Source organism: Pandoraea iniqua (assembly GCF_902459685.1).
Classification (GTDB): Bacteria; Pseudomonadota; Gammaproteobacteria; order Burkholderiales; family Burkholderiaceae; genus Pandoraea; species Pandoraea iniqua.
In genome coordinates, this window is sequence record NZ_CABPSF010000003.1 from 461,374 (window position 1) to 517,626 (window position 56,253).

Sequence of the window (56,253 nt, forward strand, 5' to 3'; positions counted from 1 at the left end):
TCAAAGGCAAGAAGGTGGCCTACTGGCCCGGCGCATGGAGCCAGCAACTGACGCTGCGCGCGCTTGAGAAAGCGGGCCTGCCGACGGACTACGTGCAGTTCGTCAAACTGATGCCGGTGGACGCGGCCGTGGCGTTGCCGAACGGCGCCATCGACGCCTTCCCGGTCTGGGAGCCGTACATCTCGCAGCAAGTGGTGCATAACGGCGCACGCGCCGTGATCACCGCGCGCAATCTGATGCCGGGTCTGAGCAGCGTGGCCGCCTATGCACCGTCAGTGACCGAGAAACGCGCGGCCATCGCCGACTTTCTCGTGCGTCTGCAAAAGGCCCGTGCTTGGGTCGAGACACACAAGGAGGCTTACGCCGATCAGTGGGCGAAGAAAGCCGGGCTGGATCGCGATGTCGCCCGTCACTGGATCGGACAAGCGGGCATGACCGTCGAAGCGATCGACAAACAGGCCGTCGCCGACTATCAGGGCACCAGCGACTTCCTGACGCAAACCGGCGCGCTGCCTAACCGCTTCGATGTGAGCAAGGTGGTCGATACGTCGTTCACGCAGGTATTGCAAGCGCAAGGACAAGCCTCGCGTCAGACGGCTGCGCGCTGAAGCGCACGCGCATGCCGTTCAACGGCAACCGAGATCTTTGAGATAGGCGCAGAACATGCGCGATACCCCGCCGGCGTAGACGTCGATCTCCGCCGGCGTTCTCGGGGTCTCGGAAAATTTTTTACCCACGGCGGACAACGTGTCGCCGATCAAATCTCCCGCCAACGCCCGCGTCTCCTCCGACGCTTTCGGCAGCACTTCCGCCATGAATTTGCGGATCAGACTATCGCCCGACGCACGGGCCGCATGCGCTTCCGGCGCATCGCGATAGAGCGGCGCGGCGTCGTTGAGCGCAACACGGGCCTGCGCCTCGTCGCACTCGGAGCGAATGAATGCATGCACCATCACGTGCAGACGCTCCAACGGCGGCACCGCCCGGTCTTCGAGAATGCGACGCAGCATGTCGCTCGTCTGCTCCCACTCGTCGCTTTGCAGGCGGAACAGAATCGCCGCCTTGTTCGGGAAGTACTGATACAGCGACCCCACGCTGACCCCTGCTTTCTCGGCAACCCGCGCGGTCGTGAACCGCTGCGCGCCCTCCTTCGCCAAAACCTGAATCGCCGCCTCGAGAATTGCTGAAACCAGCTGCGACGAGCGCGCCTGTTTTGGCTGTTTTCGCGAGGAAATACGGGCGTTTCGGGGTTCGGTCATGAGCGGACTCGCAATGCGAATAGGAAATGTGACGAATTCGTCGCATTATAGACGCACTGTCTCTCACACGAAGGTTTTGCCATGACGACACTGACTGAATCCCCGCTCGCGCCTTTGCTGGAGCGGCTTTTTACGGAAGCCGATGCTACGGCGCGCGCGATTGACTGGGACGCCCTCGATGGCCCCGACGGCAGCATCTCCCGCTTGATGAGCAGCCGCACCGAGTATCTCGAGCTTTACTCGCGCATGAAGGACTTCCCGCTGCCGGTGTCGCGCGAGACCGGCCGCATGCTCTACATGCTTGCACGCAGTTGCCGTGCCACGTCGATCGTGGAGTTCGGCACATCGTTCGGCATCTCGACGCTGCATCTGGCTGCGGCGCTGCGCGACAACGGCGGCGGTCTGCTCATTACCAGCGAGTTCGAGCCCTCGAAAATTGCGCGTGCGCAGGCCAATCTCGTGGCGGGTGGTCTCGACGATCTGGTGGAAATTCGCGCGGGCGATGCGCTGCAAACGCTGGGTACTGACCTGCCCGGCAAGATCGATCTGGTGCTGCTGGACGGCGCCAAACCGCTCTACCCCGACATTCTTCGACTACTTGAGCCGCGACTGCGCCCCGGCGCATTGATCGTGGCGGATAACGCCGATTCGAGCCCCGAGTATTTGGCCCGCGTCCGCTCGCCGGAGCATGGCTATCTCTCCGTGCCGTTCGGTGGCGACGTGGAGTTATCACAGCGCCTCGGCGCATAAGGGTCATCAAATGAACGTATTCGTCACAGGCGCCACGGGTTGGGTCGGCGCGACGGTTGTGCAGGAATTGCTCGCTGCGGGTCATCATGTGACCGGTCTGGCGCGCTCGGACGACAAGGCCGCCGCGCTGGTGGTAACCGGCGCACACGTGGTGCGCGCGTCGCTGGACGATCTGGATGTGTTGCGCGCCGCAGCCGGTGCCGCCGATGCCGTCATCCACACGGCGTTCAATCACGACTTCTCGAAATTTGCGGAGAACGCCGCGCAAGACCAGCGCGCCATCGAAGCCATGGGTGAAGCATTGCTCGGTTCGGCACGCCCGCTTGTCGTCACCTCCGGGCTCGCACGTCTCGCGCCCGGACGACTCGCCAACGAGGCAGACGTCCCAAGCGCGGACTTCGTGCGCAAGTCGGAAACGACAGCGAGGTCGTTGGCCGAGCGCGGTGTGCGCGCCGTCACCGTGCGTCTTGCGCCCACGGTGCACGGCATCGGCGATCACGGATTCATTCCGATACTGATTCGGTTGGCACGTGAGACGGGCGTGGCTGCCTATCCCGGCGACGGCAGCAACCGTTGGGCGGCAGTGCATCGCCTCGATGCCGCGAAGGTGTTCCGGCTGGCGATTGAACAAACTGCGCCGGCATCGGTGTATCACGCCGTCGCGGAGGAAGGCGTGACGATGCGCACCATTGCCGAAGCCATCGGACGCGGCCTCGGTTTGCCCGTCGCCTCGCGTGGGCGGGAACACTTCGGCTGGTTCGCGGACTTCGCCAGTGCGGATATGGCGGCATCCAGCGACGTCACCCGCGCCGCACTCGGGTGGCAACCGGCAGCCCCCGGCCTGCTGGATGATCTGGCGCAACCGGAGTACTACCGCGCGTAACGGAACGGGTGCGGGCTCACGCGCTCGCCTCCGATAGAAAGGCGCGAGGCATGCCGCACCTACTTCATGCCGCATGCCCCGCGCCACCCACGACTACCGTTTCCGTTTTACCGGCTGGCCTTCGGCACGACGTTCAGCGCGGAACCCGCCTTGAACCACTGAAGCTGCACGTCGCTGTAGCTGTGCTTCAACTGCACGGTTTCCTGAGTGCCGTCGCTGTGATGCAGCACGCACTCGACGTTTCGACCGGGCGCAAGGTCGGCCAGACCCAGCAAATCGACCCGGTCGTCGGCACGCACGCGCTCATAGTCGTCCGGGTCGGCAAAGGTCAGCGCCAGCAGCCCCTGCTTCTTCAGGTTCGTCTCGTGAATCCGCGCGAAACTGCGTGCGATGACGGCCATGCCGCCCAGCAATCGCGGCGAGAGCGCTGCATGCTCGCGGCTGCTGCCTTCGCCGTAATTGAAGTCGCCCACGATGACCCACGGCACGCCGGCTGCCCGATATGCGCGCGCCGCTTCTGCGGGTGTGACGTCCTGCGCGCCGCTCAGCAGGTCGATCGTGCGCCCGGTCGCGCCGGTGAACGCGTTCGTCCCGCCGTTCAGCAAGTTGTCGCTGAAGCGTTCAAGGTGACCGCGCAGCTTCAACCACGGACCGGCCGGCGAAATATGGTCCGTGGTGGTCTTGCCCCGCGTCTTGATCAAGATAGGCATGCCCTTCGGGTCGCGGCCATTCCACGCCGGCCACGGCTTGAGCACCTGAATGCGCTCGCTCTTCGGATCGACGCTGACTTCGACCTTCGTGCCATCGTCGGGCGGCGCAATGTAATGCGTCGCGCCGCGGGTGAAACCTTGCGACGGCACTTCGGGGGCGACCGCCGGCGGCGTCAGACGGAATGGCTTGCCGTCGGCACCGGTCAGCGTGTCGTGTTGCGGGTCGAAAGAAATACGGCCTGCCAGTGCCCATGCAGTGACGATTTCCGGGCTGGCGATCAGGTTCACCGTATTGGGTGAGCCGTCGTTGCGACGCGGGAAATTGCGGTTGTAAGACGTCACGATGGTGTTCGGTGCTGCCACGGCTGCCGACTCGCGCCGCCACTGGCCGATGCACGGGCCGCAAGCGTTCGCAAGCACTGTTCCGCCCATCGCGGCGAGTGTGTCGAGTTGACCGTCGCGCGCAATTGTCGCTCGGACTTGTTCCGATCCCGGCGTGACCATGAACGGCACGGCAGCCTTCACGCCATGTGCATGCGCCTGCTTCGCCACATCGGCGGCACGGCTCATGTCTTCATACGACGAGTTCGTGCAGCTGCCGATGAGCGCCGCCGACAGGGCGTCGGCTTCGACATCATGCGCGGCCAGTCCGTCACCCGGCTTCGCCTGCTTCATTTGCGCCGCGAGTTGCGACACCGTGCGCGCGCGATCCGGCGAATGCGGACCGACGACGTGCGGTTCCAGCGTCGACAGATCGATGCGCACGACGCGGTCGTAGAAACGCTCCGGATCGGCTTCGACCGCAGCATCCGGGGCCAGCAACGACAGATTCGCCTCGATCACCGGCACCAGATGGGCGCGGCCGCTCGCACGCAGATACGTCAGCATGCGTTCGTCCGCCGGGAACATCGATGTCGTCGCCCCCAGTTCAGCGCCCATGTTGGTGATGGTCGCCTTGCCGGTCGCGCTGATCGTGCGGGCACCCGGGCCGATGTATTCCACGATGGCGTTTGTGCCGCCCGAGACGGTCAGTTCGCCGGCGACACGCAAAATCACATCCTTCGGTGCGGTCCAGCCACTCAACTCGCCCGTGAGATACACCGCAATACGCTTGGGATTGAGCACTTCCCACGGCAGGCCAGCCAGCGCCTCGACGGCGTCCGCGCCGCCAACACCGACCGCGCATGCGCCGAGGCCACCGGCATTGGGTGTGTGTGAATCGGTGCCGATGATGAGTGCGCCGGGAAACGCGTAGTTCTCCAGCACCACCTGATGGATGATGCCGGCGCCCGGTTCCCAGAAGCCCAGCCCGTAACGAGCGGCAGCGCTGCGCAGAAACGCATAGACCTCGCGGTTCTCATCGACCGACGCCCGCAGATCGGCACGGCCTTCGACCCGCGCCTGAATCAAGTGGTCGCAATGAATGCTGGCAGGTACGGCGACACGGTCTCGCCCCGTCTGCATGAACTGGAGCATGCCGGTCTGCCCGAGCACGTCCTGAAACACGACGCGGTCGACCATCAGCGCGAGGTAGCTCTTGCCCGGCACGAGCGGCTGATTGTCAGGGTCGGCCAGATGGCTGAACAGCACCTTCTCTGCCAGCGTGAGCGGATGGCCAAGCCGTTGACGGACGATAGCAAGCTTGTCGTCCATGGCCGCATAGAGACGCGTGAGCGTCTCCGCAGAAATGAATTGAGACATCGATCACTCCTTTTCTAAGCTTTTCTAACTGCATTTGTGGGGTGGGTGGGTGCGATCGCAGGACGGATTCTGAAACGCTCAGCAATTCCCGTAAAATGAATTTATCTTTCCGATTACTCAATTTTTCTTATGAAAATCGACATCCTCGGCGTGCAGGCCTTTGTCGCGATTGCCGATCGCGGTGGCTTTCAGAGCGCAGCCGATGTGCTCTCGGTAACGCAGACCGCCATCACGCAGCGGTTGCGCAAGCTGGAGGACTATCTGGGCGTCATGCTCTTCGAGCGCACCACGCGATCGGTGTCGCTTACGCAGATCGGGCGGGATTTTCTGCCGCAGGCGCGGCGCCTGCTCGATGAGCTTTCCGATGCGCTCACCGAAATCAAAGAGAGCGGCCAAGCCGCTCGTGGCGATGTGGCGATCGCGTGTGTGCCGACGGCGGGTGTGCAGTTTCTGCCGAGCATTTTGCAAACCTATGCGCAGCGATTTCCGCATAACCGCGTGCGCGTGCTCGATCACTCGTCAGTGGCAGTGACTGACGCCATCCTGCGGCGAGAGGTCGAATTCGGCATTCATATCGCGGGACCGGGGCACAGCGATCTGGTAGGTCTGCCGGTAGCAGAAGATCAATTCGTACTGATCTGCCACGAAAAGCACCCGCTCGCCCGCCGCCGTCGCGTGCCTTGGCGCAGTCTCTCGCCATACCCGTTGATCTTTGCCGGACAAGTGAGCGCCAATCGTTCGCTGCTCGATGGCGCGTTGACCGACGTGAATCTGCAACCGCACTTCGAAGTGCAGCGCAGTTCGACGGCCGTGGGGATGGTGGCAGAAGGTGTGGCTGCGGCAGTGGTGCCGCGACTGGCGATCCAGAAAGGCGCGTATCCACACATACGCGTCGTCGATCTGGTCGAGCCGGTGATTGCGCGTACGCTCGTGCTCGTCACGCGACGAGGAGCGCAGCTATCGCCTGCGGCGCAGGCGCTTTACGATTTGATCGTCGCGAGCACCGCGCCGCATTAGATGCGGAAGAAGCGTGAATGAAGCGTGAATGAAGCGTCCCCAAGCGTTGCGCCCGGGGACGTTTTGAAAAACTTCAGCGCGCCGGCACGATACCGTGCTGCGCCATCAACGTCAGATTGCCGCCCATGCGTGGGTCTTTGAACGGCGCGAACGCGTGCATGGCGTCGTAGCGCTCAGGGTGCGGCGAACGAAGACGGTAAAACTCCACCCATCCGCTCGATCCGCGCGGTTGCGCGGTCTCCTGCACCGCCCCCGACTGTGCGTTGAACCACGCCGGATCGCGATAGCCATCGGCCACACGGGCAGCCAGCAACTCGATCGCGCCTTGCCGATACGCATACCAGTCGTCGCCGTGTAGCCGGGCCATTTCTGCCATCAACACCAACGGCGCCGTGGCGTAGTCGTGATAGTGAAGTGCACGACGCTTGCGGGCCATTTCCATTGGCAGGCTGCCATCTGGCTGAATGGCGTCGATACCGGTGCGGTAAATGCCTTGCGCCGTCGCCAGCAACGCGTCGTCGCGCGTGGCGAGCGCCGTCGCCATGATGCCCACACCCGTCCAGTAGTAGTGATTGTTGCGCTTGTGTTTCGGGTCGTTCCAATAAGCGAGATTCGCGCTCGACAACTGACGCAACCACGACTCGATCACCTCCCGCTGCTGCGGCGTGGCCAATGCCTGCGTGCGCAGATACGCGATGGCGGCAGCACCATGCGTCCATTGGCGCATGTAATCGGACTGGTCGTTATTCACATGAATCATCTGGCCCAGCATCGCGCCGCTGTTGGCCCACGCTTCCAGCCATGAAAGCGTGCAACGCCCGTCAGCCTCATTGCCCTTACCTGCCGAGTTGGCATAAGCGTCGGTCATCTTGGCGATTTGTGCCGTGAAGTCGTTCAGTGGCTTCACGGCCGCTTCGTTCTGCGCCTGAAGCTGTGGGTCGATTTGCGAACTGGCCTTGTCGGTGTAGTAGCCCAGCGCCCGGATGTCGGGGTTGCCCGGCGGCGGCGCAGGGCACTCGTGCGGCGCGGCGAAAGCGCTGAGGTGAACTGTCATGGTGAATGCGCCTGCGATGACCGCCGTGAGCAGGCGTCGTTGACTGATGCGTTGATGTTTCATGCGTCCCTTTACCGTTGACTCTGCCCTGCCTGCGCGAGCATCCACTCGCGAAAGTGCTGCAAGGCCGTGCGTTGCTGCAACCGCTCTCGCGGGTAACACAGGTAGTGGCCGTGATGCGGCACGTCGACCCCGGCATCGACCGGCTCGACCAGACGCCCCGCCGTCAGCGCCTCGCGTGCGAGAAACGCGGGCACCATGCCCACGCCCATTCCCGCCTCGGCCGCCTGAAGCAGTACCGAGTACTGCTCGAAGCGCGGCCCGGTGCGCTGCGCCTGCTCGCCTACGTCATGACAACGCGCCCACGTTCCCCAGACATCTTCGGCCTGACTGTGCACCAGACGCGGCGCACGCGCGACGTCGGCCACGTCCGTCAACGGGTAACGCTCGAGAAACGACGGCGCACAGACCGGCACGAAGCTACGCCCGTCTAGATAGTCGCTCACCACCCCTTCCCACGTGCCGTCGCCGTAACGAATGGCAGCGTCCAGCGAGAACGGAAACGCGTCGCCATGCGACAAATGACGGCTGAAGCTCAGCGTCACACCCGGCGTTTTCTCCAGAAAGTCGGGGAGTCGCGGAATCAGCCACTTCGTCGTAAACGTCGGCACGCTCGCAATGGTCAGCAGGTCGCTTTCCCCGCGAGAGGTCATCAGTTCCAGCGATGCATTACCGATCTCGCGCAAGGGCTCGGCCACGCGCTCATGATAGCGGCGCCCGGCATCGGTCAGTGTCAGATTTCTGCCCTCCCGAACGAACAGCGGCGTGGCCACCAAGGCCTCCAACGCCGCGATCTGGCGGCTTACGGCGCTGGGTGTCAGACCCAGCTCACGGGCAGCACGAGAAAAATTCAAGTGTCGCGCAGCACTCGCGAACGCGAGCAATTCAGCGACGTTGGGATAGCAATGACGTAGCGCAGGCATAGGGCTGGCAAGGGTTTCGAGGAAATGGCAGCGTCGGGCGCAACGCCGTCGACTGTTCCGTTTTCGCACAGAACGATGCCCGATTTGTGTGTTTTCTTCATGACGATGACACGTCCCGCCGCGACACTGGCGCCCAATGCAAAACCTGTCGCCCGCCCTTTTGGTAAGGGAAATAAAGGCTTCAGCGTCGCCGCAACCCTTTTGTCATGACCTGCCGACCAAGTTCACCCGATGTCCGACGTCCACATTGAGCGCCTCGCCCGATCTGTGCCATCCCGGCACAGCCCCGCCCCTGCCGACGCAGGTCAGGCGGGACGCGCGCCGCAGCGCTCACGCACCAGCGTATTGCTGTGGATCGTGCGGGCCGTTGCCGCCCTGTTTCTCATCTACCTGTGCCTGCCGGTACTTCTGCTGCTCGTAGGCGCGTTTGGTCAGGCGTGGACCAATACCGTGCTGCCGACGGGCTTCACGCTGCATTGGTTTGCCGAACTGGCTGGTGACCCGTCGTTCCGGCGTGCGTTCTCCACGAGCCTCATCGTCGCCCTGAGTTGTTGCGTGATGACGGCATTGGTCGGTCTGCCGCTCGCGTATGCGTTACATCACCGTTCGCGTACCGGCCGGGGCGCGATTGCGCGCCTCGTGACACTGCTGCCGGTGGCCGTGCCGGCGCTGACGCTCGGCTTCGGTTACATCGCGGTGTTCAGCGGCGACACGCTGCCGTGGCTCGGTTCGCTCTGGCTGCTCGTGTTGGCGCATACCGTGCTGACGCTGCCGTATCTCACGCAAACGCTGCTTGCCGACCTGCGCCATCTCGACATCGCGCGTCTCGAAGACTGCGCAGCGACGCTCGGCGCCTCGCCGCTCAAACAGTTTCTGACCGTCGCTGTGCCGAACCTGACACATAGCCTCGTCGCCGGGCTGGTGATGGTTGCGGCGCTGTCGATCGGCGAATTCCAGATTTCCAATCTCATCGCGGGTTTCCGCTACCGCAATTACCCGGTGGTGCTGCTTCAGGCGTTCTACGGTGCCACCGGTTTTGCCTGCGCCGCGACCGTCGTGCTGCTCGTGCTCGCGTTGATCGCGACCGGTGCGTCGATCGTTGCGGCATCCCGCCAGAAGGTCAGTTCATGAGTCTTACTCTCGAAAACGTCAGTTTCCGCTACGCGGGTGCACCGCAAGGGCTCGACGACGTCAGCCTGCAAGTGCGTCAGGGCGAATTGCTGGCCGTCATGGGCCGAAGCGGCTCGGGCAAGTCGACGGTGCTTCGGCTCGTCGCAGGGCTGCTCGACGGCTATCGCGGCCGCATCGCCATCGGCGGTGAAGACGTTGCGGGCGTGCCGGTCTGGAAACGTCAGGTCGGCATGGTGTTTCAGCAATACGCGCTGTTCCCGCACCTCACCGTGCTCGATAACGTGGCGTATGGCCTGCGCATGCGCGGCATCATTGCCGCCGAGCGCCAACGCATCGCGCTGGAAATGCTCAACCGCGTAGGACTGGCGGATTGTGCGTTGCGCCGTCCCGCGTCGTTATCGGGCGGACAGCAACAACGAGTTGCGCTGGCGCGCGCGCTGGCAGTGTCACCCCGTGTTTTGCTGCTCGACGAACCGCTTGCCGCGCTCGACGCCGGCATTCGCCAGCAGTTGCGCGATGAGATTCGCGCGTTGCAACAGGCAAGCGGCGCCACCACGCTGATCGTGACGCACGACCGCGACGAAGCGCTGAGCCTCGCCGACCGCGTGGCCGTGATCGATGGCGGACGCCTGTTGCAGATCGATACGCCGCAACGCCTCTACGATGCCCCCGCCTGCGCCACGGTCGCCAGTTTCACCGGTCTGTCGACCGTATTGCCTGCGCGTGTGGTACGCCCAGGCGCCGTCGATGTCGGCTTCGCAGAATTGCTGGCCGATACCGGTGCATGGCGCACCGGCGACGCCGTCAACTTGCTGGTTCGTCCGGAGCATGTCGACGCCGATCCGCCGCTGCATGCGATCAATCGACTGGCCGGCCGTGCAGGCGCAGTGCGCTTCTTCGGCGCGACCTGCCGCTACGACTTTCTGCCGAATGGTGCCACCACGCCGCTATTGGGCGAGCATCGCCGGCCCGCCACACACGCCGTGGCGCTCGACCCGGCGCAGCTTCGGGTGTTGCCCCCGGCGTCGAAATGACTTCCCCGATTTCCTTACCCCATGCCCCCGATGGAGCAATGTCGATGATTCGCCTCACCCCTTCGCCGCGCCTACTGTCTCGTGCCGTCCTGCCGGCCCTCTCCACGCTGGCCGTCTCGTTCGCCCTGCTCGCAGGCACGACCGCTGCCGTGCACGCACAAACGCCAAGCAACGCGCCGCTGTACCCCGGTGAAACGGAGTTGTACGCCAAGGCCGCCGACGAAGGTCTCGTCGTGTCGTTCGACACGGGCCCCGAGTGGGCCAACTGGAAGGCGCTGTTCGCCGAATTCCGCAAGCGTTATCCGAAGGTGGAGATCACTTACAACGATATCGGTTCGGCCGCGACGGTGGTCTCGCTCGACAAGGCACGCCGCCGTCCGCAGGCCGATACGGCCTACTATTTCGCCGGTTCCGCACTCGATGCCGTGCAGAAAGACGTAGTGGCCCCGTTCAAGCCGATCAACTTCGACACGTTGCCCAAAGTGTTTCGCGACAACGACGGCCGCTGGTTCACGATTCACTCGCTCAACATCGCGTTTCTCGTGAACACGAAGCTGGTGAAGCACGTGCCGCAGTCGTGGGCCGACCTGCTCAAGCCGGAATACAAGAACGCGGTGGTCTATCTCGACCCGCGCTCGACGGGTCAGGGACAGGTCGCGGTATTTGCTGCGGCGTATGCGTTCGGTGGCAACGTGGACAACCCGAAGCCGGGTGCCGAGTTCTTCGGCAAGCTGCGTGAGGCCGGCAATGTGATGCGTGTGGAAGGCACCACGCCTTACGCCAAGTTCGTGAAGGGCGAGATCCCGATTTTGATCGGTTACGAGAACGACGGCCTGAAGGCGAAGTACACCGACGGCATGGGCGACGCGGCGCAAGTCGTGATTCCGAAGGAAGCCAGTGTGTCGGCCCCGTACGCCATCAGTCTGGTGAAGAACGGCCCGAATCCGGACGCCGCCAAGCTGTGGCTGAACCTGATCATGAGCCCGGTCGGTCAGGCGTTGTTCGCACAGGGCTATGTGCGCCCGGCCGTGCCCGGCGTGCCGCTCTCGCCGGAAATGCGCGCGCGCATGCCGGACGCGCCGCAAGTGCATCCGCTCGACGTCGTGCGTGCTGCTGCCCAAAAGGCGGAAGTCGATCGCCTGTGGGCGGCGGCGGCACTCGCCAAGTGAGAGCGCACGAAATGACTTCCGCCCGCGCCAATCCGGTCCCGGCTAACGAGACCGCCGCCGAAGGCCCTCGTGGGGTGCTCGCCCCGCGTGGCTGGGTGCGTCGCTTCGGCGGACTGCCTGCGGCCGTGTTGCTTGCCCTCGGTTTCGGACTGCCGCTCGGCGCGCTTGTGGTGGCCGCGTTCGAGGGGCATGGCGAAGCGTTCCTCGCCATCGCTATCGATCCGCTGGTGCGCGACGCGCTGGTGAACTCGCTGGCGTTGGCGGTGGGCGCGGGCACCGTGTCGTTGGTGGTCGGTGCGCTGCTCGCCGTCACGCTCGCCCGTCAGACGCCGCGTCGTCGCCGTTTCTGGCTCGCAGCGATGGGTGTTCCGCTCGCATTCTCGGGTTTGGTGATCGCGTACGGTTTCATTCTGGCGTTCGGCCGTGCGGGGTTCGTTACGCTCGGGCTGGCATCGCTCGGCGCTGACCCTGCGCGTGTCGGGGCGCTGATCTACACGGCACCGGGGCTCATCGCGGCTTACGCGTACTACCTGATCCCGCGCGTGGCGTTGATGGTCTACCCGGCGATTGCCAATCTGGACCGCCGGCCGCTCGAAGCTGCGCTCACGCTTGGCGCTCACCCGCTGCGGGCCATCGTCGACGTGGCGTTGCGCGAACTGTGGCCGACGCTGGCCGCGGCGTGGTGTCTCGTCAGCGCCATCGCGATGGGCACATACGGCACGGCGCTCGCGCTGGCCGGCACCCAGATCAATATTCTGCCGTTGCTCATGTTCCTGAAGATGTCGGACGGGCAAACGGATTTCCCACAAGCCGCCGCGCTGTCGCTCGTATTGATGGCGGTATGCAGCGGTGTGCTCGCTCTCGGAGAGTGTCTTGTACGGCGTCATCCTCAATGAGTGGTCGGCTGCGGCCCGCCACGCCCTCGATCGTCTGGCGGCCCGTCAGGAAAGCACGCACCGGCACGTGACGCCGGTCGGGCTGATTGGTCCGCGCGAAGCCACGGCGGCGCAGCTCGAAGCCGCGCACTGTGTCGGCGAAGCGCTGGCCGCGGCCGGTATCGCGCTCGTGTGCGGCGGTAAGGGCGGTGTGATGGAAGCGGCATCTGCGGGTGCGGCATCGGCCGGTGGCATCGTGATCGGTCTGTTGCCGGAAGACCACGCGAACGACGCCAATCCGCATCTGAGCGTTGCGTTGCCCACGGGGTTGGGCATCACGCGCAACGCGTTGATCGCGCGTGCCTCGGTGTGTCTGGTCGCCATTGGCGGCGGACTGGGCACGCTCTCGGAAATCGCGCTTGGCCTGCAATGGCGCAAGCCGGTATTCACGGTACTCGACGCACCGGCTGTGCCGGGTGCCGAGAACTTCGACGATATCGACGCGCTGGTCGTGGCTGTTGCGACCTGGCTCAGCGTCACCGGACTTCCCGGAGGTGACGCCCCCCGGTAAGCCACGCCAGCGGTACCTCCCCCCCGCCCCATATCGGGAAAAGGATCGGGAAAAACACGGTTCAACGGGGTATCGACGGCGCGTTCTCGTGACGTTCCTGTCACATATATTTAGGATTACTAATATTATGAAGCGTATTCTTCTCGCGGCGCTTGGGCTCGGCGGCTTCGCCATCGCGGCACAAGCACAAAGCAACGTGACTCTGTACGGCATCGTCGACGCCGGCGTGGGTTACACCAGCGGTCAGCGCACCGCCACCACGAAGGGTGGCGTAGGCACCCCCATCGTCTACTCCAACGCCTCGAACTGGGGTTTTGCCAGCGGCACCTGGTCGGGCGACCGTTGGGGCCTGAAAGGCACTGAGGATCTGGGCGGCGGCAATGCGGCCATCTTCCAGCTCGAGAACGGCTTCAACATCGGTACCGGTCAGTCGGGCCAAGGCAGCCGCCAGTTCGGCCGTCAGTCGTGGATGGGTCTGCAAAGCGCCACGCTGGGCAAGATTACGTTTGGCCGTCAGTACGATCCGATCGTGGACTACGTGGGCGCGATCAGCGCGGGCACGTTCGTCACCGGCATGGGCGCGCACCCGGGCGATATCGACAACATTGATAATCAAGCCCGCGTGAACAACTCGGTGAAGTGGGCCAGCCCGGTGTACGGCGGCTTCCAGTTCGGCGCGATCTATGGCTTCGGCGGCCAGCCGGGCAGCGTGAAGAACCAGAACGCATGGGGTCTTGGCGGTCAGTACGCCAGCGGCCCGCTCGCCCTTGGCGTGGCTTACCTGCAAGCGACCAATGCTTACGGCAACACGGGCGGCACGTGGAGCGGCGCGTACGACGGCACGTTTGCGTCGTCGATCAACGAAGGCTTCGCTTCGGCCGCCAGCCAGCGCATTCTCGCCGCCGCCGGTACGTACACGTTCGGCAACACGCAGGTGGGTCTGTCGTACGGCAACGTGCACTACACGCCGGGTTCGTTCTCGACGTTCGCCAGCGCGATGACGTTCAACTCGATCGGGGCCACGGTGGCGTATCAATGGTCGCCGGCGATTCGACTGGCCGCCGCTTACAACTACACGCAAGGCAGCGACGTGAAGGGTGCCGGCGGTCCGAAGTATCAGCAGGTCAACCTCGCCACGTATTACGCGTTCTCGAAGCGCACGTCGCTGTACGCGCTCGTGGGCTATCAGAAGGCATCGGGTAACACGCTCGACACCTTCGGCAATGTGGTGTCGGCAACGGCATCGGTCGGCGACGTGGGCAACGGCATCTCGTCAGCCACCTCGACGCAGACGCTGGTGCGCATGGGCATTCGTCAGACGTTCTGATTTTGGTGTTGTCCCCCTCGCTCGCCGAGGGGGTGCTTGAGTTTCATCGGTCTCATCTCGGAGACTTCGCGAGAACCGGTACTTTGCGCTCGGCCTTCGACATGGCGTGGCACTGCGTAATGGCCCGGCTCACCCTTGGCACACCCTCGCACAACGTTGTTTCGTGCGGTGGTGTGTTTTTTTTCGCCCATCAACTCTCGGGGTCGTCCCCGAACTCGCGGAGTTCCTGCGAGCAGCGGCAAGCTTGGGCGATCTTCGCAGCCCACACGATCGCGGCTTCGCGCGACGGGAGTTGCAGCACACAGAAGCCGCCGTCGAACTCCCTCGTCTGGGGATACGTCTCGTTTGTGGTCCTGCCGTCTGCCGCAACCATGAGGGGGGCGACACCCCCGTTGATTCCACCACCGAACACGTACACGCCGGCAGCCTTCGCCTCACGTATCACCTGGTGCGCCGCCTCGCCCACGGCGGCAAAGTCCTCGGCGGGGACGACCATCGCCCGCGCGGGAAACGAGATAAGGTATTTCGTCATCGCTTTGTCCTTCGGTGAAGTCGGCGCTTTCATCGGCCGCACTCGCATACTCCCGCCAACCTCCCCACCCCACCGTTCGTACAAACCCTAATACATACTTACCTGTATATACAATACTGTACCGGTCATTACTTGGTCTGAACGAAAGGAATGCTGTGAGCCAACCTACCCGATACCGCGATGTGACGATCCGCGCGCCGCGCGGCACGCAACTCAATGCCCGTAGCTGGCTGACTGAAGCGCCGCTGCGCATGCTCATGAACAATCTCGACCCGGACGTGGCCGAGAACCCGAATGCTCTCGTCGTCTACGGCGGCATCGGGCGTGCCGCCCGCAACTGGGAATGCTTCGACAGCATCGTCGCCACCCTCAAAACGCTCGGCGACGACGAAACGCTGCTGGTCCAGTCGGGCAAGCCGGTCGGCGTCTTCAAGACGCACGCCGACGCACCGCGCGTGCTCATCGCCAACTCCAACCTCGTGCCGCACTGGGCCACGTGGGAACACTTCAACGAACTCGACGCCAAAGGTCTCGCCATGTACGGCCAGATGACCGCCGGCTCGTGGATCTACATCGGTAGTCAAGGCATCGTACAAGGCACCTACGAAACGTTCGTGGAAGCCGGCCGCCAACACTACGGCGGCAAATTGGCCGGGCGCTGGGTACTCACCGCCGGCCTCGGTGGCATGGGCGGTGCACAACCGCTCGCCGCCACCCTCGCCGGTGCCTGCTCGCTGAACATCGAATGCCAGCAAACCAGCATCGACTTCCGCCTGCGCACACGCTACGTGGATGAACAGGCCACCGATCTCGACGACGCACTGGCCCGTATCGCCAAGTACACGGCAGCAGGCAAGGCCGTGTCCATCGCGCTGTGCGGCAACGCGGCCGAGATTCTGCCGGAGCTGGTGCGTCGCGGCGTACGCCCCGACATGGTCACCGACCAGACCAGCGCGCACGATCCGCTCAACGGCTATCTGCCCATCGGCTGGACCTGGGACGAATACCGCGAACGCGCCCGCAGCAAGCCCGCCGAAGTCGTGAAGGCCGCCAAGCAATCGATGGCCGTCCACGTCAAAGCAATGCTCGCGTTCAAGGCGATGGGCGTGCCGACGTTCGACTACGGCAACAACATCCGTCAGATGGCACTGGAAGAAGGCGTGGAGAAGGCGTTCGACTTCCCCGGTTTCGTGCCGGCGTACATTCGCCCGCTGTTCTGCCGTGGCGTCGGCCCGTTCCGTTGGGTCGCCCTGTCCGGTGACCCGGAAGATATCTACAAGACCGACGCGAAGGTCAAGGAACTGATTCCGGACGACGCGCACCTGCACCGCTGGCTCGATATGGCCCGCGAACGCATCAGCTTCCAAGGGCTGCCCGCCCGTATCTGCTGGGTCGGCCTCGGCCTGCGCGCCAAGCTCGGTCTGGCGTTCAACGAAATGGTGCGCTCGGGCGAGCTCTCCGCACCCATCGTGATCGGCCGCGACCATCTGGATTCCGGCTCGGTCGCCAGCCCCAACCGCGAGACGGAAGCGATGCGCGACGGCTCCGACGCCGTGTCGGACTGGCCGCTGCTCAACGCCCTGCTCAACACCGCCAGCGGCGCGACGTGGGTGTCGCTGCACCACGGCGGCGGGGTCGGCATGGGCTTCTCGCAACACTCGGGCGTGGTGATCGTTTGCGACGGCACGGACGCCGCCGCCGCACGCATCGCCCGCGTACTGAACAACGATCCGGCGACGGGCGTCATGCGCCACGCCGACGCCGGCTACGACATCGCTATCAACTGCGCCCGCGAAAACGGCCTGAACCTGCCGATGCTGAATACCTCGAAGTGAACCTCACCATGTCGAATCAAAACAACGCCTCCCTGAATTCCCTGTTCATCACGCCCGGCACGCTCACGCTCGCACAACTGCGCGCGGTCTTCGAGCAGCCGACTAAAGTCACGCTCGACGAGAAGGCCTACGCGGCCATCGATAAGAGCGTCGCCTGTGTAGAAGGCATCGTCGCCGAAGGCCGCACGGCCTACGGCATCAACACCGGCTTCGGGCTGCTGGCGCAAACGCGCATCGCCCACGAAGATCTGGAAAACCTGCAACGCTCGCTCGTGCTCTCGCACGCCGCCGGTGTGGGCGCCCCGATCGACGACGCGCTGGTGCGCCTGATCATGGTGCTCAAGATCAACAGTCTGGCCCGTGGCCTGTCCGGTATCCGCCGCAAGGTGATCGACGCGCTGGTCACGCTGGTCAACGCGGAGGTCTATCCGCGCATTCCGCTGAAAGGCTCGGTGGGGGCATCGGGCGATCTGGCACCGCTCGCGCATATGTCGCTGCTGTTGCTGGGCGAAGGTCATGCGCGCTATCGCGGTCAATGGCTCGACGCCCGCGAAGCACTGGCCGTCGCCGGGCTCGAACCGCTGACGCTGGCCGCCAAGGAAGGGCTGGCGCTGCTCAACGGCACGCAGGTCTCCACGGCTTATGCCCTGCGCGGTCTGTTCGAAGCGGAAGACATGTACGCCGCCGCCAGCGTGTGCGGTGCCCTGACGGTCGAAGCCATGCTCGGCTCGCGCGCCCCGTTCGACCCGCGTATTCACGCGGCACGTGGCCAGCGCGGCCAGATCGATGCGGCAGCGACGTATCGCCATCTGCTGGGCGAAACCAGCGAAATCGGCCAGTCGCACGCCAACTGCGAGAAGGTGCAAGACCCCTACTCGCTGCGCTGCCAGCCCCAAGTCATGGGCGCCTGCCTGACGCAGATTCGCCAAGCCGCCGACGTGCTGGGCGTGGAAGCCAACGCGGTGTCGGATAATCCGCTGGTGTTCTGGGAACAGGGCGATGTCATCTCCGGCGGCAACTTCCACGCCGAACCGGTGGCCATGGCCGCCGACAATCTGGCGTTGGCACTGGCTGAGATTGGTGCCTTGAGCGAACGGCGCATTTCGCTGATGATGGACCAACATATGTCCCAGTTGCCGGCTTTTCTGGTCGCCAACGGCGGAGTCAACTCGGGTTTCATGATCGCGCAGGTCACCGCCGCCGCACTCGCATCGGAAAACAAGGCCTTGGCACATCCGGCCAGCGTTGATAGTCTCCCGACCTCGGCAAATCAGGAAGATCACGTTTCGATGGCCCCCAACGCCGGTAAGCGGCTTTGGGAGATGGCCGATAACGTCAAGGGCATCATCGCGATCGAATGGCTCAGCGCCTGTCAGGGTCTGGACTTCCGCGAAGGGGTGAAGACGACACCGGTGCTCGAACGTGCCCGCGCCCTGTTGCGCAGCGCCGTCCCGTTCTACGATAAGGACCGCTATTTCGCACCGGACATCGAAGGGGCAAGCGAGCTGATCGCGCAGCGCCACCTCACAGCCCTCGTGCCTTCCGGCACCCTGCCGAGCGCTTGATTCGCGTTTGATTCGCGCCCTGCCGGTGCGAAACGAACAGCGATTCGCGCACCGGCAACCCGCCTGATCGCGGGCTAATCGTTATGCCGCCTGCCCCTTGGGCGGGCCGGTTCATTGCGCAAATTACGCATATTCAGGAGACAGCTTGAAAAACCTGCAACGCAATCTGAGCGCGCGGCACATCCGCTTTCTGGCGCTCGGGTCGGCCATCGGCACCGGCCTGTTCTACGGCTCGGCCTCCGCCATTCAACTGGCCGGTCCGGCCGTCATCCTCGCCTACATCATCGGTGGCGCCGCCGTCTATATGGTCATGCGCGCACTCGGCGAAATGGTCGTGCGCCAACCGGTATCCGGCTCGTTCGGCCGCTATGCCCGCGACAACCTCGGCCCCCTCGCCGGCTTTCTCACCGGATGGACCTACATCCTCGAGATGGTCATCGTGTGCCTGGCCGACGTGACGGCGTTCGGCATCTACATGGGCTTCTGGTTTCCCGACGTGCCGCAATGGATCTGGGTGCTTGGCATCGTGATGGTCATCTGCGGCCTGAACCTGTGCAACGTGAAGGTGTACGGCGAAATGGAATTCTGGCTGGCGTTGGTGAAGATTCTCGCCATCGTGGCCATGATCATCGGCGGTGCCGTGATCCTGTTCACCGGCGTGCATATCCACAGCGAACATGCCCCGGCAGTGAGCAACCTCTGGTCGCATGGCGGCTTCCTGCCGAACGGCTGGGGTGGCCTGATGGCGTCGCTGGCGGTTGTGATGTTTGCTTATGGCGGCATTGAAATCATCGGCATCACCGGCGGCGAAGCGAAGAACCCCGAAAAGGTGATTCCGCGTGCCATCAACGCCGTGCCGCTGCGCATTCTGCTGTTCTACGTGCTGACGATGTGCGTGCTGATGGCCATCTTCCCGTGGACCGGCATCGGCAATCAGGGCAGCCCGTTCGTGCAGATCTTCTCGGGTCTCGGCATCAAGTCGGCCGCAGCGATCCTCAACGTGATCGTGATTTCCGCAGCGATCTCGGCCATCAACAGCAATATCTTCGGCGCGGGCCGCATGATGTTCGGCATGGCGGAGCACGGTCAGGCGCCGGCGGCATTCAGCGCAACGTCGCGCCACGGCGTGCCTTGGGTGACGGTGCTGGTGATGACCGGTGCGTTGCTTGGCGGTGTGGTGCTGAACTACCTGATTCCGGAAGGCGTGTTCCTGATCATCGCGTCGATCGCCACGTTCGCGACGGTGTGGGTCTGGCTGATGATTCTGCTCTCGCAGGTCGCCATGCGCCGTCGCCTGTCGGCTGACGAAGTCGCAGCGCTCAAGTTCAAGGTGCCCCTGTGGCCGGTCGGCCCGGCGCTCGCCATCGCGTTCATGCTGTTTGTGATCGGCGTGCTGGGCTATATGGAAGACACGCGGGTGGCGTTGTATGTCGGCGCAGGTTGGATCGCGCTGATGTCGGCGGCCTACTGCTTCGGCGTCAAACCCAAGGCGTCGCGTGAAGCCCGCGACGACACCAGCCAAACGAGCCTCTCATGAAACGTATCCACTGGAAGCACTGCCATGTCGCCACGATGCGCGACGGCCGCTACCACGCGATCGAAGATGCCGTGATCGTCACGCATGGCAAGCAAATCGAATGGGTCGGCCCGCGCAGCGAGCGCTCCGCCACCGCAGCTGACGAATGCGTCGATCTGCAAGGCGCGTGGGTCACGCCGGGGTTGATCGACTGCCATACGCATCTGGTATTCGGCGGCAACCGCAGTCTCGAGTTCGAACAACGCCTGCAAGGCGTGAGCTACGCCGAAATCTCGGCGGCGGGCGGCGGCATCAAGTACACCGTGCGGCACACACGTGACGCCACCGAGGATGCGCTGTTCGAGTCGGCGCGCAAGCGGCTTCTCACGCTGATGCGCGACGGCGTAACGACGGTCGAGATCAAATCCGGCTACGGACTCGATCTGAACAGCGAGCGCAAGATGCTGCGCGTGGCGAGACGCCTTGGCGAAGCGCTGCCGGTCACCGTCAAGACGACGTGTCTGGCCGCGCACGCTGTGCCGTCGGAGTTTGCCGGTAAGGCGGACGAGTATGTGAACTACGTCTGCGCCGAGATTCTGCCGACGCTCGCCGAAGAGCGGCTGGTCGATGCGGTCGATGCGTTCTGCGAGACGATTGCCTTCTCGCCTGCACAGGTCATGCGCGTGCTGCTGCGTGCGCAGAAGTTAAAGCTGCCCGTGAAGCTGCACGCGGAGCAACTCTCGCCCTTGGGCGGCGCCAGCCTTGCGGCGGAGCTGGGCGCGTTGTCGGCCGATCATCTGGAATACATGACCCCGGAAGATGCGGCGGCGATGGGCCGGGCCGGCACGGTGGCCGTGCTGCTGCCGGGCGCGTTCCATATGCTTCAGGAATCGCGCCGTCCGCCGGTGCATCTGCTGCGCCAGCACGGCGTCGATATCGCCGTGGCCTCGGACCTGAATCCGGGCACGTCACCTGCCCTGTCGCTGCGCCTGATGATGAATATGGCCTGCACGTTGTTCGGCCTGACGCCTGAAGAGGCGCTGGCAGGCGTGACGCGCAACGCCGCCAAGGCGCTCGGGATGCTCGATACCCACGGCACGATCGAAGCGGGCAAAACCGCCGACTTCGTTGCATGGGAGATTGAGCGGCCCGCCGAACTGGCCTACTGGCTCGGCGGCGAACTGCCCTGCCGGACGGTCCGCCAAGGCCAATGGCGCGACTTGCCGTCGGCGTGACATCCCCAAAACATCGACAAGACATCCGCATCAGCACTTTCCATCCTTCGCCCATGCCGACTTCAACTTCGAAAATACCGGCGCAAACGGCCGCGCCCAACGTCTGGCAAGGCCGTAGCGACGCCAACGAGCGCGGTGACACGAGGCGGCTCTTCAACGTCGTGCAAGTGATCGACGGCCCGGCGCAAGCCGCGATCTCCGGCGCGCCCGTGCTGCTCGGCTTCGCTTGCGATGCCGGTGTCAAACGCAATCAAGGGCGAGTGGGTGCCGTGGATGGCCCGCAGGCCATCCGCCGTGCGCTCGCCAACCTGCCTGCCCATGAGATCGAACGGTTCTACGACGCGGGCGACGTGAGTTGCGAAGGCGATGCTCTCGAAGCCGCCCAACAAGCCCTCGCCGCCGCTGTTCGTCAGCAACTCGACGCTGCCGCGCATCCGGTGGTGCTCGGCGGCGGTCATGAGATCGCATGGGCCACGTGGCAAGGGTTGCGCGCACATCTGGATGCTCGCGGCGACCGTGGCCGCGTGCTGATTCTCAACCTCGACGCCCACTTCGACTTGCGAACCGCCCGCCCCGGCACATCGGGCACGCCATTCGATCAGATTGCACAAGCCACCGAACACGCCGGTTTGCCGTTCGACTATGCCTGCCTCGGTGTCAGCCGGTTGAGCAATACGGCATCGCTGTTCGAGCGTGCTCGCGAACTGGGTGTGACGTTCGTCGAAGATACCGACATGCAAGACCGGCATCTCGACGCGCGTCTCGCGCAGATCGACGCACTGATCGCCGATGTGGACCACGTCTATCTCACCATCGATTTGGACGTGTTGCCCGCGCCGGTCATGCCCGGGGTCTCTGCACCGGCAGCCTATGGCGTGCCGATCACCGTCGTCGAGGCGATTGCCACGCACGTGCGCCGTTCGGGCAAACTCCGCGTGGCCGATCTCGCGGAATACAACCCGCACTTCGATCCCCAAGGGTCAGGGGCCCGTGTCGCGGCCCGGCTCGCCTACCGTCTGCTTTGATCGGCAGATGTGAGCTGACTCGGCGAGTCTTACTTCGAGCAGGACAGGTCCCCTTCCTGACAGTGAAGCTGACCGTCGAGTCGCTTGGTCTGTGCCTGCGTCAGTTCGTCGGCACACGAGGCGTACATCGCTGCGTGAATGCTGCCGCCATCGGTGCCCATGGTCTCGAAGGCGCATTGGGCATCGCGCCATGCGAGCCATGCACGCTGCGCGCTCAGAAGCTTGCTCTTGCCCGAGGGGCCTACCTTCTTCACCAGCGCGTTGTACGTCTCGTTGAGCTTCTTGTCGGACGCGGCGAGCGACTTGCCCGCGCAAGCGTTCATGGTGGTCTGGTCCTGCGGGTTCTCGCAGGGATCGGCAGCCCATGCAGCGGCGCTCGTCAGGCTGGTCAACATCAGCGCCGCCGCGCCGCTCATCCAAATCTTTTTCATGGGTTCTCCGTACTTGTCAGTGGGCCACGCTCGAATAGCGAAGTTTACAGCCTCGCGGGCTGCGGCCCGTCAAGCCGATAGCCCGAGGCATACACGGCGCGCAGTGCCACCGGACCGCCTCCCGAGAGCCCGAGCTTGCGGCGTATTTGATTGATATAGCGAGTCAGTGCGCCCGGCTCGCGGGCCTGTGCGGCCTCGCCCCAGATCTTCTCGGAGATACGCGGACGGCTCAGTACCGACCCCGGATGCGAGAAGAACAGCCACGCGGTCGCGAACTCGCGGGTAGTGAGGTGGATAGGACAACCTTCGCGTGTGCAACGGCAATTCAGCTTATCCAGCCGGTAACCGCCATATTCGATGACGGTCGCCTCCAGCTCCGACGTGCGCCGCCGCGCCACGCAGCGATACGCCCGCGCCTGCAACTCGTCGAGGGACAGCGCACCCGCCACGATGTCGTCGCCGCCACAAGCCAGCGCATCGCGCATGGCCGCAGCACTCAGATAGTGGCCGGTGACGAGAATGGGCAAATCGTGGCGCGCATGACAGGTGCGCCACGTCGCGAGAAACGCGATGGCCTCGGCGTCGGTATCGGCATCGATGACCACCAGATCGGCATTGGCGCGCACCGAGAGATAGCGAATCAGCTCGACGCGATTATCGAAATCGATGACCCGGCAATTGCCGGTTCCTTGTTCAAGTGCAGAGAAGACGGCGCGAAGCGCTTTACTGCGGGACAAAAGCACGATGACCATGCCGGGGCCTTTCGAGAGAAACAGCGGCGAGTCTGCCTCAGGCCCTCGGACACGCTGCAAATCTCAACAGCGCGTCATATTACGTCCTCTTACACGCACCATTGGGGTGCCGCCTAACACCGAAAACCCGTGCGAATCCCCGACGTCGATGAGGCTCACCCGTTGATCGTCTCCGACGGCGATTCGTCGAACTGCTTGCGGTAACTCTTGACCAGCGCCGAGCGGCTCGTCACGCCCCAACGATTCGCCGTGCCCAATACCGATCCCATGACACGGGCGTCGTCCATCAACTCGTTCCGGATGCCTTCGAGACGGAGCTTACGAATAAGCGCCCCCGGCGACATGCCCAGCGAGCGCTTGAACACCATTTGCAACGCACGCTCGGTCACGTTGACCTGCGCCGCCACTTCGCGCGTGGTGAGTTCGCTGTGCGCAATGTGCTCGATGATGTAGCGATAAGCCTTGCGATATTTGGCCGGCAAGCGGGTAGCGATATCGTCGCCACGCGCCATCTGTGCGGCATCTGCCTGCGGATCGAGACTGCGCGTGGGAGCGATTTGCGAACGCAGGCAGAACAGTGCCTGCAACGAATAGCTGGTGTACAGCGATATTCCCTGATGGATCTGGCCGCGTTGAAAAGCCAGCTTGGCGCTCACGTACAGCCATTCGAGATCGGAGTGACGCGCCGCGTGATGCACGTCGCGGGCGCCAATAGCATCGAAAAGCCGCAGCGCGAGGTCGCCCTGCCCGCCGGCCAATGCGGCGAGCACGGCGTTCAGCCGCAAATTCATCAGCACCTGCGGGCTGCCGCACGAACGCAATCCGTCGAGCAGGTCGCTCAATGCGCCTGCGTTGGCCCGTCCGCCATCCGACAGTTCGCCCAGATAACGCATATAGGCGCGATATCGGCGCACCAGCACGCCGTCGGTCGCCGAGGCCGCTTCCGTCGCTTCCGTCGCTTCCGTCGCTTCGCCCGCAGCGGTGCGATTGCCAAGCACGTCGAGTCCGTCGGTGGCTTCGCATTGATGTGCGGCGCCGGGCGCCTGCTCTGCGCTTAGCCACGCCGATTGCCAGAAGACATGATCGGACAATGCCGATGAGCGGCGAATACGCGAATGCAGCGTGATATCCGAAAGCAATAACGAAACGATGCTTTGCCAGATCGGATGAAGCTCATTAAGAAGCGTATTAGGAAACTCATTAACCGACCGGTCGGCTTGCAATAGCACTTGCATGGCGGCATGCGGCCGTCCCAGCCGGTGATCGACGATCGCCAGCCCCACACGCGCTTCAATTTCCTGCGCGGCATCGCTCGCGCGATCGCGAATGATGCTGATGAAACAGTTGCGCGCCACCGCAAACCGGTCGCGCAGCAGCGCCTGCCAACCCGCATTGCGCGCCGACATCAGGCGCAGTGCATCGCCGCCGGCACGGCAGCCTCGCTGCGCTCTCGCGTAGCTCTGCTCGGCTTCTTCCTCGAGCTCCCGCAATACCTGCACGTCGGCCAGCGCGCCGAGATTGGCGCCTTGCACGTCTTGCCAGTGCTTTTCGTTTTGGTCGGCAGCGCCGCAAATGGCCGCATAGGCGCGCGGCCAGTCGCCGGCAAGCAAGGCGTCGGCGCAGCGTGGCATCGCGTTATTTGCGTTACGCATACGCGCACTGGCGATCAATGCGAAGTAGATCCGTGCGTTCATGAGGTTCGCTTTTCGGGGGGAGTGGCAGGTAACTCAAGGTAGAACGCCATGCCCTGCTGAATTCTCAACAACCTGATGCGAAATCCTCACTTTTCATGTCGCGAGTTCAGGTGTTTACGTAGGGAGCGCTGCAAGACAGCACGGTGACTCGAAGCATGTAAGAACGTATTTAAGACGGGTAATTGGAGATTCCGGTGAAGTTTGCAATTCTGACGAGAGACGTCGCGCTTTACGAAGCCATTCGCACCAGCCTGAACACGGACGGGTCCTGTCAGCACTTCGACGACGCGGCACAGTACGCGATTGCCGCGACGCGTATCGGTTACTCGGCGGTCCTCATCGATGCCGCGCTCGGCCCGTATGAAATGCAGGGCGTGCTGGCCCGCCGCCGGGGTGCACGGGGCGACGGCGCGCCGGTCATCAGCTTCGGCACGCCGGCGTGGATGCTCGACTTCGCGTTCCGCTCCGGCTGTGACGACGTCGTGATGTATCCGGTCGATGTGGGCGAGCTTCACGTGCGGCTGGCGCTTGCCATGCAGCGCCGCGTGACGGCGACCGCTGCGCGCAGCAACGAGATTCTGGAAGTGGGCGCCTATGTCGTCGATCGTGGCCGCGACACCGTCGCGATTCACGGACGCGATGTGCCGCTGACCGCGCGTGAGTTCGCGGTGGCATGGCTGATCTTCAGCCAGCCGGAAATGCGCATCAGCCGTCAGCAAATTGCCGAAGCGATCTGGGGGAGCGACGAAAAGGTGGCTGCCCGTAGCATCGAACAGCATGTCTACAAGCTGCGCAACCGGCTGGGTCTGCGGGGCGATCACGGCCTGACGCTGCGCACGGTCTATGGCGGGGGCTACACGCTGGAGCGTCAGGGCAATCGCCATACCTCGCATGTGTCGCGCCCACCGGGTGCCATCGGCACATCGCCATAATCATGTTGCCGACCGGATGAATCCTCGGACTGCGATCGTGTCGGGCGTCCTTCACTACACATGGTCGTCGCGGCGTTGCTGACCGAGGGCGTCAGCAGCAGCGATGACAACGAGGAAGAGGATGGCTCGTCGGCCAAGAAGCGCGCACCGGCGAACGACAACAATACGGCACAGGCTGTAGCAGCGGCGGCAAACGTGCCCGCCGACCACCACACCAGCGGGCGCGAACGGTGAGCGACGAAATGGGCCGCACCCGGCATGGCACCGGCCGCCAGCTCACCGCCGAACATCCGAGGCGCGCGCGTGCGCACAAAACTGGCGTCATTCGCGCTGGACGCTTTGCGCAGCAACCCGTGCGTGGTGCGTCCGCGTGTCAGCGCCAGCACGCTCGCCTTGAGTCCCGGCGGTACGGGCGGCGCCATGAGATTGTCGAACGCCTCGCGGTAAGGCAACGCCGAGGCCCGCAACGCGGCCACGCGCGCGCCCATGTCGTGCGAGCGGGCAATCGCGGCTTCGACCTGTAGACGTGCGTCGTCGGACAAGGCCCCTTCCACATAGGAAAGAAGAATCTGGTCGTTGATCACCATTACTTGGATGTCTCTGCCAACACGGGCCGCAAGCGGCGCGGCGCAATGCCGAACTGCGCACCAATGGCCTGACGTGCCGCCGACAGGCGGCCGGTCACCGTCGCGACGGGCACATCGAGAATCTGGGCCGCTTCGCGATAACTGAACCCTTCCACGGCCACGAGCAGCAGTGCAATCCGCTGGGTCTGCGGCAAGCGCTCCACCGCGTCGACAATCTGCTGATGGCTGGCGTGTTCGTCAGGCAGCCCCGACACACCATCGGCCACGTTCTCCAGCATCTCGTCGTCCCACGCCACCCCGCTGCGGCTACGCACGTTCCGGGCACGTAATTCGTTGACCCACAGCGAGTGAACGATTGAATACAGCCAATTCAGTGGCGCGCTGTCAGGGCGCAAGTGGGCGTCGGCCCGCTCGAGCGCCCGCACGCAGGCGCGCTGGACGAGGTCTTCCGCATCATGCCGGTCGCCCGTCAGACGCAAAGCGAACGTCCAGAGCTTAGGCAGCATCGGGGGTAAAAGGCTCGCGAAACTCGTATCGCGTTCGAAGTCCAGCATTGTCATCACCAAGCGCTCGTGCCGCATGCACGCGACCGATTATTCCTGTGCGCGCGTAAAGGAAACAATAAGATTCCCTCAACAGCCGCCCTCGCCAGATTCACCTGACGTTCCCGCCCCCGTTTGCGAACGCGTTCGTTCCGCACACCGACACCCTCCGCTCTGCCCCTAAGCGATTTCCCCTACCCGGATTCTCACGGCCTAATACAAAGTATTAGTTTTACTTAATTCGTTTTTGTTTTTAGGGCCTGAATCCCTACAATCCACAGAAATTCTTATATCGATGCATCGCTGCGCACCGGAAAACGCCTTTTCGCGCCCCGGCACGCACCGCCCGACCGGAGACAGGTTGATGAAAAAGCGTGCAGACCTCGACGTCAGATCGTTGCGGATCTTTGAAGCCGTGGCGTCGGCCGGCAGCCTCTCGGGCGCCGCCGACACGCTGGGCGTCACGCAATCGGCCATCTCGCAGGCCATCGCCCAGATCGAACAAACCGTAGGTACGCGAGTGCTCGACCGGTCGCGCCGTCCGCTCAAGCTCACGCCGGCCGGTCTGGCGCTCTCGCGTCATGCCCGCCAGATCGTCGACGACATGGACCGCCTCATCGCGCAGGTGCAAGACGCCGATGTCGCCAGCCGTGCTGCCGTGCGCGTGGGCATGATCGACTCGTTTGCCGCGACCGTCGGCCCTTCGATCGTGCGGCAGATGTCGGGCAGCACCAGCGAACTGCTGCTCTGGTCCGGGCTGGCCAACGGACACGCGCAAGCGTTGCTTGCCCGCCAGCTCGACCTGATCGTCACCAGCGATCCCATGCACGACATGGAGCGGCTGGTACGCCGCCCGATCTTCACCGAGCCGTTCATCGTCGTGGTGCCGAAAGCGCGCGAAGCCGAGCTTGCGCAAGCCGATTTGAGCGAACTGATTCGCACCCTGCCGCTGATCCGGTTCTCGGGACGCTCGCACTTTGGTGCAGTCATCGAGCGCCATCTGCGCCGCACGGGTCATTCGCCGCGCATGCATCTGGAGATCGACACGTCCGACGTCGTCATGTCGATGGTGGCCGCCGATCTGGGCTTCACCATCGCCACGCCGCTGTGTCTGTTGCAGGGACGCGCGTCGCTCTCGCAAGTGGCCGCACTGCCGCTGCCCGGTCCGGCCCTGTCGCGCACGATTTATCAGGTCTCGCGCGAAGGCGAAGTCTCGGAGATGGCCTCGCAGTGCTTTCTTGCCGGGCGCCTCGCACTGGCGCAAGAGGCATTCCCCGAGTTGCAACGCCTCATGCCATGGCTGGGCGAGCGGCTCGCCTTGTGCTGATTTGCACTGACGTTCCCGCCTGACCAACCCCTCGCCCGATCACCGCCTACTGCCATTACTGCCATTACTGCAACACCCGCGCGCATCGTTCACCGCGAAATAACACATATCCAACAGGAGACACGCATGAACCCGTCACGACGCAAGTTTCTTCACACCAGCGCCGCCATGTCAGCCGTTGCCGCCACCGCTGGCCTGACCGTGCCCGGCATCGGCCGCGCGGCCGACGCCGCCACCGTCCAGTACGGCGGCTCGGCATGGCTCGGTCACTACCCCGCCTATCTCGCGATGAAGTCGGGTGCGTTGACCGCTGCCGGCATCGATCAGCAATGGCAGTCGTTCGGTACGTCGTCGGCGCGCATGAGCGCGGTGCTCTCCGGTGGCATCGACATTGCCTGCACGGGCATCGTCTCGGCACTGGCGCTGATGGCGCGCGGCTCGAAGCACTTCTCGATCGTGGCCGTGCCGGAAAGCTTCGGCCGTGTTGAAGGTCTGTTTGTGCGTGAGGGCGTGAATTCGCTGCAAGACCTCAAGGGCAAGAAGCTGGGCGTGACCTTCGCATCGAGCGCGCATCTGCTGGTGCTCGATCTGCTGGGCAACGCCGGGTTGTCGAACGACGTGACGGTGCTGAACGTGCCTGCCCCGGAAATTCCCGGCGCCATCCAATCGGGCCAGATCGATGCCGCCGCCGCGTGGACGCCGCAGTTCAACCGTATTCGCGCCATGTCGGGCATGAAGCTGCTTGCGGACGACACGCAGTTCTCGCTTTACAAGCGCTACAACGTCACGCCCGGACCTGACGTGCTGATCGTGCGCAATGCGTGGGCCGAGAAGAATGGCGACGTGGTGCGCAAGTACCTCAAGGTCTACTTCGACGCCTGCCAGACGCTGCGCGACAAACCGGACGAGGCCGCCCGTTCGCTGATCGGTTTGACCGGCATGTCGGCACTCGACCAGATCGAAACGATCAAGGGTGCGGAGTGGTACACCCTCGCGCAGCAAACGCAGTTGCTCAAGTCGCCGGGCAGCTATGTCGACGGGCTTCAGCGTCTCGCGGAAATGCTCGTGACCTACAAGCAGATCGACAAGGCGCCGGCCGTGCGCCAGTGGATCAACACGTCGTATCTGTAAGCCCTGCGGCTGTGCCGTCGCGCCGGTGTTCGTGAGTAGTGAGTTCGCGGGACCGGCGCAAGTTCGAGGAGTCTGATTGTGAATCATCGTCAACCGTCCCGCGCCACGTTGCTCGGCGTGGGGTTTGCGTCCATCGTGGTGTTCCTGCTGGTCTGGGAAATCGCCTGCCGCACCGGGGCCATCGATCCCCTGTTCCTGCCGCCCCCGTCCGCCGTCGGCGAACGCATCATGGCCATGCTCAGCGACGGCACGCTCGTCGCGAACGTGCTCGCTTCCACGCGTCGCGTGATGACCGGTTTTATCGCCGCCACCGTCGTCGCCATTCCGCTGGGCATCATTCTCGGCACGTCGACGTACGCACGCGCCGCGTTCGATCCGATCCTGTCGTTCCTGCGCCCGCTGCCGTCGATGAGCTGGATTCCGCTCTCGCTGCTGTGGTTCGGCATCTCGGAGACGCAGAAGTACAGCATCGTGTTCATGGGCACGTTTGCCCCGGCGCTGGTCTACGTGATCGAAGCGACGCGCAACGTCGACCCGCTGCTGATCCGTGCGGCCCGCAACTTGGGCGCCGGCAACTGGCAAGTCATGCGTGAAGTGATTCTGCCGGCGAGCCTGCCGCAGATTCTCTCGGGCATGAAGATCATTCTCGGCCTGTCGTGGACGTGCGTGATCTCCGCCGAACTCGTCGCCGCGCGCGAAGGGCTGGGCTTTCTCATCATGAACGGCAAGGAGTTCTTCCAGACGGAAGTCGTCGTGCTCGGCATGGTGATGATCAGTGTCACCGTGCTGGTGACGGACGTGGTGTTTCGCGCCATCGAGCGCAAAGTGTTGAGGTGGCAGGCATGAACGATCGCATCGATTCGAAGGTTTCCCCGGCGCAGGCGTCGCCCGCCATCGATCAGGGGCAGACGATGATCGCCATCGAAGGTATCTCTAAGCGCTACGGCGACTTTCAGGCGCTGGAGCGTGTGGACATGAACATCGCACGCGGCGAGTTCGTGGTGCTGCTCGGCGCTTCAGGCTGCGGCAAGTCGACGCTGCTCAACCTGATCACCGGTTTCGACGAACCGACCACCGGGCGCATCGTGGTCGCCGGGCGCGAGGTCAAGGGCATCGACCCGCACTGCGGCATGGTCTTTCAGCAATACGCCTTGTTCCCGTGGCTCAGCGTGCTCGACAACGTGGCGTTCGGCCTGAAGATGAAGGGCATCGACAAGGCCACGCGCTATGCCACCGCGCGTCGCTATATCGAAATGGTCGGCCTCACCGGTTTTGAAGATCGCTACCCCAAGGCGTTGTCTGGTGGCATGCGCCAGCGCGTCTCGATTGCCCGCGTGCTCGCCAACGACCCCGACGTGATTCTGCTCGACGAGCCGTTTGCCGCGCTCGACGCGATGACGCGTCAGGTGTTGCAGGAAGAGCTGTTGCAGATCTATCAGAAGAGCGGCAAGACCATTGTGTTCATCACGCACTCGATCGACGAAGCGCTGATGCTCTCGACGCGCATGGTCATCATGAGTGCGCGCCCCGGGCGCGTGGCCTGCGACTTGCCCAATGACCTGCCGATGCCGCGCAACGCGCAGGTACAGCTTTCGCCCCGTTACAACGAACTCAAATCACAAATCTGGAACACCGTGCAAACGGAGGTCATGCGCAGTCTGGAGAGTCGCGCCGCTTAAGCGGCCTGCCCTCACCGGCCTATTTGGTCTAACCAGTCAGTCTGGCCTGCCGCGAGAATCCCCATGCATGCCCGCATACGTATAGTCATGTCTAATCAAGTCAACGCCTCCCGATCCGCTCGCAGCAGCTTTCCCGCCTATCAGGCGGGTGCTGGCTGGAATGCGCTGCTACCCGCCCGCGTCCCGCGCACGCAACCGCCCGTCGAGCGCAGTTTTGACGTCATCGTCATCGGCGCCGGGTTCACCGGTCTGGCTGCCGCCCGGCGCGTGGCCGAACTGCGGCCCGAGGCCAGCGTGCTGGTCATCGACGCCACCACGGCCGGCAACGGGTCGTCGGGACGCAACTCGGGCTTTCTCATCAACCTGCCGCACAACACCGGCATGGGCGGCCATGGCAGCCCGGTGCAGGTGGCGCGCAAGCAGATCCGTCTGTACGACATCGGGCTGAAGTGGTTGCACGAGCTGATCACCACGCACGGCATCGATTGCGGCTGGAACCCGGTCGGCAAATATCACGCGGCAGCGACGCCCGACGGCGAGCAGCGTCTGCGCGACACGTTGGCGCAGTATCGCGAGTGGGGCGTGTCGTTTCGCGAACTCTCGCGCGACGCGCTGCACAGCGAGATCGGCACCGATTATTACGGCTACGGCTATCACTCCGAGAACAATGTGTTCGTGCAGCCTGCGGCGCTGGTGCGAGGGCTGGCCGACACCCTGCCCGCAAATGTGCGTCTGTGGGAGAACGAGCCGGTGGTGGCGCTCGACGGCAACGGGCCGTTCACAGTCACGACCGCCACGGCCCAGTTGAGCGCGGGACAGGTGATCGTGGCCAACAACGGCTTTGCGCGAAAGCTGGGCTTGGCGCGCGACCGGGTCTTCACCATCTACACCTACGCCGCGATGACCCCGGCGCTGGCGGCGGACGAGTTGGCGAAGCTGGGTCCGGCGCAGGAATGGGGCGTAATTCCGGCCAATCGTCTGGGCACGACCTTGCGCAAGACGCTCGGTGGCCGCTTCGTTGTGCGCAGCGCCTATTCGTACGAGAAAGAACGCCCGATGAGCGATGTGACGGCCATGCTGACCGACTCGTACCGTCGGCGCTATCCGCAGATGGCTTCACACAAGTTCGAACATGTGTGGGGCGGCGTGACGGCCCTTACCCGCAACGGTGCGCTGTACTTCGGCGAAGTGCGCAAGGGCTTGTACACGTCGCTGGGTTGCAATGGCGCGGGCGTGCTCAAGGGCAGCATGTTCGGCAAGCTGCTGGGTGAGATGGCATGCGGACACCAATCGCCGGAGCTTGCCGACGCGTTGGGGTTCGAGCGCCCCTCGTGGCTGCCGCCCGAGCCGATCCGGCGCGTGGCGATTGTCTCGGCGATCCAGTATCAGAAGCATCGCGCCGGGCTGGAGCGGTAATCGGCTGATCGGTCACAGCGACATCAGGAATCGCAGCAATTCGGCGCGTGCCTGCGGCGACATGCTGCGATACCGCTCTCGCGCGACCTGCCCTTCACCGCCGTGCCACATGATGGCTTCCTGCACCGTGCGGGCGCGGCCATCGTGCAAATAGGTCGCATCGGGATTCACCAGCGCCGCCAATCCCAACCCCCACAACGGCGGCGTGCGCCAATCACGCGGTCCGGCAAGAAAGTCCGGACGCCCATCTGCCAGCCCCTGCCCCATGTCGTGCAACAACAGGTCGGTGTAAGGCGCGATCTCGCGATTGGCCATGGCAGCCAACGGCGGGAACGCCCCCGTGCGCAAGCTGGGCGTGTGGCATGCCGCACATCCGTTCTGCGCGAAGAGCCGCTCGCCGCGCTTGACCTGCACATCATCGATATCGCGACGCGGCGGCACTTCCAATGTGCGCTGGAAGTATTCGATGGCGTCGAGTTGCGTGGCGGTCAGATCGGGCTGGCCGTCGGTCGGAGCCGCACGGCACGCCGTCTGAACTGCCGGACATGTCTTCTCGGGAAACAGCAGTGAGGTGATGCCCAGATCGCCGACGAAGGCACTTGCGATCTGTTGGCGTATCGACGGTTGATTGGCCTTCCAGCCGAAACGCCCGACGACCTGACGCTTGGCGGCCACGTCCCACACGCGATTGACGCGCCCACGCACGCCATCCGGCAAACGCCGGGCGGCCAATGCGTGCAACGTCACATCGTCGATGGCTTCAAGCCAGCCGAGTCCATAGACTGGAGAACCCACCCGCGCCGATGTCATCGTGCCGTGCCCGAGCGGCCCGAACGCCAGATCGCTGAACACGAGTTGCGGCACGCGCAGGCGCACCGTTTCTCCTCCGGCCAGCCGCTCGATGCGCTCTGTGTAGTGCACGCGCACCTGCCCTTCCGCCGGTACGCCGGGAATGGCCTTGTCACTCAACTGCTCGCCGTAATTCGGATGCTCACGTGGCGCGCCCGTCGGCGTGCTGCCCGGCACGCTCAATCGCACGAGCAGGCCGCGCGGCGCTTCGTCCGAGCCGAGCGGTGCGTTGCCGCGTCCGAACTTCACGTGACACGCGATGCACGAGATCTGGTTGTAGACGGGGCCGAGTCCGGCAATGCGACGGTCCGCCGACGGATACACCACCCAACTCTGCCGGAACAGCGAGCGCCCTTCGGCAAATTGCGCGAGCGATGCGTCGTCGTCCACGACGGACGCCATCGGCATGCCGAAGGCTTCGCGTGTCACGGGTGCGGCCGTGGGCGCTGTGATGGGCGTGGTAACGGATTGCGACACGGCATCGAGCGGCATCAGACTGGCCGCAACGCTCGCCACAATTGCCGCCAGACGCCCTCGCCGCCGACGTTGCCCTGCCTGCACTACTTGCCTGAACATACTGCCCCGTCGGCCAGCCATTCACGCACTTGTGCCGTGCGGGCGTTCAACGTCTGCGACCAAGTGGCCTCCAGCGCACTGGCCTTCGTCTGTGCCGCCGGGTCTTGGCGTCTGCGGTCGAACGTCGCTCGCAGCGCCGGATCGGCGGCCGTGTTGGCATCGATCGGCGGCTGCGTCAGCAACGTGCGCGCCTTCTCGAGACAGACGGCATCGACGCTCGCCACCGGCTTGGCGGTACCGTTGCCTTCTGTGCCGGCGAGTTGATGCCAGCGGGTCCAGAGTTCGGTCAGTTCCGCCTTGCGACGCGTGAGGAATACGTCGAACAACGCGTTGTCGAGTGAATAGCGCGCGAGACCCAGCGTCTCCTCATACGTCACGCCCGCTGTCGCCGCGTTGGCGGCAAACGGGTCGTACGTGCCCTTCGGTGCGTCGCGATACACGCTAGGGCGCACCGGGAGCTTGCGCACGTCCGGCGCGAACAAGAGCCGTTGCCCCGCGTCTGACAGCACGAAGCTGACAAACGTGCGCGCCGCGCCGAGATGCGGCGTATCTCGCAGAATGCCGATGTGCGCTGGCGAATAACCCGTGCCCGGCGGGTACACGAAGGTCAGCGGCGCGCCATTCGCAATGGCGGAGCTGGCGAAGAAATCGATGGTGACCGCTACCGAAATCGGTGCGCGCATGCCATGCGACAAGCTGGCAAACGCACCGCCCGTCTCGGCGAAAACGAAGTTCGCTCCGGCCTCGGAGAGCAATGCCCAGCCCTTGTCCCAACCTTCGGCTTGCAGCACCACATCGAGCAACGTGGGCGCGAAACCCACACGGCTCGGCACCGGGAACATGATGTGTCCGCGATAACGTGGCAGCGTGAGGTCCTGCCACGTTTTAGGTGCGGGCAGGCCCTGACGAGCGAGCGCCGCCGGGTCGAGCATGAAGCCGAACCCGGCAATTTCCGACGCAACGAATCGCCCGTCCGGATCGGAGATGCGGAACTTGCCGACGTGAGACGGCAAGCCCGTGAGATCGACGTCGAGCTTGCGCAGGGAACCTTCCTGCCCGAGATCGGCGAAGTTGCGCACGGCGGGCGACCAATAGACATCGACCCCGCCCTGCTTCGGGCCTTGCAGGTAGTCGTAGGCATCGCGATGCTGACGCCACAGAATTTGCAGCGCGATCTCCGGATGCTGCTTCTCGAACGCACGCTCGAAGGTCGCGACCACCTCCTCCGGATAGCTCGTGAGAACCGTCAGGGTTTCGCGTTGTGTTGCACTCGCGGCCTTCGGCGGCGCGACCGTTGGCGGGGCATCGGCCGCATGGGCCGTCGCCACGACGCCGGTCGTTGTCGAGAGTGTTGAAAATGCCGTGATCGCCGCGAATGCTGCCAATGCGAGCGTTCGAATCGTCTTGCCTGCCACTGCCTGCATACCCTGCTCCATCAGAACGCGTAATTCAGATTCACGTAGTAGTTACGACCGGCTTCCGGATATCCCTCGGTGTAGGCGTAGTTGCGATCGAAGATATTACGCACGCCGAATTCGGCCGTCACGTTGTGCACCACTTTCCACGCCAGTTTCGCATTGGCGATGCCGAACCCGGCGGCCACGCGACGCCCGTCGCTCGAGCTGACGCGCGACGATGTGAATTCCGTATCGCCGCTCACCGCGACCTTTGAGGTGATGTTCCACTTGCCATACAGGAACAGCTTATGGCGCGGCACATCGGTCAGCACAATCGACGGATCGCTGCGGTTTTGACGGTTGATGTACGTGTAGTTGCCGCCGACTTCGATGTCGTCGCCGATCTGGCTATTCACCGACGCTTCGATACCCTGCGCCACCACATGCCCGACGTTCTGCATCTGCGTGCACGGCGGGCTGCTGCAAGCGCTGGCCGGAAGCGATGCGGCCTGAATCAGGTTGCGGATGTCGCTGTAGAACAGGTTCAGCGCGCCTGTGGTGCCCGGCGCGATGCGCTCGCTGTAGCCGATTTCCACGTTGGTGGCGTGCTCGGGGCGCAGGCTCGCGTTCGGGATGGCCGTGCCCATGCGATACGAGTAGCGATCCTTGATCGTGGGGAAACGGCTCTTCTCAGCAACGCCGAGGTGCAGCTTGCCGGTCGGTGAGGTCTTGTAGACCATGCCCAACTGCGGATTCCAAGCGTCGACGTTGTCTTTCGGGAACCCGATAATCTGGTTCGCGGCATTGACGTCTTCGGCGCGGCGCGTGATGCGCTTGTCGTAGCTCACGCCGCCTTGCACGGCAAACCGGTCGGTGAACTCGTGGGTGTCTTCCAGACCGAACGACAGCGTGGCGTCTTCGAAATGCTGGTCCGGTTTGCCCGGATTGATTTCGTGGTGGAAGTCGTTCTTGATGTGTGCCGCGAACTTCACCGTGTTGGCGGTGAAGAGCTTGGTGCCGACTTCGGCGCTCGCGCCCCACGTGTGATCGTCATACGACGAGTTGGACGACGACTTTTTGAGCTGCGTCGAGTACGTGGCGTCGTCGTACATGCTCAGGCCGTTCTTGTAACGGTCGTAATAGGCGCGCACTTTCAGGTAGCTGTCGCTGCCCAGTTGCGTGCGCGAGATGTAGTAGAGACTTTCCTTGTCCCAGTACGGCCAGCGCCAGTAGCGCACGTTCTGCGTCGGGTCGGTGCCGGCATAAGGCGGGTTGCCCTTGCTGCCGACCTGATTGATGTAGTTCAGCGAGTATTCGTCGGTCGCGTTCGGCGTGAAGCCGATCTTGACGTTGATCTTCTTGTCGCGGTTGTCCGAGTTGTTGCGTCGTCCCGGGGCCTGCGCGGGTGCGCCCTTGAACGCATCGGACAGCGTGTAGAAATCGCGCTCCAGATACGAGCCGCTGACTTGGAAGTACCACAGGCCTTGATTGCTGCCGAGGTTGAAGTTGCCTTGATAGCCGTTGTTGGCGAACTTACGGTCGAACACCAGCCCGCCGCCGATGTTGCCTTCGAAGGTGCTTTGCGGGCGGCGGCCGACCAGATTGATCACGCCACCCAGCGTGTTCGGACCGGCCAGCACGGTGCTGTAGCCCTTCTGGACTTCGATCGCGCCGATGTCGAAGGTGGTGAAGCGCGCAAGATCGACGTAGCCGTCGTACGAGACGTAGACGGGGATGCCATCGATCAGCACCGGCACCTGACGCATGTCGAAGCCGCGCACGTACACCATCTCTTCGTTACGCGGCCCGACCTTCGAAATGTTCACGCCGGGCATCATGTCGAGGGCGGCGCCGACCGTGACGCGGTTGGCCTGCTCGATCTGCTCGGCGTCGAGCGTTTGCGTGCCGATCGGCATGCGATCGCTTTTTGCGGTCACGTCGACGCGGCCCAACTCGAATACCGGTTCTTCTGCGGCGTACCCCATGGTCGACGACATCGCTGCCGCCACCATCAACGGAAGCTTACGCTTCGACAACTTCTTCATCGTAAAACGCACTGCTTTGTCCCCTCTTCGTCTTGTTGTGAGTCGCTATATAGCGACTTATATAACGATGGTCGCGCGAAATGCCGGACGCGAAACGACGCGCCAGAACCCTTCGGGGTCCGGTGGTGGCAAATCGGGAGCGGATCGCGCGAACGCGGTTGCGCCGTATGAAACAAACAACGGCGGAGGCAGCGTAGGGGAAAGTAAAAATCTTGGCAAGCGAATGACGACCTATGTTCATCATTCATCTGCCGTGATAGTGGTTTTCGGGACGGTCGTCAGGCATGCCAAGTAATTCACAAGGCAAGGATGCTTCGGGGCACTGAGGCGGTGGCTTGGGCGATGCAACCGGCTCATGGGGTGGATGACGTGCGGGGTTGCACGCGTTGCAACCCCGCTTGATACACTGGCCGACTGCGGTGGTATGCCGCACCGCTGCCCTCCTTGTCCCTTCTCCCCCACTCCGACAGGATCACAAGATGTACATCGTCGAACTGACTTACCTGCAACCCACGAGCGCCGTCGACGTTCAACTCGTAGCGCATCGCGAATTTCTTGCCACGCAATATGAGCGCGGGGTGTTCATCGCATCCGGCCCCAAAAACCCGCGTGACGGCGGCGTGATCGTTGTCTCCGGCAAGGTCTCCCGCGCCGAGCTCGATGCGCTCATCGCGCAGGATCCGTTCCACATTCATGGCCTGGCGGATTACCGTGTCATCGAGTTTTCGCCGGTCAAATCGCACCCGCAAGTGACCGATTTGCTGTGATGCAGCCCTGCTGCCCCTGCTGAGTTTGTATCGCCATGTATCTGACGCGGGCACGGACACAAAGCGTTGCCTGCGAGCGTTGTGCAGACACATGGCCGATACAGCCGCTTAGTTCAATGCGAGAAGTCGATGTTGCAAGCGCCGGGACGTTCCGGCACGGATATCGTTTTCGCGTCGCTCCATGGCGCATTACTCGTTACTCAGTACTCAGCGGAGGCACCTCATGACCCAGCTCGACAAAGTTCTCTACACCGGCCGCACCTACACCACCTCGGGCGGCCGCGACGGCACCGCACGTAGCGACGACGGACGGCTCGATATCGCCCTGTCGTCCCCCGGCACCAAGAGCACCGGCACGAACCCCGAGCAATTGTTCGCGGCCGGGTGGTCGGCATGCTTCATCGGTGCGATCGGGCTCGCTGCGCAAGCTGCCAAGGTGGCGCTTCCGGAAGATCTGTCGGTCGATGCCGAAGTCGACCTTGGCCGTGTGGGCGATGGGTATGCGCTGCAAGCGCGACTCAACGTGAACCTGCCCGGTGTTCCGCGAGACACGGCGCAGGCTCTGGTGGATGCCGCGCATAACACCTGCCCGTACTCCAAGGCCACGCGCGGGAATATTGGCGTGACGATTACGCTGGCGTGATGTGGAATCGTTCGGTGCCTGTTTCCCTTGAGTAGTTGATGGGGAGGCGGCACCGGACGGTTTTATTACGGCGCTGTTGGAAACACAAAGGGCGGGACGACATAGTTTTTATGTCGTCCCGCCCTTTCTTGTTTCGGGTGGCTGCCGCGTGAGCGACAGCCATGTCCTGCGTTTCGAAACCTTTGATTGCTCACGCCCCCTTGTACAGCGTCATGTTCAGGTGATCGATCTGACCTGACGTTTCAGCTGCGACGAGTTGGTTGTGGACCTGCGAAGCGCTCAGTGCCGGGCCACTTTCCGGCGTCCAGTGCGCCGCTTGCACAGCATTACCCGTGCTCGTGAGTACGTCGTTCGTGCCAGCAGCAAACGCCACGCCTGCGGTGCCAAGGGTAGCGAGGGTAACAGCGATCATCAGTGCTTTCATGGTGATTCTCCAAAAGGTTTGAAATGGCAACGCCCGGATCGTGGGCTGCTCTGCGATGCCACCGCATCGATCCGCCGTTGTTGCTATTTAAACTTCGGGAGGTATCTGTCGTTTGTCTGGGAAGGTGTCGGGTGTGAGTGGATGTAGCTGAGGGGGTGCGGGATACAGGGGGATACAAATCAGACGGCAGAGCGCTATGATTCCCCCTCTCGGTCAAGAACCCGCCTTACGGAACAGAGTGCACGTGATGAAACAAGGAAAAACTAACAACGACAAACTTACCGATAAGCAGTCCAAGCTTTCCGAAAAGCTCTTGGATAAGCTCAGCGCTCAGGAGCGAGACGAGCTATTGGACTGGGCTGTTGAGTTCTATGCGGCCAAAGATACGAGCCAAGTTGCACTGAGAGCAAGATTTCCCGATTTTGATTTGAGCAAAGAAACCGAGCCAGAGCAGTGGCAAGACATATGGGGATATAAAGACCTGTATCAGGTCTCCAATCTAGGGAACATCACTAACAAAAAAACCGGAAAAATGCTGTCTCAGTCCGTACTTTCCGCAGGCCACAGACAAGTCGGATTATTAAACAAGAACGGAAAACGAAAATCTCATTACGTGCATCGTTTGGTTGCAAAAGCGTGGGTCACGCCGGGAAATTCGCACGAGGTTGTTATCAATCACAAGAATGGGAATCCGGCAGACAATCGTGCATCAAATCTCGAGTGGTTGAGGCAAAAAGAAAATATCACCCAACCCGAAAAAGAAATAAGGCGGCTAGCACGATTGAAGAAAATCGCCGAACCGACCAAAACACTTAGGTCCGCCAGAAAGAAATTGGCAGAAAACTATGCTCGCTTCCTAGCTAGTGATACTGGTGCGAGTTGATGAGTGTCGTCATTGGCGTCAGAAGCAACGTCCAGCCCCTACTCCACCCTCAACCCATGCCGCAACCGCCCGGCGCGTTTGTATGCCTTAACCACCGTACTCACATCACACGACAGCACACCCTCCAGCGCACCAATTCGCTCGGTAGAAACCGTCCAAAGGTCATGGATGTCGTGGCACAGCACGTGCCAGAACAACTGGGTGTTGCCGCTGGTGCCGAACAGGCAGCGCGTGTGCTTGTCCTTTGCCAGTTCCATCGCGATGCATTCGGCTTGCCCGGGCCGGGTCTGCACCGACAGGATCGCCTCAACACCGTAACCCACAAGCGAAGGCTCAAGCTCAACACGGAACGTCAACACATGGCGTTCGACCAGCCCGCTAATCATTCGCTGCACCTTGGGCTCGCTAACACCGCAGGCTTCCGCCAACACACCCAAGCTTGCCCGGCCATCTGACGCCAGCACCGCCAGCAAACGTGTCTCTTCGGCATTGAGTTCGAAGCGTCCGTCGCCCGGCGGCACCGGTTCCATCGGCACCGAGCCGTCAATGCGCCAGCGGCTTGCGCGCCGGAACGAACGCAGCACGATGCGGGACTCCACCTGCCGCAACCCCGGCACCTGCGGCAGCACTCGCACCACCAGATCCGACAACTGGTCCTGACTCTGCGTATTTATCTCTGCGAACAAGTCCGACGCCCCCGTCGTCGCCAGCACCACCTGTGTCTGCGGCAGACTAGCGAGATGGCAGGCAACCTGCTGCTCCTTGCCGTTTTCTACCTGTAACCAAGCGTGCAGCACCGGTCCGCTGCCGCCCGCCACCGGGTCCAACTCGCCGATCACCTTGGCATAGCCACCTTCCATCAGTCGCTGCAACCGACGCGACAGCGTGCGCTCCGGCACGTCGCAGGTAGCGCTCAGATCGCGCCACGTCCCGCGCGGGTTGACCTGCAACGCCGCCAGACACGCCAGATCGGTGGCGTCGACCTCGACATTCCCTTCTTCTGACAAAGTCTCCACACGATTGTCCATATTCGATGTAGCATTCATACTAAATGTCGATATTAAACGTAATTTGGCATTTCAAAGACAAAATTCAACAACCGAACAGAGACAAGGGCTCCTTCCATGACCCAAGCAACCTCGATGGCTCCCCCGGTGCGGGCCGAGGCATCCAACGCACGCAAGATTGCCGCGGGCAGCATCGGCAACGCCGTGGAATGGTTCGACTGGACCATCTACGCATCTTTCGCAGTGTTCTTCTCCGGGCAATTCTTCCCGAAGACCGATGAGACGGCCTCGCTGCTGGCAACCTTCGCGATTTTCGCCGTGGGTTTCTTCATGCGCCCCGTCGGCGGCTGGGCGCTGGGCATCTTCTCGGACCGCTACGGTCGTAAGGCTGCACTCGCGGCCACCATTCTAATGATGGCCGGCGGTTCGCTGATCATCGGCATCACGCCCACCTACGAAACCATCGGCCTCGCCGCCCCCGTGTTGCTGGTGATCGCGCGACTGATCCAAGGTCTGTCGCTGGGCGGTGAGTATGCCTCGGCTTCGACGTTCCTCGCCGAAATGGCGCCCAACCACCGCCGCGGCTTCTTCTCCAGTTTCGCTTTCTTCAGCTCGGCCGCCGGCATCCTCATCGCCTCGGCCATTGGCTGGGCGCTCACCACCTATCTCTCGGCCGACCAGATGAAGGAGTTTGGCTGGCGTATCCCGTTCCTGCTGGGCGCGCTGGGTGGCTTGGCCGGCATGTGGCTGCGTACCTCCATCCCTGAGACGGAAGCCTCCGCCGAGCAACTCAAGCAGCAACCCGTGAAGCAACCGCTGCGCACGCTGCTGCGCGAGTACCCGCGCGAAACGCTGCGCATCATCGGCTTCTCGGTGCTGACGACGTTCGCGTTCTATCTGTTTGTCGCCTATGTGCCGACCTATGCGATCCGCGCGTTGCACGCCGACTCCCGGGTCGCCTTCGGTGCCAACACCATCGCGATGATCGTGTTCATGTTGCTGCACCCGCTGCTCGGCATGCTCTCCGACCGCATTGGCCGCAAGCCGCAGTTGATCGTGTTCGCCGCTGGCTACCTGCTGTTCTTCTACCCGGTCATCACCAGCATGCAGCCGACCTTCGCCTCGATTCTGGCGGTGGAGTTGTTCGGTCTGGTGTTGTACGCCCTGTACACGTCGATCGCGCCGGCCATCATGTCGGAGCAGTTCCCGACCCGCGTGCGCGCTGTCGGCATTGGTGCGCCGTACAACTTCATGGTGGCCTTGCTTGGCGGCACGACGCCTTACTTGCTGACGTGGTTGCAAAGCATCGGCCAAGAGCGCTGGTTCTTCTACTACGTGCTGGCAGGCGCAGTCATCACGCTGCTCACCTTCATCCGCATGCCGGAAACCAACGGCCGGCCGCTGAAGTAACGCGACCATCGCGAATCTCGCGACGCCAGCCCTACGCCCGCGCCCCGCTTAGCCGGGGCGGCGGGTTCCGATTACATGCCAATTGTTATGCGCGAATTCTCCGCTCCCCTTCATTTCCAAAGCGCCCTGTCGATCGCCAGCCAGATCGCCAGCGGACAGATCAGTTCGCGCGAAGTCACACAGCACTTCCTTGATCGCATCGCTCGCGCCGACGGACTCAATGCCTTCACGCAGGTCTTCGCCGAACAGGCACTCGCCCAAGCCGACGCCGCCGACGCAGCGCTGCGGCCCGGCGGTTCAGGTCCGAGTAGTTCGCTGCACGGCGTACCGGTGGCGATCAAAGACAGCATCGAAGTCGCTGGCAGCACGGCCTCGGCCGGCTCGCTCAGCAGACTGAACATTACCAGCGACATCACGGCCACCGCCGTCCAGCGCATGAACGCCGCCGGCATGGTGGTCCTCGGCAAAACCCACATGACCGAATTCGCCTTTGGACTCGCCGGGCAGAATCCCACGCGCGGCACGCCATGGAACCCGTGGGACGCCGAACAGCATCGCGCGCCGGGCGGCTCATCGTCCGGCTGCGGCACCGCAGTCGCGGCGGGTCTGGCGCCCATTGCCGTCGGCGGTGACACTGGCGGCTCAGTGCGCGCACCCGCCACGCTCAATCATCTGGTTGGCTTCAAGCCCTCCAGCGGCGTGATCAGCGGTGCGGGTGTCGTACCGCTCGCACCGACATTGGATGTACTCGGACCGATCGCACGCAACGTCGCCGACGCGCATGCGCTCACCGCCATTCTGGCTGGCCCGGACGCCGCCGATGCGCTGTCGCAACAGATTCCCCCAGCCATCAGTGAAGGCCTGCGCGACGCGCTGCCCATCGTCACGCCGCAAACGCTTCCTGTGCTGTATGTACTAGACCAGCGCGCTTTCCCGGCAACGCTGTCGGGCGGTGCGCAGCGCGTCTGGGACGATGCGCTCGCCCGCGTGACCTCGGCCGGATGGAATCTGCAATTCTGGACGCCACCGACAGATCTGGACATCGGCGATCTCTCCGAAGCGAACTCGGTGATTCTCGGCTACGAAGGTTTTCAACTGCACGGCCATCTGGCGGAAGACGCCGCGCAACCGCTGTGGGACGTGGTCCGCCAGCGCATTCTGGCCGGCGGGAAGATTCCCCGCGCCGAGTATGAACAGGCCCTTGCCCGCCGTGCACGGGTGGCCGTCGCCTTCACCGAGGCTATCGGCCCCGAAGGCGTGTTGCTGCTTCCGGCCACCGGTCACGGTGCCCTGCCAATGGATCCGGCCGACAGCGCCCACGTCAGCATCGGCCGTTTCTGCCGGGCGGGTAACTTTCTGGGCACGCCCGCCATTGCGCTCCCCGCGGGTTTTGACGACAGCCGCATGCCCGTCGGCGTGCAACTGATGGCGCCGCCACTGGCTGACCGTCAGCTGTTGGCTGTCGCCGCCGCGCTGGCACCCGCATTGCAGGCGCCGGGGCCGGTGACTCCCGATCTGGGGCACTGGGGGTTGTAAAGAGAAGCACTGATTCGATCCAAAACCGGTCGAAACCAGCGCACCGAGGATCCGGACGACGACAACAGGTGTCAACAGACGGAACACTCGGTGCGCCAGTATCTACGGGGCTTTCCAGTCGATCGACGCCGCAAAACACTCCCTCGGTTCGTCACTCGCACGACCACAAAAGCAGCGCCCTGCACGTCCAGTCGGCTATCATGCCTATCCTCTTCGAAGTAGCCCCCTATGATTTCCGTCCGTAATGTCACGCTGCGCCGCGGCGTCAACGTCGTGCTCGACCGCGCGTCCGTCACCTTCACCCCCGGGGAAAAGATTGGCCTTGTCGGCCGCAATGGCGCCGGCAAATCGTCCTTTTTCGGCCTGCTCAACGGCACGCTGCACGAGGACGGTGGCGAGTTTTCGATCCCCGCCGCATGGAAAATGGGGCAGGTCGCGCAGGACATGCCCGAGACCGAGCAAAGCGCGACGGACTTCGTCATCGAGGGCGACACGGTTCTTCTGGCCGCGCAAACCGAAGTCGCCGAGGCTGAGGCCAGCGACGACGGCATGCGCATGGCGCACGCCTACATGGCGCTGCACGATGCCGGTGCGCACGATGCGCCCGCACGCGCCCAAGCGCTGATCCTCGGCCTCGGCTTCACCGACGCGCAGCTCAGCCAGCCGGTGAACAGCTTCTCCGGCGGCTGGCGCATGCGACTGCAACTGGCGCGCGCGCTCATGTGCCCGTCCGACCTGCTGTTGCTCGACGAACCGACCAACCACTTGGACCTCGACGCGCTGGTCTGGCTGGAAGCGTGGCTCAAGCGCTATCAAGGGACGTTGGTCGTGATCAGCCATGATCGCGAATTCCTCGACGCGGTGACACAAGTCACGGTGCACGTCGATAACGCCAAGCTTGTGCGTTACGGCGGTAACTACAGCAAGTTCGAAGACATGCGCGCCGAGCAAATGGTGTTGCAGCAGGCGGCGATGGCCAAGCAGGTGGAGAAGATCGCTCACCTGCAAAAGTTCATCGACCGCTTCAAGGCGCAGGCCTCGAAGGCAAAGCAAGCGCAGAGCCGGGTCAAAGCACTCGAACGCATGGAGAAGATCGCGCCGGTGCTCGCCGACGCCGAGTTCACCTTCGAGTTCAAGGAACCGCTCAACGTCCCGAACCCGCTGCTGTCGATGATGGACGCGAGCTTTGGCTATCCGGCACCGACCGACGCACCCGCCAACACGCCGCCGACCGTCATCGTCAAAGGCATCAACCGTTCCGTGCTGGCCGGGCAGCGTATCGGCATTCTGGGTGCCAACGGTCAAGGCAAGTCCACGCTGGTGAAGACGGTGGCGCACCAACTGGCCCCGATTGCCGGTGAAATCAGCGAGGGCAAGGGCCTGAACATCGGTTACTTCGCCCAGCAGGAACTCGACGTGCTGCGCCCGCTCGACACGCCGATGGAACACATGATCCGCCTCGCCCGGGACACGCCGGCGCACATGCGCGCCCCCGGCCAGAGTGGCACTGAACAATCGCTTCGCACCTTCCTCGGTACGTTCAACTTCAGTGGGGATATGGTCCATCAGGCCGTCGGCACGATGAGTGGTGGCGAAAAGGCACGCCTCGTGTTGTGCATGATCGTGTGGCAGCGCCCCAACCTGCTGCTGCTCGATGAGCCGACCAACCACCTCGACTTGGCCACACGCGAAGCGCTCGGCATGGCACTCAACGAATTCGAAGGCACGGTGCTTCTGGTCAGCCACGACCGGTCGCTGCTGCGTGCGGTGTGCGATGAGTTCTGGCTCGTGACCAAGGGCGGCGTCGAACCCTTCGACGGCGATCTGGACGACTATCAGCAGTTCCTGCGCGACGAAGCCCGCCGCATGCGCGAAGAGGCGGCACTCGCCTAAGTCATCAAGCCTCTGGCAGCTTCCGGGAGGAAGTCGCCTGAGCGCTGTCACCCACGACTAACCGCTAGAATTACGGTTTTAGCCGGAAATACGTCCATGTCTTTTGCCTCACTTGGCCTGATCGATCCGTTGCTGCGCAATTTGCAGGAGCGCAACTACCAGACACCTACGCCGGTGCAGGCCAAGGCGATTCCGGCTGTGCTCAGCGGTAAGGACGTCATGGCGGCGGCACAGACGGGCACGGGCAAGACCGCAGGCTTCGCACTGCCGCTGTTGCAACGGCTGGTGCAACACGGCCCGGCGGTCGCCAGTAACCGGGCGCGCGTTCTCGTGCTGGTGCCCACGCGCGAACTCGCTGAGCAAGTGCTGCAAAGCTTTATCGAATACGGCAAAGGCCTCGATTTGCGATTTCTCGCGGCCTATGGCGGCGTGAGCATCAACCCGCAAATGATGAAGCTGCGCAAAGGTGTGGACGTACTCGTCGCCACACCCGGCCGTCTGCTGGATCTGAATCGACAAAACGCCGTGCAGTTCGATCAGGTGCAAACACTCGTGCTGGACGAAGCCGACCGCATGCTGGATCTGGGCTTCGAGCGCGAACTCAACGCCGTCTTCGCCGGCTTGCCTGCCAAGCGCCAGACGCTGTTGTTCTCCGCCACGTTCAGCGACGAAATTCGCACCATGGCGGACGGCATTCTGCGCGCCCCGATCAACATCAGCGTCAGTCCGCCCAACGCCACTGCCAACAACATCAAACAGTGGGTCGTACCGGTCGACAAGAAGAACAAGCCGGACCTCTTCATGCATCTGGTGGCAGAGAACAACTGGCAGCACGCGCTGGTGTTCGTCAAAACCCGCAATGGCGTGGATTATCTGGCGGCCATTCTGGATGAGGCGGGCTACTCGGTGGACACCATCCACGGCGACAAGCCGCAGCCCGCGCGGATGCGCGCGCTGGAGCGCTTCAAGACGGGTGAAGTATCGATGCTGGTCGCCACCGATGTGGCCGCGCGTGGTCTGGATATCGATGACCTGCCGCTGGTGATCAACGTGGATCTGCCCATCGTCGCGCAAGACTATGTGCACCGTATTGGCCGCACCGGCCGCGCGGGCGCCAGCGGCGTGGCGGTGTCCCTCGTGTGTGCCGACGAGGCGCCGCAACTGGCCGCGATCGAAGCGCTGATCCGGCAAACGCTGCGCCGCGAAGAGGAGCCCGGCTTCGAAGCCGAGCACCGCGTGCCGCAAACCAGCGCGACGGGCGAGATCATCAAGAAACCCAAGAAGCCGAAGAAGCCCAAAGTGCTTCAACCCCTGCCGAGCGCCAAACCGGCGCCGAGCAAGAAACCGCGACCGCAACTCGGGCAGGGCCAACGCAAGCCGGGTGCGGGTTCACGCAAACCGGCTGGCAAACCCGCAGGTGGCCGCGGCAAGCGCTAACGCCCCGAATACCCCTATTACCCCGACTAACGCAGCGAAAGCCGCGCCTCCAGCCCACCGCCATCACGATTGCGCAACGTGAGCGTTGCATCCATCGCCTGCGCCAACTGCCGGGCGATGGCCAGTCCCAGCCCGGTGCCCCCCGTACTGCGGTTGCGTGACGTCTCGATCCGTACGAACGGCGCGAATACCGCTTCGAGCATGTCTTCCGGAATGCCGGGGCCCTTATCGCTGATTACGATGTCGACCCCCTGTGCGTGCGTCGAGACTTCCATCTGCGCATCACCGCCGTACTTCAGCGCGTTATCGATCAGATTGCCGACGATACGGCGCAACGCCTGCGGCCTCGTTACCATCGGCCGGCCAATCTGACCAGTGAGCGTGACAGGTTCCCCCGCATCGACATAGTCGTACACGAGACTCTCCAGCAACGCATCGAGGTCGACCTTGCACGGCGCCTCCGACGCCCCATGCAACGTGCGCGCATACGTCACGCCTTCCTTGACCAGCGTTTCCATCTCGCGCAGGTCCTGCTGCAATCGCACGGCCGACGTCTGATCGTCCATGGTGTCCACACGCAAGCGCATGCGGGTGATCGGCGTCTGCAAGTCGTGCGAAATGGCCGCGAGAATCTGCATGCGCTCGGTCATGTAACTGCCGATGCGGTCCTGCATCGCGTTGAACGCCCGCGCCGCACGCGCGACTTCAGAAGGCCCCGCTTCGCTCAATCGCTCCGCCCGCAAATCAGGCCCCAACGTGTCCGCCGCTTTCGCCAACGCATTCAATGGCCGCGTAGTGACGCGCACCGCCAGCCAGCAACACGCGGCAATCATCAATAGTTGCAGCACCAGCACCGCTGGCAGCCAACCGGAAAGGGGCAGTGTCGGCATCGGCAGCACGTCGATGGTCAGCGGCGAGCCGTCCGTCAGGCGCAAATGCACTTGCAGCCGATCCGGGTCGCCGGGCACGCTGTTGACCGTCAGCGGATACGAAACGCCAATCGCATCGTCGATAACACGCGCGACCTGCGCAGCCAGTTCGCTATCCGGGTGACCACCCGGGACACCCGCGCCCAACTCAAACTGGTAGCTGCGGCGCGCCAGTCGCGGCAACCACTGCGCACGTTCTGCCGCCGGCAAATGATCGAGCAGCGCCACCGAGCTGGCCACTTCGCTCTCGATGTAAATGCTCATCATGTTGTTCGTCACGCGATTGCGCTCGGTCATCGTCAGCCAGAACGACAACACCTGCGCCAACGCCAGCCCGACAAAGAGAATCAGCGCAAGGCGCGCGAACAACGAGCGCGGCCAATGCCAGAAGGCTTGGCGAATCGAAGTCGTTTGGGTCATTCCGGTGCAGAAACTACAGTGACGTTCGCGCAGAACACATACCCTTCGTTGCGAAGTGTCTTGATATAGCGAGGCTCGCGAGCGCCGTCGCGCAAGCGCTGCCGCAAACGGCTGATCAGCAGATCGATCGAGCGGTCGAAGGCATCGGCTTGCCGGCCTTGCGTGAGATTCAGCAACTGATCGCGCGTCAGCACACGTTGCGGGTGATCGAGCAACACGCGCAGCAGCCGGTATTCCGCGCCGCTGAGCGCCACTTGCGTGCCGTCGGTATCAAGCAGATGGCGTGCCGTGGTGTCGAGTTGCCACTCGCCGAAGCCCAATACTTCAGCCGTCTCGGTGATCTGCATGCCCGGCGGCAGCATGCGCGTGCGGCGCAGCACCGACTTGATGCGCGCAAGCAATTCGCGCACGGCAAACGGCTTGGCCAGATAGTCGTCCGCGCCCATTTCGAGCCCGACAATACGGTCGGTCTCCTCGCTGCGTGCCGTGAGCATCAACACCGGCACGGCGCGAAACTTGCCCGCGCGCAGTTCCCGGCACAGCACGAGGCCGTCCTCGCCGGGCAGCATGAGGTCCAGAACGATGAGGTCGGGGGCGCCGTCGGCCAGCACCGTGCGCATCTCGCGCCCATTGGCGGCCACGCTCACGCGCATGCCGTTCTTCTCGAGATAGTCGGCGAGCAACTCTCGAATACCGCGATCGTCGTCGACGATCAACACATGATCGATCTTGTCCATGCGGGCGATTATAGCGACGAGTTTTCGGCCGGGTTGCCGTTGGCATCACCGGTCGGATCCAGCGGCACACGCCGACGGCTGCGCTCAGGCACCGGCTGCATGCCCCGGCTCGCAGGCGCAAGGTCGCATTGCAACGGATGCGCGAGTTCCGCGCAAACGCCACCCGCCAGAAAGGCGAACAGACTCAGCAGGCGTCTCATGCGTCCTCCACCACCGAAAGGGACTGGCCATCGGCAACGGAAGCATCGAGCGCGTACGGATCGATCCCCTCCAGACATCCGATATTCACCCGCCACATGCCGGGCGACGTGCGAGACGCATGGAACGTGTAGATACCGCAGTGCTTGCAGAAATAGTGGCGCGCCACGCGGGTGTTGAACTGATAGCAGGTCAATGCATCCGCGCCGCTGAGAATACGCAGGCTCGCCTCGGGAAACGCCGGCGACATCAGAGCGCCCTTGCGACGGCAAAGGCTGCAATTGCAACGGGCGGCCGGCTCGACCGGCGTCTGGACTTCAAAACGGACGGCCCCGCAGTGGCAGGACCCTTGCAGCGGTTGGGACGACATCTCTTGCCTCCTTATATTTGAACAGGGAAGGCGCGCTCGCAGCGCACTCGATGTCTGCTTTATAGCCCAATCGGAAAACCGGTTTGTATCACTGTGTATCTGGCCTGTACCCCGATACATGACATTGCAGGAACGTGGTCTCACGCACACATACCAGATACGCCCGGGCGGTGAAATGGCGTCACTGATTCTTCTGAATCGATGTTCTGCCATCCACGGTGGCAGTCACCTCATCCCGAACTACCCGGAGACTCACGCCATGCTACCCCTGCTCAGAAGCGCCTTTGTCGCCCTCGCCCTCACCGGCCTCGCCGCCTGCACGCCCTCGGTTGCGGGCCCCGCACGCAACACCGTCGCGCCGGAGTTCACCGGTATCGACACGTGGCTCAACAGCCCGCCGCTCACGATGTCGCAACTGCGCGGCAAGGTCGTGCTGATCGATTTCTGGACGTATTCGTGCATCAACTGCATCCACACGCTGCCGCACGTGCAGCAGTGGTATCAGAAGTACAAGGATCAGGGGCTGGTCGTCGTCGGTGTGCACACGCCGGAATATGCGTTCGAGCGCGACACCGGCAACGTGCGCGATGCCATTCGCCGCTTCGGTCTCACCTACCCGGTGGCGCAAGACAATCGCTACGCCACGTGGAAAGCCTATGACAACCTCTACTGGCCGGGTTTCTATCTCATCGACAAGACGGGGAAGATCGTCTACACGCACTTCGGCGAAGGCGATTACGACAAGACCGAGGCGGCCATCAAGGCGCAACTCAGCGCGGCGCAGTAAGCTGCCGCGCTGAACGTCAGGCGGCGGGGCCGGCGTCCGGCCAGCCGCCGTCACGGCACATGGCGTCGAAGTTCTGTGCCAGATCGGCCAGCGTAATCGCGCCGAGACGCGCGATCAGGATGGCCTCCGCATCTCGCAACGCCCCGTCGAGCGCGGCATTCACGGCACGCTCGACGGCGCATTCCGGGTTGTCGCTCTCCACGCCGATGGCAAAGAGGTGCGGCCCGCCCACGGCGCGGTGAATGTCGAGCAGCGTGATGTCGCGCAAGTCGCAGGCAATCGACCATCCGCCGCCGTGCCCTTTGCCCGAACGCACATAACCGGCGTCGCGCAGCCCTGCCATCGTCCGCCTGACCACCACGGGGTTCGTGCGCAGCATCTGGGCGAGTTGCTCTGACGTGAACGGCGCATCGTGCCGAGCCATGTGCAGCAGCACGTGCAACATGCGGGAGAGTCGGCTATCGCTTCTCATCGGGTCATCACGCCTCAAGTGCCTGACGGGCGTACCAGCCGTGGATCAGACCACTCTGGAAACACCGCACCGGCGTGTCGAAACCGCCCGAGGCAATGATCTCGCTCACCACGTCGGGCGGCACCACCGCCACCTGCCGACCGTACATCTCGCGCGAGCGCTCACGCATCTCGGGTGCCACCGACAACATGTTGAACCACACGTTCAGCAGGCTTTGGCCGGGGTCTGTGGTCATGTCGCAAGCCAGATCGGCGCTGGCGAGATAGCCCCCCGGGCGCAGCCGCTCGGCAATGCCACGGAAGAACCCCTGCCGTGCCACGGGATCGGTCACAAACTGGGACACCAGCAACGACGTGGCCGCGTCGAACGGCTCACTCGGCGGCAGCGTGTCGAGATAACCACGGTGAAAGACACACCGATCGGCAATGCCCGCCGCCTGGGCCTTTTCGCGAAACACATCGAACATCGGCCCGGACGGTTCCACCGCGGTGAAGCGCCAGCCGGGATTGCGCTCGGCCAGATGAAGAATCTCGGCGCCAGTCCCCGTGCCCACGCTCAGCACATGCGCATCGGCAGGCAACCCGGCAAACACGTAGCCGATGACCAGTTGCATGGCCTCGCGCAGCGGCAACATGGCGCGCCACGTGTTGTCGTAGTTCCCCGCGTGCTGGTCGAACATCGCGATGGTCGCCTCTTGATTCGCCTTGTGGTCCACGTCTTGCAGCATCGTCCGATTCATTTTGCCCTCGCCGTACGGTTTACGTAACTTCGAATGTTGCATAATGCCACGCACCGATCCTGCATGGCAAGCGCCCCATCGGCGGGACTTCATGCAGAGGATTCACGCGCGAGTGAATCGATTTCATCAGGCGAACCCTAAATAACGACTGCGAGATGTCGATAAACCGTGTGGGCGCTCCGTTTCCTTACCGGAGCTTACGAAAACCGCACCATTACGGTGAGGCGCGCTAAGGCGAGGCGCTTCCGACGATCCCCCCAGATGACGTCACTGCCCCCCCTTTCGGGGCTGAATGCCGCGAATGCCACCGATGCCCTGAACGCCTTGAACACCGGCGCCGTGGCTTCCCGCTCGAACACGACTGCCGTCACGACGGGCCGACAGGACGCGAACGCGCCTCCCCCGTCGGAATCGACGCGCGTCACGATTTCACCGGCCCCCTTGGCGGCCAATTGGCCCACGTACAGCCAGCCGGTCGCCAACGGTGCAACGCTGCTCTGGCAGCAAGTGCCCTCCGATTCGCTCTCACTGCGGATGTCGGGCAACGTCACGACGTCCGCGCTGGGCAACCGCCTCGAGAAGTTGGGTTCGGGCATGTTGAATGCCATTGCGAAGGGCACTACGTCCTACACGCAGACGGTGATCCGTTCGACCTCGGCCGTTCCGCCGAGCGACACCGATCTGGCCGTGCAGCAAGCGCAATTGCAGGCCAACGCCGACAATCGTTTCGCGCTGACCATCACGACCGCAAGTGGCGCCAAGGTCTCGGTAAGTCTGGGCAGCAATGACGACGGGTTGTCGGCAACGTTCTCGGTCTCCAACGGCACGCTGACCGACACGGAGCGCGATGCCATCGGTAAACTCGCCGATGCGTTCCAGAGCGCCGTGACCGGTCTGGCCAAGCAACCGCCTACGGTGGATTTCAGCGGGCTGACGGGTTTCGACACCTCGGTGCTGACGTCGGTCGATCTCAACGCAACACTGGACGCGAACCGTAAGCCGCAAACCTTCGCGTTTCATGCCGATGCGACGCAGCGCTCGCTCAGCGCAAGCGGCGCAGTGGGCACGTTCGATGTGAAGGTCGATCTGACGAATCTTCAGGTGATCGGCAGCAAGCAGGCACAGGCCGAAGCGATCGACGCGTGGCTGACCCGCTTCGACACGGCACAGACGCGCGGTAACGGCGACGCGGCCACGATGGTCATGTTCAAGTCGGCCTTCTCTGCGATGAACAGCAACTACCCGCCTGCCCCGCCCCTGCCGCGCATTCCCCTGAGCGGCACCGATCGCGCCACATTGAGCGGCTTGGCCGACTTCACGGCATCGATCTCGCAAACGCAGCACTCGCCCAACCCACTGCACCGTAACGAGGTTGACGGCTTCGATTACAAGATTTCGCAGCAAACGGCGATCGGCGGGAAGGACATGCTCAACCGCACGATCAAGCAGCAGACACAGGCCGATCTGAGCGCGAGCTACCATCGCTCGTTGTGGGTGGGCGTGCCGCTGAACCTGACGACGGACCCGAAGACGCAGAATTACGAATACGTCACGGTGAAGGATTCGGCGCAAAGCGTCACCGACATCGGCTATCGCGACGGCTTGCTCGATCACGCGACGGCCAGCCGCTCGGCCAGCCAGTCGAAGAACGTCAAACGCTATGAGCTGGCCAAGCTGGTCAGCGACGTGACCACGCCCGCATCGGCATCGCACATCAGCAACCTGACGGCGTTGTTGCAATCGTCCATGCAGCGCGAGGCAGGCAAGTCGGCCAATGACGTAGCCAACGTCGAGAATGACAACGCCTCGCGTCGGGCAGCTCAGGCACGCATCGCGCTGGAAATCGACCCGGCGAAGATCTCGTAAGACCTGCCGGGTCTGTTTGATGCGGTAGCGCAAGCACGGGGAACAGGGGAAGGGTCAGTTCCCCTGCCCTTGAATCTCTGCCGCAGGCGCGGCTGCCACGGCACGTCCGCGATACCACACGAAGTACACCACCGACAGCGCGATGATGAACGGCACGCCGTAGACGAGCGTCATGCGGAACTCGTCGGTGAAATACGTCGTGACGAGCGTCGCCAGCATCAACACCGCCCCCGTGAGACTCGCATACGGATAGCCCCACATGCGGAAGCTCAGCGTCTTTGCCTCATGACGGCGGCGGAAGTACAGGTGCGTGACGAAGATCATCAGCCACGTGAACATCGCGCCGAACATCGACACCGACATCATCAGCGTGAACGAGGCCTGCGGCGCCATGACGTTGAGCGCGACGGCGAGCGCAATACCGATGGTCGAGAGCAGGAGCGCCGCGACCGGCACGCCATTGCGGCTCACTTCACCGAAGCGGCGCGGTGCATAACCGGCACGCGACAGGCTGAACATCATGCGCGTGGTGATGTAGAGCTGACTGTTCATGGCGGAGAGCGCCGCGACCAGAATCACCAGATTGATCACACCGGCGGCACCCGGGATATGCGTGGCGGCCATCACCTTCACGAACGGGCTGCCATCTTCACCCGCGGCGCTCCACGGCACGATGGCCAGCGTCAACGCCAGCGTGAGCAGATAGAAGAACACCAGTCGGAACATCGTCGCGCGAAAGGCCTGCGTGATCGCGCGCTGCGGGTCCTGCGCCTCGCCCGCCGCCACCGCAATCATCTCGATGCTCAGATAGCTGAAGATCGACACGATGACGGCAACCCACATGCCCCATGCGCCCTTCGGGAAGAACCCGCCGTGCGACGTGTAGTTGGCAATACCGATGCCACTCTCGGCCGGCGCGCGGAATACCACGTACGCGCCCAGCATCAAGAAGGCCACGATGGCGACGATCTTGAGCATCGAGAACGCATACTCGACCGCGCCGAACACTTTCACGCTGGCCGCGTTGATGCCGATGAGCCCCGCCGAGAAACCGACGATCCAGTACCAGCCCGGCACGGCGGGAAACCAGTACTTCATGTACACGGCGATGGCCGTGACTTCCGTGCCCACGGCGAACACGATCGACGACCAGTACGCGTAACGCACCAGAAAGCCGGCCAGCGGCCCGATGTAGTGCTCCGCGTAAGCGCCGAACGACCCCGACGTCGGGTGCGCCACGGTCATTTCCGCCAGACACCCCATCAGCAACAGCGCAATCGCACCGCCGATGGCATAGCTGAGCAGCACGCTCGGCCCGGCGAAGCCGATGGCAAAAGCGCTGCCGAGAAACAGCCCCGTGCCGATGGCGCCACCAATGGCGATCATCGACAACTGACCGCTCGTCAGGCCGCGATGCAGGCCCTTCTCCCGCTCGACAATACTGTCGAAGCCCGGTTTGGTTGTACTCAATTTCGTCTCCTGTTCTTCTGTCTTTCAGTACTCACGCCAGTGCGGCGTCAGGTTGTTGCGTGGCGGGCTGTCGCATCATCGATAAGGAATGCGAACAAAATTCACCCACTACCGTGCTGGCAAGTCTAGTCAGCCGTTTTCGCTATGTACAATCAAGAAATCATCGGCGGGTATGGGGTTTGGGAATAGCTGAGCGCCGTGGTTTTCGTGGATGAAACTTCGCCATCAGAAACTGTGCTCGATACCCACGCCTATGCCGCGATAATGCGTGCCCGGCGGTGCATTGCCGCCGTTGCCGGAGATCGGCCGCGGCGAGAATCCGTAGCTGCCCCACGCGCGGTTGATCACTTGGTAATACGCCACATACACGTCGGTACGACGCGAAAAGTCGTAGCGATAGCCCAGATTCATTTGGGTGGCCCCCAACCCGTCGGTACTGCACGCCCCGCCACCGCTGCGCGAGCACGCGCCGTCCATCGCATAGCCCCCGCCGATCCAGACGGAATGCTGGCCGCCGCCGAACCAGTGCTGCACCATCGCGTAGACCGCATCGCGCCGGTAGCGATTCAGGTTGCCGATGGTGCCGTCGTCGGTGCGATACGTGAGGCGGTCCCATCCAGCCACCCATTTCGTCCCCGCATAGGTGAACGTGATGAGCACCTTGTGCGCGTCGTCGGTCGAGCCCGTCGCGCGTGAACCCGCGTTGGACGGATTGCCCGATGCCGGCGCACCCAG

General features: G+C 63.3%; 54 protein-coding genes (2 of these 54 cut by a window edge). 31 read left to right on the forward strand and 23 right to left on the reverse strand.

All coding sequences use genetic code 11. From position 1 onward, the window contains the following. Window positions 1-608: the 3' portion of an ABC transporter substrate-binding protein gene (locus PIN31009_RS13035; protein ID WP_343039034.1), read on the forward strand. Its footprint begins 406 nt before the window's first position; the window shows 608 of its 1,014 coding nt (coding positions 407-1,014); its start codon lies beyond the left edge, outside the window; it ends in the stop codon at window positions 606-608. Between the two features lie 18 nt (window positions 609-626). Here the strand turns inward: PIN31009_RS13035 and PIN31009_RS13040 are convergent, their stop codons facing one another. Continuing rightward, complete coding sequence (locus PIN31009_RS13040; RefSeq protein ID WP_150790537.1) at window positions 627-1,259, reverse strand: TetR/AcrR family transcriptional regulator; 633 nt, start codon at window positions 1,257-1,259, stop codon at window positions 627-629. Window positions 1,260-1,340: 81 nt separating this feature from the next. Between PIN31009_RS13040 and PIN31009_RS13045 the strand changes: the two genes are divergently transcribed. Beyond that, window positions 1,341-2,009, forward strand: coding sequence for an O-methyltransferase (locus tag PIN31009_RS13045; RefSeq protein ID WP_150790538.1), 669 nt, complete (start codon window positions 1,341-1,343; stop codon window positions 2,007-2,009). A gap of 10 nt (window positions 2,010-2,019) precedes the next feature. Then, complete coding sequence (locus tag PIN31009_RS13050) at window positions 2,020-2,892, forward strand: SDR family oxidoreductase (RefSeq protein ID WP_150790539.1); 873 nt, start codon at window positions 2,020-2,022, stop codon at window positions 2,890-2,892. A gap of 107 nt (window positions 2,893-2,999) precedes the next feature. Here PIN31009_RS13050 and PIN31009_RS13055 read toward each other — a convergent pair whose 3' ends face one another. Further along, window positions 3,000-5,303: an aconitate hydratase gene (locus tag PIN31009_RS13055; protein WP_150790540.1), complete on the reverse strand. Its 2,304-nt coding sequence runs from the start codon at window positions 5,301-5,303 to the stop codon at window positions 3,000-3,002. Window positions 5,304-5,432: 129 nt separating this feature from the next. Between PIN31009_RS13055 and PIN31009_RS13060 the strand changes: the two genes are divergently transcribed. Then, on the forward strand, window positions 5,433-6,320 hold the full coding sequence (locus PIN31009_RS13060) for a LysR family transcriptional regulator (protein ID WP_150685275.1): 888 nt from the start codon (window positions 5,433-5,435) through the stop codon (window positions 6,318-6,320). A gap of 73 nt (window positions 6,321-6,393) precedes the next feature. Here the strand turns inward: PIN31009_RS13060 and PIN31009_RS13065 are convergent, their stop codons facing one another. Together PIN31009_RS13065 and PIN31009_RS13070 are read right to left on the reverse strand one after the other, a co-directional pair. Further along, on the reverse strand, window positions 6,394-7,374 hold the full coding sequence (locus tag PIN31009_RS13065; protein ID WP_150790541.1) for an alginate lyase family protein: 981 nt from the start codon (window positions 7,372-7,374) through the stop codon (window positions 6,394-6,396). Between the two features lie 71 nt (window positions 7,375-7,445). Beyond that, window positions 7,446-8,357: a LysR substrate-binding domain-containing protein gene (locus PIN31009_RS13070; RefSeq protein WP_150685273.1), complete on the reverse strand. Its 912-nt coding sequence runs from the start codon at window positions 8,355-8,357 to the stop codon at window positions 7,446-7,448. A 231-nt stretch (window positions 8,358-8,588) separates the two neighbouring features. On the opposite strand from PIN31009_RS13070, the gene PIN31009_RS13075 reads away from it, so the two are divergent. From PIN31009_RS13075 to PIN31009_RS13100, 6 genes are all read left to right on the forward strand, one after another. Then, the gene (locus tag PIN31009_RS13075; RefSeq protein ID WP_150685272.1) at window positions 8,589-9,488 is read left to right on the forward strand and encodes an ABC transporter permease; all 900 of its coding nucleotides are present in this window, start codon (window positions 8,589-8,591) and stop codon (window positions 9,486-9,488) included. Next, window positions 9,485-10,522 carry an ABC transporter ATP-binding protein gene (locus tag PIN31009_RS13080; protein ID WP_150685271.1) on the forward strand — a complete coding sequence of 346 codons (1,038 nt, stop codon included), beginning with the start codon at window positions 9,485-9,487 and terminating at the stop codon, window positions 10,520-10,522. Before PIN31009_RS13075 ends, PIN31009_RS13080 begins: the two co-directional genes overlap by 4 nt. 44 nt (window positions 10,523-10,566) lie before the next feature. Beyond that, complete coding sequence (locus PIN31009_RS13085) at window positions 10,567-11,691, forward strand: extracellular solute-binding protein (protein WP_150790542.1); 1,125 nt, start codon at window positions 10,567-10,569, stop codon at window positions 11,689-11,691. Between the two features lie 11 nt (window positions 11,692-11,702). Further along, window positions 11,703-12,587, forward strand: a complete 885-nt coding sequence (locus tag PIN31009_RS13090) for an ABC transporter permease (RefSeq protein ID WP_150790543.1) — start codon at window positions 11,703-11,705, stop codon at window positions 12,585-12,587. Next, window positions 12,565-13,137, forward strand: a complete 573-nt coding sequence (locus tag PIN31009_RS13095; RefSeq protein ID WP_246185651.1) for a TIGR00725 family protein — start codon at window positions 12,565-12,567, stop codon at window positions 13,135-13,137. Before PIN31009_RS13090 ends, PIN31009_RS13095 begins: the two co-directional genes overlap by 23 nt. A gap of 127 nt (window positions 13,138-13,264) precedes the next feature. Continuing rightward, the gene (locus PIN31009_RS13100; protein ID WP_087687682.1) at window positions 13,265-14,464 is read left to right on the forward strand and encodes a porin; all 1,200 of its coding nucleotides are present in this window, start codon (window positions 13,265-13,267) and stop codon (window positions 14,462-14,464) included. Window positions 14,465-14,654: 190 nt separating this feature from the next. Here PIN31009_RS13100 and PIN31009_RS13105 read toward each other — a convergent pair whose 3' ends face one another. Further along, window positions 14,655-14,996, reverse strand: a complete 342-nt coding sequence (locus PIN31009_RS13105) for a YciI family protein (RefSeq protein ID WP_174996155.1) — start codon at window positions 14,994-14,996, stop codon at window positions 14,655-14,657. A 155-nt stretch (window positions 14,997-15,151) separates the two neighbouring features. Between PIN31009_RS13105 and hutU the strand changes: the two genes are divergently transcribed. From hutU to hutG, 5 genes are all read left to right on the forward strand, one after another. Beyond that, entirely contained in the window at window positions 15,152-16,831 is a 1,680-nt protein-coding gene (gene hutU / locus PIN31009_RS13110; RefSeq protein ID WP_087687683.1) for a urocanate hydratase, read from the forward strand. A gap of 8 nt (window positions 16,832-16,839) precedes the next feature. Next, on the forward strand, window positions 16,840-18,396 hold the full coding sequence (hutH, locus tag PIN31009_RS13115; RefSeq protein WP_150790544.1) for a histidine ammonia-lyase: 1,557 nt from the start codon (window positions 16,840-16,842) through the stop codon (window positions 18,394-18,396). Between the two features lie 145 nt (window positions 18,397-18,541). Beyond that, the gene (locus PIN31009_RS13120) at window positions 18,542-19,933 is read left to right on the forward strand and encodes an amino acid permease (protein ID WP_150790545.1); all 1,392 of its coding nucleotides are present in this window, start codon (window positions 18,542-18,544) and stop codon (window positions 19,931-19,933) included. Beyond that, on the forward strand, window positions 19,930-21,147 hold the full coding sequence (hutI, locus tag PIN31009_RS13125) for an imidazolonepropionase (RefSeq protein ID WP_150685265.1): 1,218 nt from the start codon (window positions 19,930-19,932) through the stop codon (window positions 21,145-21,147). The genes PIN31009_RS13120 and hutI overlap by 4 nt, the downstream gene beginning before the upstream one ends. Window positions 21,148-21,200: 53 nt before the next feature. Continuing rightward, complete coding sequence (gene hutG / locus PIN31009_RS13130) at window positions 21,201-22,172, forward strand: formimidoylglutamase (protein WP_150790546.1); 972 nt, start codon at window positions 21,201-21,203, stop codon at window positions 22,170-22,172. Between the two features lie 29 nt (window positions 22,173-22,201). On the opposite strand, the gene PIN31009_RS13135 is transcribed toward hutG, so the two are convergent. The 3 genes from PIN31009_RS13135 to PIN31009_RS13145 form a co-directional block, all read right to left on the reverse strand. Next, window positions 22,202-22,603, reverse strand: coding sequence for a lysozyme inhibitor LprI family protein (locus PIN31009_RS13135; RefSeq protein WP_246185652.1), 402 nt, complete (start codon window positions 22,601-22,603; stop codon window positions 22,202-22,204). A gap of 44 nt (window positions 22,604-22,647) precedes the next feature. Beyond that, complete coding sequence (locus tag PIN31009_RS13140; RefSeq protein ID WP_150685262.1) at window positions 22,648-23,355, reverse strand: response regulator transcription factor; 708 nt, start codon at window positions 23,353-23,355, stop codon at window positions 22,648-22,650. Window positions 23,356-23,510: 155 nt separating this feature from the next. Next, window positions 23,511-25,049 carry a helix-turn-helix transcriptional regulator gene (locus PIN31009_RS13145; protein ID WP_150790547.1) on the reverse strand — a complete coding sequence of 513 codons (1,539 nt, stop codon included), beginning with the start codon at window positions 25,047-25,049 and terminating at the stop codon, window positions 23,511-23,513. A 194-nt stretch (window positions 25,050-25,243) separates the two neighbouring features. On the opposite strand from PIN31009_RS13145, the gene PIN31009_RS13150 reads away from it, so the two are divergent. Next, entirely contained in the window at window positions 25,244-25,981 is a 738-nt protein-coding gene (locus tag PIN31009_RS13150; RefSeq protein ID WP_150685260.1) for a response regulator transcription factor, read from the forward strand. Here the strand turns inward: PIN31009_RS13150 and PIN31009_RS13155 are convergent. After that, window positions 25,918-26,568, reverse strand: a complete 651-nt coding sequence (locus PIN31009_RS13155) for an anti-sigma factor family protein (protein WP_150790548.1) — start codon at window positions 26,566-26,568, stop codon at window positions 25,918-25,920. The two genes, PIN31009_RS13150 and PIN31009_RS13155, sit on opposite strands and share 64 nt — an antisense overlap. Next, entirely contained in the window at window positions 26,568-27,128 is a 561-nt protein-coding gene (locus PIN31009_RS13160; RefSeq protein WP_246185653.1) for an RNA polymerase sigma factor, read from the reverse strand. The genes PIN31009_RS13155 and PIN31009_RS13160 overlap by 1 nt, the downstream gene beginning before the upstream one ends. Window positions 27,129-27,474: 346 nt before the next feature. Here PIN31009_RS13160 and PIN31009_RS13165 point away from each other — a divergent pair, with 346 nt between their 5' ends. The 5 genes from PIN31009_RS13165 (at window position 27,475) to PIN31009_RS13185 (ending at window position 32,663) form a co-directional block, all read left to right on the forward strand. Next, window positions 27,475-28,437, forward strand: a complete 963-nt coding sequence (locus PIN31009_RS13165) for a LysR family transcriptional regulator (protein WP_087687691.1) — start codon at window positions 27,475-27,477, stop codon at window positions 28,435-28,437. A gap of 126 nt (window positions 28,438-28,563) precedes the next feature. Next, window positions 28,564-29,568, forward strand: a complete 1,005-nt coding sequence (locus tag PIN31009_RS13170; RefSeq protein ID WP_087687692.1) for an ABC transporter substrate-binding protein — start codon at window positions 28,564-28,566, stop codon at window positions 29,566-29,568. Window positions 29,569-29,646: 78 nt separating this feature from the next. After that, window positions 29,647-30,414, forward strand: coding sequence for an ABC transporter permease (locus PIN31009_RS13175; protein WP_174996153.1), 768 nt, complete (start codon window positions 29,647-29,649; stop codon window positions 30,412-30,414). Window positions 30,415-30,479: 65 nt separating this feature from the next. Further along, complete coding sequence (locus tag PIN31009_RS13180) at window positions 30,480-31,247, forward strand: ABC transporter ATP-binding protein (protein ID WP_058380264.1); 768 nt, start codon at window positions 30,480-30,482, stop codon at window positions 31,245-31,247. A gap of 87 nt (window positions 31,248-31,334) precedes the next feature. After that, window positions 31,335-32,663 carry an NAD(P)/FAD-dependent oxidoreductase gene (locus PIN31009_RS13185; protein ID WP_150790549.1) on the forward strand — a complete coding sequence of 443 codons (1,329 nt, stop codon included), beginning with the start codon at window positions 31,335-31,337 and terminating at the stop codon, window positions 32,661-32,663. Window positions 32,664-32,675: 12 nt separating this feature from the next. Here PIN31009_RS13185 and PIN31009_RS13190 read toward each other — a convergent pair whose 3' ends face one another. From PIN31009_RS13190 to PIN31009_RS13200, 3 genes are read right to left on the reverse strand one after another with little or no spacing between them, the layout of a single operon-like run. Further along, window positions 32,676-34,088, reverse strand: coding sequence for a di-heme oxidoreductase family protein (locus PIN31009_RS13190; protein WP_150790550.1), 1,413 nt, complete (start codon window positions 34,086-34,088; stop codon window positions 32,676-32,678). Further along, complete coding sequence (locus PIN31009_RS13195; RefSeq protein ID WP_174997149.1) at window positions 34,073-35,512, reverse strand: ABC transporter substrate-binding protein; 1,440 nt, start codon at window positions 35,510-35,512, stop codon at window positions 34,073-34,075. Before PIN31009_RS13195 ends, PIN31009_RS13190 begins: the two co-directional genes overlap by 16 nt. An 11-nt stretch (window positions 35,513-35,523) precedes the next feature. Continuing rightward, a complete protein-coding gene (locus PIN31009_RS13200; RefSeq protein ID WP_246185654.1) occupies window positions 35,524-37,482 on the reverse strand; it encodes a TonB-dependent receptor plug domain-containing protein in 1,959 nt (652 codons plus the stop codon). Here PIN31009_RS13200 and PIN31009_RS27920 point away from each other — a divergent pair. The 3 genes from PIN31009_RS27920 to PIN31009_RS13210 all read left to right on the forward strand — a co-directional run bounded on the left by PIN31009_RS27920 (window position 37,469) and on the right by PIN31009_RS13210 (window position 38,940). Further along, window positions 37,469-37,825 carry a hypothetical protein gene (locus PIN31009_RS27920; RefSeq protein WP_174996143.1) on the forward strand — a complete coding sequence of 119 codons (357 nt, stop codon included), beginning with the start codon at window positions 37,469-37,471 and terminating at the stop codon, window positions 37,823-37,825. The genes PIN31009_RS13200 and PIN31009_RS27920 overlap by 14 nt on opposite strands. A 184-nt stretch (window positions 37,826-38,009) precedes the next feature. Continuing rightward, window positions 38,010-38,297 (forward strand): YciI family protein, encoded by a 288-nt coding sequence (locus PIN31009_RS13205; RefSeq protein ID WP_150685252.1) that lies wholly within the window; start codon window positions 38,010-38,012, stop codon window positions 38,295-38,297. 223 nt (window positions 38,298-38,520) lie between these two features. After that, on the forward strand, window positions 38,521-38,940 hold the full coding sequence (locus PIN31009_RS13210; protein WP_150790552.1) for an organic hydroperoxide resistance protein: 420 nt from the start codon (window positions 38,521-38,523) through the stop codon (window positions 38,938-38,940). Window positions 38,941-39,130: 190 nt separating this feature from the next. Here PIN31009_RS13210 and PIN31009_RS13215 read toward each other — a convergent pair whose 3' ends face one another. Continuing rightward, window positions 39,131-39,364 carry a hypothetical protein gene (locus PIN31009_RS13215; protein ID WP_150685250.1) on the reverse strand — a complete coding sequence of 78 codons (234 nt, stop codon included), beginning with the start codon at window positions 39,362-39,364 and terminating at the stop codon, window positions 39,131-39,133. Window positions 39,365-39,611: 247 nt separating this feature from the next. On the opposite strand from PIN31009_RS13215, the gene PIN31009_RS13220 reads away from it, so the two are divergent. Next, complete coding sequence (locus PIN31009_RS13220; RefSeq protein ID WP_174997151.1) at window positions 39,612-40,247, forward strand: NUMOD4 domain-containing protein; 636 nt, start codon at window positions 39,612-39,614, stop codon at window positions 40,245-40,247. Window positions 40,248-40,285: 38 nt separating this feature from the next. On the opposite strand, the gene PIN31009_RS13225 is transcribed toward PIN31009_RS13220, so the two are convergent. After that, window positions 40,286-41,263, reverse strand: a complete 978-nt coding sequence (locus PIN31009_RS13225; protein ID WP_246185655.1) for an Lrp/AsnC family transcriptional regulator — start codon at window positions 41,261-41,263, stop codon at window positions 40,286-40,288. A 108-nt stretch (window positions 41,264-41,371) separates the two neighbouring features. Between PIN31009_RS13225 and PIN31009_RS13230 the strand changes: the two genes are divergently transcribed. From PIN31009_RS13230 to PIN31009_RS13245, 4 genes are all read left to right on the forward strand, one after another. Next, window positions 41,372-42,664: an MFS transporter gene (locus PIN31009_RS13230; protein ID WP_150685243.1), complete on the forward strand. Its 1,293-nt coding sequence runs from the start codon at window positions 41,372-41,374 to the stop codon at window positions 42,662-42,664. 75 nt (window positions 42,665-42,739) lie between these two features. Further along, window positions 42,740-44,200: an amidase gene (locus tag PIN31009_RS13235; RefSeq protein WP_246185656.1), complete on the forward strand. Its 1,461-nt coding sequence runs from the start codon at window positions 42,740-42,742 to the stop codon at window positions 44,198-44,200. Between the two features lie 228 nt (window positions 44,201-44,428). Next, window positions 44,429-46,093, forward strand: coding sequence for an ABC-F family ATP-binding cassette domain-containing protein (locus PIN31009_RS13240; protein ID WP_150685241.1), 1,665 nt, complete (start codon window positions 44,429-44,431; stop codon window positions 46,091-46,093). A 96-nt stretch (window positions 46,094-46,189) separates the two neighbouring features. Then, window positions 46,190-47,530, forward strand: coding sequence for a DEAD/DEAH box helicase (locus PIN31009_RS13245; protein WP_150790554.1), 1,341 nt, complete (start codon window positions 46,190-46,192; stop codon window positions 47,528-47,530). Window positions 47,531-47,556: 26 nt separating this feature from the next. Here PIN31009_RS13245 and PIN31009_RS13250 read toward each other — a convergent pair whose 3' ends face one another. Genes PIN31009_RS13250 through PIN31009_RS13265 form a run of 4 tightly spaced genes read right to left on the reverse strand, consistent with a single transcriptional unit; the run spans window position 47,557 to window position 50,184 of the window. Beyond that, window positions 47,557-48,879 (reverse strand): ATP-binding protein, encoded by a 1,323-nt coding sequence (locus PIN31009_RS13250; protein WP_150790555.1) that lies wholly within the window; start codon window positions 48,877-48,879, stop codon window positions 47,557-47,559. Then, window positions 48,876-49,616 (reverse strand): response regulator, encoded by a 741-nt coding sequence (locus PIN31009_RS13255; RefSeq protein WP_087687713.1) that lies wholly within the window; start codon window positions 49,614-49,616, stop codon window positions 48,876-48,878. Before PIN31009_RS13255 ends, PIN31009_RS13250 begins: the two co-directional genes overlap by 4 nt. Before the next feature lie 8 nt (window positions 49,617-49,624). Next, window positions 49,625-49,816, reverse strand: a complete 192-nt coding sequence (locus PIN31009_RS13260; RefSeq protein ID WP_150790556.1) for a hypothetical protein — start codon at window positions 49,814-49,816, stop codon at window positions 49,625-49,627. After that, on the reverse strand, window positions 49,813-50,184 hold the full coding sequence (locus PIN31009_RS13265) for a GFA family protein (protein ID WP_150790557.1): 372 nt from the start codon (window positions 50,182-50,184) through the stop codon (window positions 49,813-49,815). The genes PIN31009_RS13260 and PIN31009_RS13265 overlap by 4 nt, the downstream gene beginning before the upstream one ends. Before the next feature lie 259 nt (window positions 50,185-50,443). On the opposite strand from PIN31009_RS13265, the gene PIN31009_RS13270 reads away from it, so the two are divergent. Next, complete coding sequence (locus tag PIN31009_RS13270; protein ID WP_150790558.1) at window positions 50,444-50,971, forward strand: thioredoxin family protein; 528 nt, start codon at window positions 50,444-50,446, stop codon at window positions 50,969-50,971. Between the two features lie 16 nt (window positions 50,972-50,987). On the opposite strand, the gene PIN31009_RS13275 is transcribed toward PIN31009_RS13270, so the two are convergent. Further along, a complete protein-coding gene (locus tag PIN31009_RS13275; protein WP_150790559.1) occupies window positions 50,988-51,443 on the reverse strand; it encodes an Rrf2 family transcriptional regulator in 456 nt (151 codons plus the stop codon). Window positions 51,444-51,450: 7 nt separating this feature from the next. Beyond that, window positions 51,451-52,182 carry a class I SAM-dependent methyltransferase gene (locus PIN31009_RS13280; protein ID WP_246185657.1) on the reverse strand — a complete coding sequence of 244 codons (732 nt, stop codon included), beginning with the start codon at window positions 52,180-52,182 and terminating at the stop codon, window positions 51,451-51,453. A 261-nt stretch (window positions 52,183-52,443) separates the two neighbouring features. Between PIN31009_RS13280 and PIN31009_RS13285 the strand changes: the two genes are divergently transcribed. Beyond that, window positions 52,444-54,048, forward strand: coding sequence for a hypothetical protein (locus tag PIN31009_RS13285; RefSeq protein WP_150790560.1), 1,605 nt, complete (start codon window positions 52,444-52,446; stop codon window positions 54,046-54,048). A 54-nt stretch (window positions 54,049-54,102) separates the two neighbouring features. Here the strand turns inward: PIN31009_RS13285 and PIN31009_RS13290 are convergent, their stop codons facing one another. Both PIN31009_RS13290 and PIN31009_RS13295 read right to left on the reverse strand, forming a co-directional pair. Continuing rightward, a complete protein-coding gene (locus PIN31009_RS13290) occupies window positions 54,103-55,518 on the reverse strand; it encodes an amino acid permease (protein WP_150790561.1) in 1,416 nt (471 codons plus the stop codon). 225 nt (window positions 55,519-55,743) lie between these two features. Then, a protein-coding gene (locus PIN31009_RS13295) for a porin (RefSeq protein WP_174997153.1) crosses the window boundary here: on the reverse strand, window positions 55,744-56,253 show its 3' end. 765 nt of this gene lie beyond the right edge of the window; only the last 510 of its 1,275 coding nucleotides appear in the window; the start codon falls outside the window, past its right edge; it ends in the stop codon at window positions 55,744-55,746.

What these genes read in the sequence shown, in the direction of transcription:
- PIN31009_RS13205 (WP_150685252.1), top strand. Translation starts at nt 38,010, where the DNA reads ATGTACATCGTCGAACTGACTTACCTGCAACCCACGAGCGCCGTCGAC.
- PIN31009_RS13135 (WP_246185652.1), bottom strand. Translation starts at nt 22,603, where the DNA reads ATGAAAAAGATTTGGATGAGCGGCGCGGCGGCGCTGATGTTGACCAGC.
- PIN31009_RS13140 (WP_150685262.1), bottom strand. Translation starts at nt 23,355, where the DNA reads ATGGTCATCGTGCTTTTGTCCCGCAGTAAAGCGCTTCGCGCCGTCTTC.
- PIN31009_RS13085 (WP_150790542.1), top strand. Translation starts at nt 10,567, where the DNA reads ATGATTCGCCTCACCCCTTCGCCGCGCCTACTGTCTCGTGCCGTCCTG.
- PIN31009_RS13045 (WP_150790538.1), top strand. Translation starts at nt 1,341, where the DNA reads ATGACGACACTGACTGAATCCCCGCTCGCGCCTTTGCTGGAGCGGCTT.
- PIN31009_RS13050 (WP_150790539.1), top strand. Translation starts at nt 2,020, where the DNA reads ATGAACGTATTCGTCACAGGCGCCACGGGTTGGGTCGGCGCGACGGTT.
- PIN31009_RS13070 (WP_150685273.1), bottom strand. Translation starts at nt 8,357, where the DNA reads ATGCCTGCGCTACGTCATTGCTATCCCAACGTCGCTGAATTGCTCGCG.
- PIN31009_RS13275 (WP_150790559.1), bottom strand. Translation starts at nt 51,443, where the DNA reads ATGAGAAGCGATAGCCGACTCTCCCGCATGTTGCACGTGCTGCTGCAC.
- PIN31009_RS13220 (WP_174997151.1), top strand. Translation starts at nt 39,612, where the DNA reads ATGAAACAAGGAAAAACTAACAACGACAAACTTACCGATAAGCAGTCC.
- PIN31009_RS13165 (WP_087687691.1), top strand. Translation starts at nt 27,475, where the DNA reads ATGAAAAAGCGTGCAGACCTCGACGTCAGATCGTTGCGGATCTTTGAA.
- hutI (WP_150685265.1), top strand. Translation starts at nt 19,930, where the DNA reads ATGAAACGTATCCACTGGAAGCACTGCCATGTCGCCACGATGCGCGAC.
- PIN31009_RS13105 (WP_174996155.1), bottom strand. Translation starts at nt 14,996, where the DNA reads ATGACGAAATACCTTATCTCGTTTCCCGCGCGGGCGATGGTCGTCCCC.
- PIN31009_RS13065 (WP_150790541.1), bottom strand. Translation starts at nt 7,374, where the DNA reads ATGACAGTTCACCTCAGCGCTTTCGCCGCGCCGCACGAGTGCCCTGCG.
- PIN31009_RS13170 (WP_087687692.1), top strand. Translation starts at nt 28,564, where the DNA reads ATGAACCCGTCACGACGCAAGTTTCTTCACACCAGCGCCGCCATGTCA.
- PIN31009_RS13230 (WP_150685243.1), top strand. Translation starts at nt 41,372, where the DNA reads ATGACCCAAGCAACCTCGATGGCTCCCCCGGTGCGGGCCGAGGCATCC.
- PIN31009_RS13160 (WP_246185653.1), bottom strand. Translation starts at nt 27,128, where the DNA reads ATGACAATGCTGGACTTCGAACGCGATACGAGTTTCGCGAGCCTTTTA.
- PIN31009_RS13185 (WP_150790549.1), top strand. Translation starts at nt 31,335, where the DNA reads ATGTCTAATCAAGTCAACGCCTCCCGATCCGCTCGCAGCAGCTTTCCC.
- PIN31009_RS13060 (WP_150685275.1), top strand. Translation starts at nt 5,433, where the DNA reads ATGAAAATCGACATCCTCGGCGTGCAGGCCTTTGTCGCGATTGCCGAT.
- PIN31009_RS13270 (WP_150790558.1), top strand. Translation starts at nt 50,444, where the DNA reads ATGCTACCCCTGCTCAGAAGCGCCTTTGTCGCCCTCGCCCTCACCGGC.
- hutH (WP_150790544.1), top strand. Translation starts at nt 16,840, where the DNA reads ATGTCGAATCAAAACAACGCCTCCCTGAATTCCCTGTTCATCACGCCC.
- PIN31009_RS13075 (WP_150685272.1), top strand. Translation starts at nt 8,589, where the DNA reads ATGTCCGACGTCCACATTGAGCGCCTCGCCCGATCTGTGCCATCCCGG.
- PIN31009_RS13250 (WP_150790555.1), bottom strand. Translation starts at nt 48,879, where the DNA reads ATGACCCAAACGACTTCGATTCGCCAAGCCTTCTGGCATTGGCCGCGC.
- PIN31009_RS13255 (WP_087687713.1), bottom strand. Translation starts at nt 49,616, where the DNA reads ATGGACAAGATCGATCATGTGTTGATCGTCGACGACGATCGCGGTATT.
- PIN31009_RS13280 (WP_246185657.1), bottom strand. Translation starts at nt 52,182, where the DNA reads ATGAATCGGACGATGCTGCAAGACGTGGACCACAAGGCGAATCAAGAG.
- PIN31009_RS13210 (WP_150790552.1), top strand. Translation starts at nt 38,521, where the DNA reads ATGACCCAGCTCGACAAAGTTCTCTACACCGGCCGCACCTACACCACC.
- PIN31009_RS13200 (WP_246185654.1), bottom strand. Translation starts at nt 37,482, where the DNA reads ATGTCGTCGACCATGGGGTACGCCGCAGAAGAACCGGTATTCGAGTTG.
- PIN31009_RS13100 (WP_087687682.1), top strand. Translation starts at nt 13,265, where the DNA reads ATGAAGCGTATTCTTCTCGCGGCGCTTGGGCTCGGCGGCTTCGCCATC.
- PIN31009_RS13235 (WP_246185656.1), top strand. Translation starts at nt 42,740, where the DNA reads ATGCCAATTGTTATGCGCGAATTCTCCGCTCCCCTTCATTTCCAAAGC.
- PIN31009_RS13260 (WP_150790556.1), bottom strand. Translation starts at nt 49,816, where the DNA reads ATGAGACGCCTGCTGAGTCTGTTCGCCTTTCTGGCGGGTGGCGTTTGC.
- PIN31009_RS13040 (WP_150790537.1), bottom strand. Translation starts at nt 1,259, where the DNA reads ATGACCGAACCCCGAAACGCCCGTATTTCCTCGCGAAAACAGCCAAAA.
- PIN31009_RS13080 (WP_150685271.1), top strand. Translation starts at nt 9,485, where the DNA reads ATGAGTCTTACTCTCGAAAACGTCAGTTTCCGCTACGCGGGTGCACCG.
- PIN31009_RS13090 (WP_150790543.1), top strand. Translation starts at nt 11,703, where the DNA reads ATGACTTCCGCCCGCGCCAATCCGGTCCCGGCTAACGAGACCGCCGCC.
- PIN31009_RS13240 (WP_150685241.1), top strand. Translation starts at nt 44,429, where the DNA reads ATGATTTCCGTCCGTAATGTCACGCTGCGCCGCGGCGTCAACGTCGTG.
- PIN31009_RS13285 (WP_150790560.1), top strand. Translation starts at nt 52,444, where the DNA reads ATGACGTCACTGCCCCCCCTTTCGGGGCTGAATGCCGCGAATGCCACC.
- PIN31009_RS13055 (WP_150790540.1), bottom strand. Translation starts at nt 5,303, where the DNA reads ATGTCTCAATTCATTTCTGCGGAGACGCTCACGCGTCTCTATGCGGCC.
- PIN31009_RS13190 (WP_150790550.1), bottom strand. Translation starts at nt 34,088, where the DNA reads ATGTTCAGGCAAGTAGTGCAGGCAGGGCAACGTCGGCGGCGAGGGCGT.
- PIN31009_RS13195 (WP_174997149.1), bottom strand. Translation starts at nt 35,512, where the DNA reads ATGCAGGCAGTGGCAGGCAAGACGATTCGAACGCTCGCATTGGCAGCA.
- PIN31009_RS27920 (WP_174996143.1), top strand. Translation starts at nt 37,469, where the DNA reads ATGGTCGACGACATCGCTGCCGCCACCATCAACGGAAGCTTACGCTTC.
- PIN31009_RS13180 (WP_058380264.1), top strand. Translation starts at nt 30,480, where the DNA reads ATGATCGCCATCGAAGGTATCTCTAAGCGCTACGGCGACTTTCAGGCG.
- hutG (WP_150790546.1), top strand. Translation starts at nt 21,201, where the DNA reads ATGCCGACTTCAACTTCGAAAATACCGGCGCAAACGGCCGCGCCCAAC.
- PIN31009_RS13155 (WP_150790548.1), bottom strand. Translation starts at nt 26,568, where the DNA reads ATGGTGATCAACGACCAGATTCTTCTTTCCTATGTGGAAGGGGCCTTG.
- PIN31009_RS13245 (WP_150790554.1), top strand. Translation starts at nt 46,190, where the DNA reads ATGTCTTTTGCCTCACTTGGCCTGATCGATCCGTTGCTGCGCAATTTG.
- PIN31009_RS13145 (WP_150790547.1), bottom strand. Translation starts at nt 25,049, where the DNA reads ATGAACGCACGGATCTACTTCGCATTGATCGCCAGTGCGCGTATGCGT.
- PIN31009_RS13265 (WP_150790557.1), bottom strand. Translation starts at nt 50,184, where the DNA reads ATGTCGTCCCAACCGCTGCAAGGGTCCTGCCACTGCGGGGCCGTCCGT.
- PIN31009_RS13215 (WP_150685250.1), bottom strand. Translation starts at nt 39,364, where the DNA reads ATGAAAGCACTGATGATCGCTGTTACCCTCGCTACCCTTGGCACCGCA.